This window comes from Streptomyces sp. NPDC047917 (assembly GCF_043204345.1).
In the GTDB taxonomy this organism is placed as follows: domain Bacteria; phylum Actinomycetota; class Actinomycetes; order Streptomycetales; family Streptomycetaceae; genus Streptomyces; species Streptomyces sanglieri.
The window spans coordinates 1-57,671 of the sequence record NZ_JBIDCA010000021.1 but is presented as its reverse complement, the minus strand read 5'-3'; the positions used below and the strand labels follow the sequence as shown (position 1 = coordinate 57,671).

41 protein-coding genes (1 of these 41 running past the window's edge) are annotated in these 57,671 nt (G+C 72.5%); 30 read left to right on the top strand and 11 right to left on the bottom strand.

Annotated features, from left to right (window positions below):
• Positions 1-621, top strand: the 3' portion of a protein-coding gene (locus tag ACGF8B_RS38560; RefSeq protein WP_392747212.1) for an FAD-dependent monooxygenase. It extends 555 nt beyond the left edge of the window; the window shows 621 of its 1,176 coding nt (coding positions 556-1,176); its start codon lies off the left edge, out of view; the stop codon is at positions 619-621.
• Positions 622-892: 271 nt separating this feature from the next.
• Here the strand turns inward: ACGF8B_RS38560 and ACGF8B_RS38555 are convergent, their stop codons facing one another.
• The 3 genes from ACGF8B_RS38555 to ACGF8B_RS38545 are packed head-to-tail and all read right to left on the bottom strand — an operon-like array spanning position 893 to position 4,003.
• Positions 893-2,008, bottom strand: a complete 1,116-nt coding sequence (locus ACGF8B_RS38555) for a hypothetical protein (protein WP_392747210.1) — start codon at positions 2,006-2,008, stop codon at positions 893-895.
• On the bottom strand, positions 2,005-3,201 hold the full coding sequence (locus ACGF8B_RS38550; protein WP_392747208.1) for an MFS transporter: 1,197 nt from the start codon (positions 3,199-3,201) through the stop codon (positions 2,005-2,007). Before ACGF8B_RS38550 ends, ACGF8B_RS38555 begins: the two co-directional genes overlap by 4 nt.
• A 52-nt stretch (positions 3,202-3,253) precedes the next feature.
• Entirely contained in the window at positions 3,254-4,003 is a 750-nt protein-coding gene (locus ACGF8B_RS38545) for a FadR/GntR family transcriptional regulator (protein WP_392747206.1), read from the bottom strand.
• Between the two features lie 363 nt (positions 4,004-4,366).
• Between ACGF8B_RS38545 and ACGF8B_RS38540 the strand changes: the two genes are divergently transcribed.
• The 8 genes from ACGF8B_RS38540 to ACGF8B_RS38505 all read left to right on the top strand — a co-directional run bounded on the left by ACGF8B_RS38540 (position 4,367) and on the right by ACGF8B_RS38505 (position 22,855).
• Positions 4,367-5,782 carry a hypothetical protein gene (locus tag ACGF8B_RS38540; protein ID WP_392747205.1) on the top strand — a complete coding sequence of 472 codons (1,416 nt, stop codon included), beginning with the start codon at positions 4,367-4,369 and terminating at the stop codon, positions 5,780-5,782.
• A 94-nt stretch (positions 5,783-5,876) separates the two neighbouring features.
• On the top strand, positions 5,877-7,388 hold the full coding sequence (locus ACGF8B_RS38535) for a sensor histidine kinase (protein ID WP_392747204.1): 1,512 nt from the start codon (positions 5,877-5,879) through the stop codon (positions 7,386-7,388).
• A 4-nt stretch (positions 7,389-7,392) separates the two neighbouring features.
• Entirely contained in the window at positions 7,393-8,046 is a 654-nt protein-coding gene (locus tag ACGF8B_RS38530) for a response regulator (protein WP_392747203.1), read from the top strand.
• 326 nt (positions 8,047-8,372) lie between these two features.
• Positions 8,373-8,591 (top strand): MbtH family protein, encoded by a 219-nt coding sequence (locus tag ACGF8B_RS38525; protein ID WP_392747202.1) that lies wholly within the window; start codon positions 8,373-8,375, stop codon positions 8,589-8,591.
• Between the two features lie 72 nt (positions 8,592-8,663).
• Complete coding sequence (locus ACGF8B_RS38520; RefSeq protein WP_392747201.1) at positions 8,664-13,763, top strand: amino acid adenylation domain-containing protein; 5,100 nt, start codon at positions 8,664-8,666, stop codon at positions 13,761-13,763.
• Entirely contained in the window at positions 13,760-20,401 is a 6,642-nt protein-coding gene (locus ACGF8B_RS38515; protein WP_392747199.1) for an amino acid adenylation domain-containing protein, read from the top strand. The genes ACGF8B_RS38520 and ACGF8B_RS38515 overlap by 4 nt, the downstream gene beginning before the upstream one ends.
• 4 nt (positions 20,402-20,405) lie before the next feature.
• Positions 20,406-21,413 carry an ornithine carbamoyltransferase gene (locus ACGF8B_RS38510; RefSeq protein ID WP_392747198.1) on the top strand — a complete coding sequence of 336 codons (1,008 nt, stop codon included), beginning with the start codon at positions 20,406-20,408 and terminating at the stop codon, positions 21,411-21,413.
• Positions 21,410-22,855, top strand: coding sequence for an MFS transporter (locus ACGF8B_RS38505; RefSeq protein WP_392747196.1), 1,446 nt, complete (start codon positions 21,410-21,412; stop codon positions 22,853-22,855). The genes ACGF8B_RS38510 and ACGF8B_RS38505 overlap by 4 nt, the downstream gene beginning before the upstream one ends.
• 141 nt (positions 22,856-22,996) lie before the next feature.
• Here ACGF8B_RS38505 and ACGF8B_RS38500 read toward each other — a convergent pair whose 3' ends face one another.
• Positions 22,997-23,998, bottom strand: coding sequence for a hypothetical protein (locus tag ACGF8B_RS38500; protein ID WP_392747195.1), 1,002 nt, complete (start codon positions 23,996-23,998; stop codon positions 22,997-22,999).
• A 269-nt stretch (positions 23,999-24,267) separates the two neighbouring features.
• Here ACGF8B_RS38500 and ACGF8B_RS38495 point away from each other — a divergent pair, with 269 nt between their 5' ends.
• The 11 genes from ACGF8B_RS38495 (at position 24,268) to ACGF8B_RS38445 (ending at position 36,847) form a co-directional block, all read left to right on the top strand.
• Complete coding sequence (locus tag ACGF8B_RS38495) at positions 24,268-25,059, top strand: Tat pathway signal sequence domain protein (RefSeq protein ID WP_392747193.1); 792 nt, start codon at positions 24,268-24,270, stop codon at positions 25,057-25,059.
• 99 nt (positions 25,060-25,158) lie between these two features.
• Positions 25,159-26,346, top strand: coding sequence for an inositol-3-phosphate synthase (locus ACGF8B_RS38490; RefSeq protein ID WP_392747192.1), 1,188 nt, complete (start codon positions 25,159-25,161; stop codon positions 26,344-26,346).
• Positions 26,343-27,374, top strand: coding sequence for an SCO3242 family prenyltransferase (locus tag ACGF8B_RS38485; protein WP_392747191.1), 1,032 nt, complete (start codon positions 26,343-26,345; stop codon positions 27,372-27,374). The genes ACGF8B_RS38490 and ACGF8B_RS38485 overlap by 4 nt, the downstream gene beginning before the upstream one ends.
• Positions 27,371-28,252 (top strand): sugar phosphate isomerase/epimerase family protein, encoded by an 882-nt coding sequence (locus ACGF8B_RS38480; protein WP_392747190.1) that lies wholly within the window; start codon positions 27,371-27,373, stop codon positions 28,250-28,252. The genes ACGF8B_RS38485 and ACGF8B_RS38480 overlap by 4 nt, the downstream gene beginning before the upstream one ends.
• Positions 28,249-28,908 carry an EboA domain-containing protein gene (locus ACGF8B_RS38475; RefSeq protein ID WP_392747189.1) on the top strand — a complete coding sequence of 220 codons (660 nt, stop codon included), beginning with the start codon at positions 28,249-28,251 and terminating at the stop codon, positions 28,906-28,908. The genes ACGF8B_RS38480 and ACGF8B_RS38475 overlap by 4 nt, the downstream gene beginning before the upstream one ends.
• A gap of 54 nt (positions 28,909-28,962) precedes the next feature.
• The gene (locus ACGF8B_RS38470) at positions 28,963-29,820 is read left to right on the top strand and encodes a TatD family hydrolase (protein WP_342281039.1); all 858 of its coding nucleotides are present in this window, start codon (positions 28,963-28,965) and stop codon (positions 29,818-29,820) included.
• Between the two features lie 12 nt (positions 29,821-29,832).
• Positions 29,833-31,014 (top strand): metabolite traffic protein EboE, encoded by a 1,182-nt coding sequence (gene eboE, locus ACGF8B_RS38465; RefSeq protein WP_392747186.1) that lies wholly within the window; start codon positions 29,833-29,835, stop codon positions 31,012-31,014.
• A complete protein-coding gene (locus ACGF8B_RS38460) occupies positions 31,011-32,387 on the top strand; it encodes an alkaline phosphatase family protein (RefSeq protein ID WP_392747184.1) in 1,377 nt (458 codons plus the stop codon). Before eboE ends, ACGF8B_RS38460 begins: the two co-directional genes overlap by 4 nt.
• 35 nt (positions 32,388-32,422) lie before the next feature.
• Complete coding sequence (locus ACGF8B_RS38455) at positions 32,423-33,211, top strand: 4'-phosphopantetheinyl transferase family protein (RefSeq protein ID WP_392747183.1); 789 nt, start codon at positions 32,423-32,425, stop codon at positions 33,209-33,211.
• A gap of 283 nt (positions 33,212-33,494) precedes the next feature.
• A complete protein-coding gene (locus ACGF8B_RS38450; RefSeq protein ID WP_392747181.1) occupies positions 33,495-34,280 on the top strand; it encodes an ABC transporter ATP-binding protein in 786 nt (261 codons plus the stop codon).
• On the top strand, positions 34,280-36,847 hold the full coding sequence (locus tag ACGF8B_RS38445) for an FtsX-like permease family protein (protein ID WP_392747179.1): 2,568 nt from the start codon (positions 34,280-34,282) through the stop codon (positions 36,845-36,847). Before ACGF8B_RS38450 ends, ACGF8B_RS38445 begins: the two co-directional genes overlap by 1 nt.
• 179 nt (positions 36,848-37,026) lie before the next feature.
• Here the strand turns inward: ACGF8B_RS38445 and ACGF8B_RS38440 are convergent, their stop codons facing one another.
• Positions 37,027-38,037: a TauD/TfdA family dioxygenase gene (locus ACGF8B_RS38440; RefSeq protein WP_392747177.1), complete on the bottom strand. Its 1,011-nt coding sequence runs from the start codon at positions 38,035-38,037 to the stop codon at positions 37,027-37,029.
• Positions 38,038-38,268: 231 nt separating this feature from the next.
• On the opposite strand from ACGF8B_RS38440, the gene ACGF8B_RS38435 reads away from it, so the two are divergent.
• Positions 38,269-39,108 (top strand): 4'-phosphopantetheinyl transferase family protein, encoded by an 840-nt coding sequence (locus ACGF8B_RS38435; RefSeq protein ID WP_392747175.1) that lies wholly within the window; start codon positions 38,269-38,271, stop codon positions 39,106-39,108.
• On the top strand, positions 39,105-39,638 hold the full coding sequence (locus tag ACGF8B_RS38430; RefSeq protein ID WP_392747174.1) for a hypothetical protein: 534 nt from the start codon (positions 39,105-39,107) through the stop codon (positions 39,636-39,638). Before ACGF8B_RS38435 ends, ACGF8B_RS38430 begins: the two co-directional genes overlap by 4 nt.
• Before the next feature lie 35 nt (positions 39,639-39,673).
• On the opposite strand, the gene ACGF8B_RS38425 is transcribed toward ACGF8B_RS38430, so the two are convergent.
• Positions 39,674-41,506, bottom strand: a complete 1,833-nt coding sequence (locus ACGF8B_RS38425; protein WP_392747172.1) for a BTAD domain-containing putative transcriptional regulator — start codon at positions 41,504-41,506, stop codon at positions 39,674-39,676.
• Between the two features lie 233 nt (positions 41,507-41,739).
• Between ACGF8B_RS38425 and ACGF8B_RS38420 the strand changes: the two genes are divergently transcribed.
• Positions 41,740-42,393, top strand: a complete 654-nt coding sequence (locus ACGF8B_RS38420) for a cutinase family protein (RefSeq protein WP_392747171.1) — start codon at positions 41,740-41,742, stop codon at positions 42,391-42,393.
• Between the two features lie 90 nt (positions 42,394-42,483).
• Here the strand turns inward: ACGF8B_RS38420 and ACGF8B_RS38415 are convergent, their stop codons facing one another.
• The 3 genes from ACGF8B_RS38415 to ACGF8B_RS38405 form a co-directional block, all read right to left on the bottom strand.
• On the bottom strand, positions 42,484-43,536 hold the full coding sequence (locus ACGF8B_RS38415) for a BTAD domain-containing putative transcriptional regulator (protein ID WP_392747169.1): 1,053 nt from the start codon (positions 43,534-43,536) through the stop codon (positions 42,484-42,486).
• A gap of 113 nt (positions 43,537-43,649) precedes the next feature.
• On the bottom strand, positions 43,650-44,009 hold the full coding sequence (locus ACGF8B_RS38410) for a VOC family protein (protein ID WP_392747168.1): 360 nt from the start codon (positions 44,007-44,009) through the stop codon (positions 43,650-43,652).
• Positions 44,010-44,033: 24 nt separating this feature from the next.
• Positions 44,034-44,519 carry a winged helix-turn-helix transcriptional regulator gene (locus ACGF8B_RS38405; RefSeq protein WP_392747167.1) on the bottom strand — a complete coding sequence of 162 codons (486 nt, stop codon included), beginning with the start codon at positions 44,517-44,519 and terminating at the stop codon, positions 44,034-44,036.
• Positions 44,520-44,629: 110 nt separating this feature from the next.
• Here ACGF8B_RS38405 and ACGF8B_RS38400 point away from each other — a divergent pair, with 110 nt between their 5' ends.
• Positions 44,630-45,964, top strand: coding sequence for an MFS transporter (locus ACGF8B_RS38400; protein WP_392747166.1), 1,335 nt, complete (start codon positions 44,630-44,632; stop codon positions 45,962-45,964).
• Positions 45,965-45,996: 32 nt separating this feature from the next.
• On the top strand, positions 45,997-46,659 hold the full coding sequence (locus tag ACGF8B_RS38395) for a lysophospholipid acyltransferase family protein (protein ID WP_392747165.1): 663 nt from the start codon (positions 45,997-45,999) through the stop codon (positions 46,657-46,659).
• A gap of 208 nt (positions 46,660-46,867) precedes the next feature.
• Here ACGF8B_RS38395 and ACGF8B_RS38390 read toward each other — a convergent pair whose 3' ends face one another.
• Both ACGF8B_RS38390 and ACGF8B_RS38385 read right to left on the bottom strand, forming a co-directional pair.
• Entirely contained in the window at positions 46,868-47,080 is a 213-nt protein-coding gene (locus ACGF8B_RS38390) for a DUF5988 family protein (RefSeq protein WP_259933495.1), read from the bottom strand.
• 112 nt (positions 47,081-47,192) lie between these two features.
• Positions 47,193-48,704, bottom strand: a complete 1,512-nt coding sequence (locus ACGF8B_RS38385) for a DHA2 family efflux MFS transporter permease subunit (protein ID WP_392747164.1) — start codon at positions 48,702-48,704, stop codon at positions 47,193-47,195.
• A gap of 185 nt (positions 48,705-48,889) precedes the next feature.
• Here ACGF8B_RS38385 and ACGF8B_RS38380 point away from each other — a divergent pair, with 185 nt between their 5' ends.
• The 5 genes from ACGF8B_RS38380 to ACGF8B_RS38360 form a co-directional block, all read left to right on the top strand.
• Positions 48,890-49,345, top strand: coding sequence for a MarR family transcriptional regulator (locus ACGF8B_RS38380; protein WP_392747163.1), 456 nt, complete (start codon positions 48,890-48,892; stop codon positions 49,343-49,345).
• A gap of 152 nt (positions 49,346-49,497) precedes the next feature.
• The gene (locus ACGF8B_RS38375; RefSeq protein ID WP_392747161.1) at positions 49,498-50,277 is read left to right on the top strand and encodes a thioesterase II family protein; all 780 of its coding nucleotides are present in this window, start codon (positions 49,498-49,500) and stop codon (positions 50,275-50,277) included.
• 22 nt (positions 50,278-50,299) lie between these two features.
• Positions 50,300-51,112, top strand: a complete 813-nt coding sequence (locus ACGF8B_RS38370; RefSeq protein ID WP_392747344.1) for a metallophosphoesterase family protein — start codon at positions 50,300-50,302, stop codon at positions 51,110-51,112.
• Positions 51,113-51,251: 139 nt separating this feature from the next.
• Positions 51,252-53,849: a LuxR C-terminal-related transcriptional regulator gene (locus tag ACGF8B_RS38365; RefSeq protein ID WP_392747160.1), complete on the top strand. Its 2,598-nt coding sequence runs from the start codon at positions 51,252-51,254 to the stop codon at positions 53,847-53,849.
• A gap of 136 nt (positions 53,850-53,985) precedes the next feature.
• A partial coding sequence (locus tag ACGF8B_RS38360) for a type I polyketide synthase (protein ID WP_392747158.1) occupies positions 53,986-57,671 on the top strand: 3,686 nt, incomplete at its 3' end.

The following is a 57,671-nucleotide window of genomic DNA, read 5'->3' as shown; positions in this document are numbered from 1 at the left end:
GCCGCCGCCGACCTTCCGGACCTGGACCCCGCGCTGATGTACATGTACGCGGGCCCCACCGCGCGCGTCCTGCTCTACCCGGTCGCCGGGGGCCGGCAGTTCACCTACGTCGTGGTGACCCCGGCCGCCGAAGGCGCCGCCGAGTCGTGGACCAGCGCGGGCGACCGCACCGACCTGGACGCCGTCCTGACGGGCTGGGACCCGGCCGTGCGCGCGCTCGCCGACGCGGCGGGCGAGGTGCGCCGCTGGGCGCTGTACGACCGCGAGCCGCTGACGCGGTGGAGCACCGCCCGCACCACCCTGCTCGGCGACGCGGCCCACCCGATGCTCCCGCACCACGGACAGGGCGCCAACCAGGCCGTGGAGGACGCCGTGGCACTCGCCGTCTGCCTCGAAGGGGCGGCGCCCGGCGCGGACGGCACCGCCGCCGCACTGCGCCGCTACGAGGAGGCGCGCCGCCCGCACACCACCCGCGTGCAGCTCGGCTCCCGCACCGGGCAGCAGCCGAAGGACGCCGCCGCGAACCGCCGCATCGACGCCGAGAGCGTCGACTGGGTCCTCGACCACGACGTCGAGGCCGCCCTGGACGGCACGCGGGACTGTCTTCCCCAGGCGGCCTGACGCACGGCAGGGACACCGTCCCGGCCGTCCACCGGACAGGGGCCCCTGGCGCTCTCCCCGCGCCAGGGGCCCCGGACATCTCATCGAGTACGTGGCCGTTGAAACCGTCTCGGTCTGCCGGAGCCGGCCGGGCGCGGAGCATCCTGCCGGCGCGCGCCGTGCCCGCCGCGGCACGCCGTCTGCCGCAGCACGGCGGGCAGGTGCCCGGTACGCCACACCGAGTAGTGGGGGCAGCCCCGACGGCTCGTCCGCCCGGACTGCCCCCAGTCGGTCAGCGGCTGTAGCGAGCCGGCAGGACGAGACGGGGATTGGGATCGAGCAGGATGTCGGCTGGGCCGAACTTCCCGGCCAGCTCACGGATTTCGGGGTCGTCGAGGAGCAGAAGACTGCCGTTGTCGACGAAGGGAAGGCCGTCGAGGGTGATGGTGGGCTGGTCGAACTGGCAGTCGCAGTGCGCGTGGCCGGGGCCCGTGCGGTCGACTGCCCCTTGCGGGGTCAGGCCGTCGAGGCCGAAGTAGAAGGCGCCGGCGTGCTTCTCGCGTTCGAACTGCGTACCGCCTGCCGAGCGGACCTTGGGGTTGACGCCGATGAGCGCATGGCGCATGTAGTAGCCGTCCGGCGCGTAGCGCCGCAGCTCGGCGGCCGCCGCGCCGCCGTGGATGGCGGTGACGCGGTTGTTCTCCAGCTCCAGGGTGGTCCGCTCGGCGGGGACGCCGGTGACGGTGGATTCCTCGACGACGACCACGCCGTCCGTCTGGTCGGGGTAGAAGTTGGCGCCTCCGTAGGGGAAGGGCCGCCACATGCCGGCGGTGAGGGGGGCACTCGGGTGACCCGGGGTGGTGAAGGCGCGGAAGGTCACGTCGGTGCCCAGCGCGGTCGTGACCCTGATCTCCTGTGCTGCGCCGATCCGGGCGTACGCCTTGGCCTCCAGCGCGAAGTACAGTTCGAGCGGGAACCGGGCACCGGTCGACAGCGCCGACGCCGTGGCCGTCTGGTGCAGGGAGACGAACCGGGCGCGCTGTTTCGCGATCTCGTCGAAGAACAGACGGGTGGTGTGCACTTCCCCCCACCAGGTCAGCGAGATCACTGCGTCGGCGGCGGCATGAGCCGCGGACGGCAGCGGTGAGGGCGTCGAGCGATCCCACCCGCCGGCGCTGATCGGCGGCATGGACAGCACGTGCACTTCGGCGTTGCGGTAGGCGGCCGCCGCCGTGATGGCCTGGATGACCACCGGATCGGTGCCGTGCTCGGCGAGGACCAGCACCTGCTCGCCCGCGGTGACCGCGGCGTATTCCAGGAGGTTGTAGACGCCGGGCATCAGCTCGGTGATCGACAGCGGCGCGGCCGTCGGCGTGTCCAGGTAACTGAAGGGCGCAATCGTGGTCATGACGGCGAGTCTCCGATCCGTGCGGTTGGGATAGGTCGGGAAGTGGATTTCAGGCGCAGGTCGCGGCCGGCGCCGGCGCCGACGACGGCCTGGGCGAGCGTCAGCGCGACGAGCAGCATCAGGGGGAGCGTCCATCCGCCGGTGAGTTCGTGCAGTGCGCCGAGGAGGAGCGGACCGACGGCGGCCACGAGGTAGCCGACGGACTGGGCCATCGAGGCCAGCGCCGCCGCCTGCGAGGCGTCTGCCGCCCGCTGGCTCTGGAAAGCCAGGGCGAGAACCAGACACGCTCCGCCGCCCAGGCCCGTGAGGACGCTGGACACGACGGCCAGTTGGGGGGCCACGGCCAGCAGCGCGAAACCCAGCGCGACGATCGCCGAGGCAGCCGCCGCCAGGAGTCGTTGATCCTTCCAGCGGCGGGCGAGCACGGGAACTGCACTGCTGGCGACCAGGCCGACGATCTGGTACAGGAACAACTGCCAGCCGGCGGCGGCCTCTCCCACTCCGTGGTCGTGCACGATGCTCGGCAGCCAGGCGATCGTGGTGTAGAAGCCGAGGGATTGCAGCCCCATGAACACGCTGACCTGCCAGGCCAAGGGGGAACGCCAGGGGATGCGCGCTCGTCCGGCAGGGGTTGCCGCCGCGGCGCCGGTACGCCTTTGGAGCGGAACCCAGAACCCGAAGGCCAGTACGGCCAATGCGGCCCAGACCCCCAGCGCGGTGTGCCAGCCGCCCGGCAGGTGGTCGGCCATGGGCACCGAGATCCCGGACGAGACGGCGGCCAGCAGTCCCATCGCGGTGACATAGAGGCCGGTCACCTGCCCGATCCGGTCTTCCGGCACAGTGCTCTTGATGACGGAGGGCAGCAGCACATTTCCGTAGGCGATCGCGGCCGCGATCACCACCGTTCCGATGAACACGAACGGTACGCCCGGCACGGAGCGTATGAGCAGCCCGGCCGTCAGCACGGCCAGCGAGACGACCAGGGCGCGTGGTGCGCCGTAGCGGTGCGCGGTCCGGCCGACCAGCGGCGAAGTGGCGGCGAACGTGAGCAGCGGCAGGGTCCCGAGCAGTCCTGTCCATGTGCCGGACAGTCCGGTCGATGCCTCGATACCGGGAAGCAGCGGACCCACCCCGGTCAGGGCGGCACGCAGATTCGCTGCGACGAGGACGACTCCGATCAGCAGCCACACCATGGACGGCCCACTCGGCGCTGCGGCCCTCACCTGATCCGGCAGGTCGCGCGGATCATTCACCCGCATGACGACCGGTCCCAGCGGCACCGGCCTGCTCAGCGACGACGTCCACGCTCAGTCGGCTGGTCACCCGCACCAGCATGGACGCTGCGTACCGGGCAGCGACCGCGTCGCCGGCACCGATCGCGTCGACGAGCGCGGTATGCCAGTGATCGTGCTCGGCGGCGACGTCATCGTCCCACGGCAACGCGGCCAGCAGGGCGGACAGGGCGCTGCCCAGGTGTTCGTAGAGCTCCATGAGCAGCTCGTTGCCGCCGGCCTTCACGATCGCGAGGTGAAAGGCCACGTCGGCGGCCGCGACCTGAGCCATCGACCCGGAGCGGTTGCTCTCGCGAGCCGCCACCAGGAGCTCCCGGAGTCGCGCCGCATCCGCCTCCGACCGTCGCTCAGCGGCCAGACCTGCCGCGTATTCCTCAAGCACCGCCCGCAGCTCCAGGACGTCCGCCGGCCGGGTGGTGGCCGTGCGCCGCAGCAGTACTGCTTCGAGCTCGCTGGTCACCCGGACATACGTGCCGTCGCCGACGCGCGCTTCCAGCAGGCCGAGGTGGACCAGCGCCCGCAACGCTTCGCGAATGGTGTTCCGGCTGACCTGGAGCATGTCGGCCAGCTCCTGCTCACCCGGAATACGCGTGCCCACCGGCCATCGCCCGGACGTCAGCTGCTCCCGCAACTGGTCGGCGACCTGCGCTGCCAGCGTCGTCGCCCGGCGCGGCTGCCGCAATCCCTCCATGAAGACCTCCAAATGTTGGACATCTGAACATCTGCAGAGAAACACATGGACGGCCGTCCGAGCCAGAGGCATGTGACGCACATCACTTCCAGTGTTGATGTGCGACGACACCTCCGGGGACGGACGCCCCCGGCGTCGGCTTCGGCGGGCACCGGACGGTCAAGCGGCGCAGATGATCGACCGGCCTCCCGCCGAGCGTGGGACCGGTGTCCGGCTCGGAGCGGAAGCGGTCGTCGCACCGCCCCTCGGCGAGGACCGATCGCAGTCGGCCCCGCCGATCGGACCGGAAGCGTGGCCGGTCGGCCGATGTGGTGTCGTGGCGGCGTGCCTAACGTCGTGTCGACCAAGCCACCACGCTTCGAGGGGAAACGTTCGATGGACCAGCGAGGGACGACCGGAGCACACGCCGACGCCACGACCGTGGCCGGAGTGACCACGGAGTTCGAGCCGGACGTCATGGACCTGCTGGTGAAGGCGTTGCGCCGGGCGGTCGGGAGCGAGTTCTCGGCCGTGGGGACGGACACTCTGCTGGGGGAGCTCGTGCTGGGGGACACGGAGGCGGGTGGGGCGATCGCTCCGGGGACCCGGAAGGCCGGTTCGCTCAGCGGCATGATCTTCGGCCGGGCGGGCCGGGGTTGGGTGAGCGACGACGAGGTGCGCAGCGTGTCGGCCGGTGCCGGTGCCGGTGCCTTTGCCGGTGCCGCAGCTGGAGGTGGTGCCTGTGCCGGTGCCGATGAGGAGTCCCACCAGGAAGCGGACGAGAGGGAGGTCGACGCCGCCTGGCGTGAGGCACGGTGGCGCTTCGGGCTCGGTTCGCGCGGATCGGCCGCGGAGCGCAGTCGGGCGTTGCCCGGGATGACCGGGGCGATGCGCGTGTGCCTGCTGCTCGCGCTCAGGGCGGCCCGCGTCGAGGGGACGATCTCGGTGCGCTGCCGGCACGTGGCCCGTGCCCTGTTGGACCTGCCGGACACCAGGGCACGGGAAGCCCTGTTGTTGCAGAGGCTGGACACGGCCGCCTCTGCGACCGCGCTCGACGCACTGGACGCGAGTGCCCCGGCGGAGAACGAGGGGCCGGAATCCCGCGGCGTCACCCTTCTCCGCCGGGCCGGAACGCTGGGCAGGAGCGGAAACCGTCTGACCCGCGCGCTGACTTCATGGACCTCCGGGGCCTCGGAGAACGGCTCACCGGTTCTGTTCGCGGTGACCGTCGAGGCCGTGCGGCAAGCGGTACGGCGCGGGCGCACCGTAGCGGAGCCGGTGGATCTCCTGCTGGGGACACTGGCCCTGGACCGGGCGCTGTCCGTTGCCGGGCGCTCGCTGCCCGGGAGTCTGGCGGACGCCAACGCTGCTCCGGCCCTGCTGCGCCGATACGGCGTACGGCAGGTCTCCCTGGTCTCTTCGGCTTCGGCGACCGATTCCGATTCGGTCGCGGTTCCCGGCGGCTCCGAGACGCGTCTGTCCGCCGCCGCCGACCGGACCATGGCGGTCGCGCGGCTGTCCGCCGCCGAGCACGGTTCGCCCACGGTCGGAACGATCCACCTGCTGTCCGCGCTGCTCGACGACTCGGCGACGCACACGGCGACAGCGACGGACACGGCGACGCGCGCGGCGACGCACACGGCGACAGCGACGGACACGGACGCGGACACGGCGACAGCGACGTACACGGCGACGGATACGGATACGGACCCCGGGGTCGGGGCCGGTGGCGCGGTCGTACGGATGCTGGCTGCGGACCGGGTGGACATCGCCGCGTTGCGGGCGGAACTGCGTCGCGGGCTGGGCGCGTGACCCCCGGGACCCGCCGTGCGGCGACCGCCACCGCCGCAGCTACCGTTCCTCCCGGGGATCCACGGTGGCGGGGCAGGGATGATCAATGAGTCAGGTGCCCGAAGACACGGAGCCGTTGCACCTGTCCGTACGGCTGGGACGCCGGCTGACCGGATTGTCCCGGTGGGTGCGCCGCGAGGCGGCCGAGAGCCGGGCCGCGGTGCGAGCCGCCGAACGCCGTACGGTCGGTGCCGAGGCGCTGGTCTGCGCCCTGGCGGCAGCCTTCTGTCTGATGCCGCTGCTGCTGGTGCCCCCGGAACGGCCGATGTCGGCGGTGCTGGAGGGGGTGTGGGCGGCGCTGCTCGTCCCCGCTCGGCGCGGCCGGCCGGCCGCCGCTGTCCTGGGTACCTCCTTGCTGTTCGTGGGTGCCAATGTGTGGACGCTGGCGGTGGTGCCGCTGATCGTGCTGTCCGCCGCCCGCCGCATCGCACCGCCTGGGCGTGCGTGGCAGATCACCGGGGCGGCCTGCGCCGCCGTTGGCGTCCTGACCACCGTCTGCGCCCTGGTCCGGTCCGACGACCTGCTGTCGGAACTGGCCGGCACCGCCGTCTCCGCGGTACTGCTTCTGCTGCTTCCCACGCTGGCCGGGAGCCTGCTGGGGCGGCGGCGCCCCCTGGTCAGCCTGCTGCGGGAGCGCAACGCCTACCTGGAACAGGCCCGCACGCTGACCACCGCGGCCGCCCGGACGGAAGAACGGACACGGATCGCGGGAGAGATGCACGATCTCCTGGGCCACCGGCTGAGCCTGATCTCCGTGTACGCGGGGGCGCTCGAACTCGCTGCCGAGCGGCAGGCACCCGCCCTCGCCGGACAGGCCGATCTGCTGCGCACGACGGCCGGCACGGCGATGGACGAACTGCGCGAGATCCTCGGTGTACTGCGGCACGCCGACATGGCGGACCCGGGCCTGCCGGACGACAGGCCCGGGGAGCAGAGGGGAACCCGTGAGGACATCACCGCCCTGGTGACGGAATCCCGGCGGACAGGCAGCACCGTCGAGTTGGCGTGGTCCGTTCCCGACACGGTCGAGGCGGGCCTCCGTACGCGTCAGGCGATTCACCGAATGGTCCGCGAAGGGCTGACGAACGTGCTGAAGCACGCGGCCGGTGCGCCCACCAAGGTGGAGGTCAGGAGCACGGACAGCGGGATCGAGGTGTCTGTCACCAACGACGCACCGCACGCGGCGGATCGCTCCCACGCGGGAAGTCACAGCGGGCTGGCCGGCTGCCAGGAGCGGATCTCGTTGCTCGGAGGAACATTCGAAGCGGGCGCCTTGGCGAACGGCGGTTTCCGCATGGCGGCCCGGCTGCCCGTCCAAGGGGACAGCCCTCTGGAATCCGCCGCGCTCCCAGGTGCTTCTGCCGCAACCCCCTCGGGCATGGCCCGCCTCCCGTCCAGCGGCACCAGGCGCTCCGGCGGCATCGGACAGGCAGGAGCCCGCGCCCCGCTGTCGGACGAGATCCTGACCTGGCCGCGCATCCTGGGATCGGGCTGTGTGGCAGTACTCGTGGTCCTGCCGACGGCGGGCTTCCTCGTCGTACTGCTTACGGCGGCAGCCCTAAGATGAGCTGATGATCCGAGTCCTGGTCGCCGACGACGAGGCGCTGATGCGTGCCGGGATCCGGCTCATCCTGGAGAACGCCGAGGACATCGAAGTGGTCGCCGAGGCGGGCGACGGTCGGGAAGCCGCAGCGGCGTGCCGCGCCCAGGACATCGATGTAGCCCTCCTCGACATCCAGATGCCGACCAGGGACGGAATCGCGGCCGCCGAGGACATCGCCCGCCTCTCGCCCCGCACCTGTGTCGTGATGCTGACGGCGTTCGGCGAGGAAGCGCGCGTGACGCGCGCCCTGCGGGCCGGCGCGAGCGGGTTCCTCCTCAAGGACACCGGCCCCACCGAGCTGATCCGCGCCGTGCAACTCGCGGCGAGGGGGGAACCCGTACTGGCACCCCGGATCACCCGCCGGCTGCTGGAGCGGCACGTGCAGTCCGGACGGGACACCGAGGCCGCCCTGCGCAGGACCGAAGAGCTGACCCCGGCCGAACGGGACGTCCTGCGACTGCTCGGCACGGGCCTGTCCAACGCCGAGATCGCCGATCAGCTGTATCTGAGCGCCGGCACGGTCAAGGCGCACATCAGCCGGATCCTCACACGCACCGGCTGCGCCAACCGCGTACAGGCCGCCGTCCTCGCACACGACGCCGGGCTGCTCACCGACCGTTGAGGCGCTGCTGCGACCGTTGACGCGCCACTCCGACCGTTGACGCGCCACTCCGATGCGCCACTCCGACGCGCCACTCCGATCGTTGAGCCGGCGCTCCGATCATCGAGGCACCGCTCCGCGTCCGTGACGAGCCGGCCGGGCATGCCCGAGCGGGCCGAGGCGCAGCGCTCGTAGCCGGTGCGGTGGACGTGGCCGGAGCCGGCACCGGAACGCCGGACGGAGAACGCCCCCATGCCCCGGCCGATGAATACATGGCCGGCATAGGGCCCGGATAGGCCGCCCTTCAAACATGGCCATAACCGACCACACAAAGGGGCGTCGAACTGATGAGCGATCAACAACGGACCGAAGAGACCCTGTACCGCGTCGTGCTCAACGACGAGGAGCAGTACTCGATCTGGTGGGCCGACCGTGCCCTGCCGGCCGGCTGGCACGCCGAAGGCAGCGAGGGCACCCGCGAGGAGTGCCTCGCCCGCATCACCGAGATCTGGACCGACCTGCGCCCGCTGAGCCTGCGCCGCCGCATGGACGCCACCGCCGCCTGACCGAACTGGCCGCCGGATCCGAGGCCGGGCCCGACCCCCACCGCGCCGCCCGATCCCGATGGAGGAGAGACTGTGAACGACCGCACGCTGTCGGGTTCGTACACCGGTGCAACCACTGCCCGGCCCAGGACCGCACCCCTGCTGCCCGCGCTGTTCGCCGCCCAGCGCACCCGTACCCCCGACGCTCCCGCCGTGATCGGCGCAGACGGAAGCGTGGTCACGTACGCCGGACTCGGCGCGCGCGCCGCCCTGTTCGCCGCCCGGCTGCACGCCCTGGGCGTGCGCCCCGGCGACTTCGTGGGCGTGTGCCTGCACCGCGGACCCGACCTGGTCGCCGGGCTCCTCGGCGTATGGCTGGCGGGTGGCGCCTACGTACCGCTCGACCCCAACCACCCCGAGAGCCGCATCGCCCTCGTCCTCGACGACGCGCAGGCGCCGGTGGCCGTCGCCGAGCGGTCCACCGCCGGCAAGTTGCCCACGGGCACCCGGGTGCTGCTCGCCGAGGACGTCACCGACGAACAGCGCCAGGATCCCGACGGCGAACAGCCCGCAGCGGTAACGGAGTTCGTCCCCGAACCTGCCAGGCCCGCCTACGTACTGCACACCTCCGGCTCCACCGGCCGTCCCAAGGGCGTCGTCGTTCCGCACGAGGGCATCGCCAACCGGGTGCGCTGGCTCGCCCACCGCCACCGGCTCGGCCCCACCGACCGGGTGCTGCTCAAGACCACCGTCGGGTTCGACGCAGCCGGACTGGAGCTGTTCTCCCCGCTCGTCAGCGGCGCCGCCCTCGTACTCGCGCCGGAAGGCGCCGAGCGCGACCCGGCGACCCTGCTCGCCGCCGTCGCCGACCGCGGTGTCACCGTCCTCCAGGGCGTCCCCTCCGTCTACCGGCGCCTCGTGGACGAACCCGGCTGGGAGCGGGCCACCTCCCTGCGCCTGGTCTTCAGCGCCGGTGAACCCCTCCACGCCGACCTGTGCCGCCGCATCCTCGAACGCGTGCCCGGCGTACGGATCTGGAACACCTACGGACCCACCGAGGCGTCCGTCGACATCACCGAGCACCTGTGGGACCCGGACCGGGACACCGGCGCCGTCCCCGTCGGGCGGCCCATCGGCAACATGCGCGTGGTCGTCCTCGACCCGGCCGGACGGCCCGTTCCGGTCGGAGTCCCCGGCGAACTCCACGCGGGCGGCATCGGGCTCGCCCTCGGCTACCTGGGCCGCCCGGACCTGACCGCCGAACGCTTCGTGCCCGACCCGCACAACGAGGGACAGCGGCTCTACCGCACCGGAGACAAGGTGCGCTGGCGCGCCGACGGCGTCCTCGAATACCTCGGCCGCCTCGACCAGCAGGTCAAGGTCAACGGCGTACGGATCGAGCCCGGCGAGGTCGAGGCCGCGCTCGCCGCCCACCCCTGGGTGCGCACCGCGGTCGCCGCCGCCGTGCCCGACCCCGCCGGCGGCGGCCACCGCCTCGCCGCCTGGGTGCAGCCGCGTGGCGAGGCGCCCCGTCCCGACGAACTGCGCGCCTTCCTGCGCCGCACCCTGCCCGATGTCCTGGTGCCCGCCGTCTTCGTGACCGTCGACGAGTGGCCGCTCACCGCCAGCGGGAAGATCGACCGGGGCGCGCTGCCCGACCCGGCCGAGAGCCGCACCGAGACCGCCCACATACCGGTGCGCGACGCCACCGAGCGGGCCGTCGCCGAGATCTGGGCCCAGCTGATCGCCGTCCCCGCCGGGGAGATCGGCGCCACCCACGACTTCTTCCAGCTCGGCGGCTCCTCACTGATGCTGACCCGGCTCTCCGAGCTGCTGTCCGCGACGGCCGGCACCCGCGTACCGCTGCGCGCCCTGTTCACCGCGACCACCGTCGAGACCCAGGCCGCACTGATCGGCCACCCCGCCGACCCGACCGGCGACGACCACCTTGCGGAAACGGTCCTTCCCGTGCCCCGCAAGCCCGAGGGCCTGCCCCTCTCGCCCGGCCAGCAGGGCATGTGGCTGCTCGACCGGCTGCGCCCCGGCAGCAGCGAGTGGAACGCCCCCGCCTTCTTCACCCTGCCCGCCGAGTACAGCGACGCCACCGTCGCCGCCGCCCTCGGCGCACTCGCCGACCGGCACGAGATCCTGCGCACCCGGTACGTGCTGAACGGCACCGAGCCCGTCCAGATCGCCGATGCGCCCGGCACCCGCCCGCCCCGGCTGCGCACCGCCCTCGCCGCCACCGCCGCCGAGCTGAACGCAACCGTGCAGGAGGAGTTCGCCCGCCCCTTCGATCTGGAGAACGGCCCCGTCTGGCGGGCCCTGACCGTACGCGGAGGGACCGAGCGGCTGCACGTGATCCTCTCGCTGCACCACATCGCCTGCGACGGCTGGTCCTCCGTCGTCCTGGAGCGCGACCTCAAGGCCCTGGCCGAGGCCGCGCACACCGGCACCGACGCCCGGCTGCCCGAGCTCCCGGTGCAGTACGCCGACCACGCCGCCCACCGGCGCGCCCGGCTCACCGACACCTTCGTCTCACGCGAACTCGACCACTGGAAGCGGGCATTGGACGGCATCGCCCCGCTCGACCTGCCCACCGACCGGCCCCGGCCCCCGGTGCGCGACGCGCACGGCGCCGTCCACCTCTTCACGATCCCGGCCGCGCTCACCGAGCGCGTCGCCGCCCTCGGCCGCAGCTGCGGGGCGACCCTCCAGCAGACCCTGCTCACCGCGTTCTCCACGCTCGTCGCCCGCCTCACCGGCCGCTGGGACGTCCCGGTCGGCATCCCGGTGGCCGGCCGCGAGCGGCCCGAGACCGCCGATGTCGTCGGGTTCTTCCTCAACACCCTCGTGCTGCGCTGCGACGCCGCGGCCGACGACACCTTCCGCGACGCCGTCGTCCGGGTCCGCGACACCGCCCGCACGGCCTTCGCCCACCAGGAGCTGCCCTTCGACCGGCTCGTCGCCGAACTCGACGAGAGCCGCGACGCCGCCCGCACCCCGCTCTACCAGGTGATGTTCGACCTGCACGAGGAAGGCCGCACCGGCACCGCGACCTCGGCCGGCGACCTCGACGCCTTCCGGGGCGCCTGGCAGGCCGCCCGCACCGACCTCACGCTCGTCGTGCAGCGCCGGGACGACGGCTCCCTGCTCGGCATGGCCGAGTACGCCACCGCCCTGTTCGACCCGGCCACCGTCGAACGGTTCGCCGACTGCTGGACCCGCCTGCTGGAGGCGGTCACCGACGACCCGTGGGTACGGCTGGGTACCGCCGACCTCCTGCCCGCCCCGCTGCGCACCGAACTCGTCGCCCACGGCCCCGGACCCGCCGGAGCGGGGGACACCATCACCGGAGCGTCCGACGGCGGCGTGCACACCGCGATCGCGGAGGTGGCCCGGCGCTCTCCCGACGACCCGGCCGTCGTCTGCGGCGACGAGACCTGGACGTACCGGCGGCTGACCCGGCGCGCCGAATTCCTCGGCCACCGGCTGCGCGCTCTCGGCGCCGGCCCGGAGACCACCGTCGCTGTGCTGCTCGGCCGCACCCCCGACCTGCTCGCCACGATCCTCGGCAGCTGGCACGCCGGGGCCGCCCATGTGCCGCTCGACCCGGGCGCTCCCGACGACCGGATCGCCCATGTGCTCGCCGACTCGGGGGCGGGCGTCCTCGTCACCGACACGGTGGGCGCCGCCCGCCTGGCCGGGATCCACCGGGGCGCCGTCCTCACCCTGGACACGGAAACGGACGCCGCGCCGCCGGCGGACGCCGAGCCGCTGCCCGCCGGGGACGGCACCCGCCTCGCCTACCTGATGTACACCTCCGGCTCCACCGGCCGCCCCAAGGGCGTCGCCGTCGAACACCGCACCCTGCTGCCCACCCTGCGCGCCTTCCAGGCCCACCTGGACTTCGGGCAGGGCCCCGACGACGCCTACCTCGCCCTGGCCCAGCCCACGTTCGACATCTCCTGGACCGAACTCGTCATGCCGCTCGTCGCGGGCGGCCGGGTCGTCCTCGCCCAGGACCACGAACTGCGCGACCACCGCGCCCAGTTGGCGCTGCTCGACCGGCACGGCGTCAGCCATCTCCAGGCCGCCCCCGCGCACTGGCAGATGCTGATCGACGCCGGATTCGGCCGCCGCCCACTGGTCGGCAAGACCGGTGGCGAGGACTGCCCGCCGGCCCTCGCCCGCGACCTCTCGCGCAGGCTGCGGCGGTTCATCAACGAGTACGGGCTCACCGAGACGACCATCGCCTCCACCCGGTGGGACGCGCACGACACCGCGCGGTCCACCCCGATCGGCCGCCCCTACCCGCACTGCACGGTCCGGGTCCTGGACGAGAACCTCACCCCCGTGCCGTACGGGGTGACCGGCGAGCTGTGCATCGGCGGGACCGCCCTCGCCCGCGGCTACCACGGCAGGCCCGGCCTGACCGCCGCCGCTTTCGTGCCCGACCCGTACGGCGAGCCCGGCGCCCGCCTCTACCGCAGCGGCGACATGGCCCGCATGCTGCCCGACGGCACACTGGAGTTCGCCGGCCGCGCCGACGGCCAGGTCAAGATCCGTGGCAGGCGGGTGGAGACCGGCGAGGTCCAGGGCGTCCTGGCCGAGCACCCCGGAGTCTCCCGGGCCGTGGTCACCGTCCACGGCACCGGATCCGACGCCGCGCTCATCGGCTACTGGGTGGCCGCCGACGACACCCCCGTGCCCGGCGACAGCGCGCTCCTGGACCACTGCGCCCGCAGGCTGCCCGACTACATGGTCCCCGCGCTGCTCGTGCCGATCACCGCCGTTCCGCTCACCCGGCACGGCAAGGTCGACACCGCGGCGCTGCCCACGCCCGACCTCGCCGCCGCGCTCGCCGACGAGCCGTACACCGCGCCCGAGGGTCCCGTCGAGGAGATCATCGCCGGGATCTGGGCCGAGGTGCTGCACGGCCCGGACGCCGTCGCGGGCCACCGGATCGGCTCCCGCCAGGGGTTCTTCCGCAGTGGCGGAAACTCCGTGCGCGCCGCCCAGGTCGTCGCCCGCATCCAGGAGGAGTTCGATGTCGAACTGCCCCTGCGCGCCGTCTTCGAACGCCCCACCGTCGCCCGGCTCGCCGAAGCCGTGGAAGAGGCCGTGACGGCCGAGATAGAGACGCTCACCGAAGCCGAACTCGCCCTCGCCCACAGGGAGTACCAGCCGTGACCGCACCCACCGCGCCGACGCAGCCCACGCAGGAGGAGCTGCGCGCCGAGCTCCTGCGCCGCCGCCTCGCCGGGCGCGGCGCCGGCACTCCCGCCCGCGCCGCCGCGATCCCGCGCGCCGACCGCACCAGACCTCTCGAACTCTCGGCCGGGCAGCGCCAGTTGTGGTTCCTGCACCAGCTCGACCCGGAGAGCCCCGAATACCTGCTGCCGATGGCGTACCGGCTGCGCGGCCCGCTCTCGCCGGGCACCCTCCAGCAGGCGTGCGACGCGCTCGCCGCCCGCCACGAGATCCTGCGCACCCGCTACGTCCTGGACGCGGCAGACCCCCGGCAGGTCGTCGACCCGGCCGGTCCCGTCGACCTCGCCGTCACCGACCGGCCCGGCCTGGACGCGGCCGCCCGGGACGCGGCCGCCGTCGCCTTCACCGAGGCCCGCGCCGCCGAGACCTTCGACCTGGCAGCCGACCACCCGCTGCGGGTCAGGCTGCTGCGCTTCGCCCCCGACGACCACGTCCTGCTCGTCGTCATGCACCACATCGCCTGCGACGCGCTGACCCGCCCGCTGCTGCTGGCCGACCTCGCCGCCTTCTACCGGGGCGAGGAACTGCCCGAACTGCCCGTCCAGTACGCCGACTACGCGGCCTGGGCGGCCCGCAGGCAGAACGGCCCCGAGGCCGACCGCGGCCTCGACCGGTGGCGCCGGGAACTCGCCGGCGTCGAACCGCTCGCCCTGCCCACCGACCGGCCCCGCCCCGCCGTGCGCACCTGGGGCGGCGCCACACACGGCTTCGACGTCCCCGCCACCACCGCCGCCGCGCTGCGCAAGGTCGCCCGCGACGGTGACGCCACCCTCTTCATGGTGCTGCTCACCGCCTACCAGACCCTGCTCGGCCGCTACACCGGCAAGCGGGACGTCTCGGTCGGCACCGCCGTCTCCGGACGTACCCGCCCCGAACTGCGGCAGATGGCCGGATACGCGTACAACACCCTGGTGCTGAGGTCCCGCTGGGGTGCCGACCCGGCCTTCCGGGACGTCCTCGCCGCCAACCGCACCACCGTGCTGGACGCCTTCGACCACCAGGAGACGCCGTTCGACCGGATCGCCGACGAGCTGGAGCCCGAACGCGACCTGTCCACCACGCCGCTCTTCCAGGTCATGTTCGACCTCGCGTCCGGCGAGGGGGCCGACGGCCCCGACCTGCCCGGCATCAGCGCCGAGCCGGTTCCCGCCGCGAGTTCCATCGCCCGCTTCGACCTGACGCTGCACCTCACCGAACGCGCCGACGGCACTCTGCACGGCAGCCTCGAATACGCCACGGCCCTCTTCGACGCGGCCACCGCCGCCCGGATCGCCGGGCACTACACCCGGCTCCTCGCCGAGATCGCCGCCACCCCCGACGCCCCGCTCTCCACCCTCGACCCGATCGGCCCCGAGGAGCGCGCCCTGCTCCTGGACGGACCGGCCACCCCCGTCGGCACCGATCACCCCCTCGACGCCACCGCCCTGCGCCCGGTCCTGGAAACCATCCTGGAACAGGCCGCGGCCACCCCCGACGCCACCGCCCTGCGCCACGGCGACACCACGTACACCTACCGCCGGCTCGCCGAGGAATCGGAGCAGTACGCCCGTCGGCTCGCCGGGCTCGGCATCGGCCCCGAGGACACCGTCGCCGTCCTCCTGGACCGCTCGCCGCAACTGGTCGCCGCCCTGCTCGGCATCTGGCGCGCGGGAGCCGCGTACGTACCCGTCGACCCCGGCTACCCGGACGAGCGCGTCGGCCACATGCTGGCCACCACCGGCACCCGGACCGTCCTCACCGAGACCCGCTACGCCGACCGCTTCGAGGGCCCCGCCGCCCCGGTCGCCGGTAAGGACGGCTCCACCGTTCCGGTCGCCGACAACGGCGGCCTCACCGTCCTGGTCACCGACGACCCGGCCGAGCAGGCCGCCCGCGCGGCCGCCACCGCCGCGCTGCCCACCGGGTACGACCTCGACGCACTCGCCTACGTCATCTACACCTCCGGCTCCACCGGCCGTCCCAAGGGCGTCCTCGTCACCCACCACGGGCTGGCCAACTACCTCGGCTGGACCGTCCGGGCATACGCGGAAGCCGGCCCCGGCGGTGCCCCGCTGTTCTCGTCGATCGCCTTCGACCTCGGCGTACCCGACCTGTACGCGCCGCTGATGACCGGCCGCGACGTCCACCTGCTCCCGCAGGACTTCGACACCGCCGACCTCGGCGCCCTGCTCGCCGCGGGCGCCCCGTACGCCTTCATCAAGCTCACCCCCGGCCATCTCGACCTGCTTCAGCAGCAGTTGACGGATGATCAAATCAGGAAGCTGGCCGGTCTCGTCATCGCCGCCGGTGACTCCTTCACCGCCCGGCTCGCCGAGCGCTGGACCACCTCGGCGGGCCCCGACGGCACCCGCCTCGCCGCCGAGTACGGCCCCACCGAGATCACCGTCGGCAACTCCGCGTACTTCCTCGACGGACCCGTCACCACCGAACTCGTCCCCATCGGCCGCGCCGTCCCGCACACCACCATGTACGTCCTCGACGAGCACCTGCGACCGCTGCCCGTCGGCGTGCCCGGCGAGGTGTGGATCGGCGGCATCGGCGTCGCCCGCGGCTACGCGGGCCGCCCCGACCTGACCGCCGAACGCTTCGTGCCCGACCCCTACGGCCCGGCCGGTACCCGGCTCTACCGCACCGGCGACATCGCCCGCGTGCTGCCCGACGGCAACCTCGACTTCGTCGCCCGCGCCGACCACCAGGTCAAACTCCGCGGCTACCGCATCGAGCCCGGCGAGATCGAGGCCGCGCTCACCGCCGACCCGGCCGTCGCCGAAGCCGTCGCCCTCGTCCGCGAGGACAGCCCCGGCGCCAGGGAACTCGTCGCCTACGTCGTCCCCGCCGAAGGCGTCGCCCCCGACGACCTCACCCCGGCCGCGCTGCGCGCCCGAGTCGGCGAGACCCTTCCGCCGTACATGGTGCCCGCCGCCTACCTCACTCTCGAAGCCCTGCCGCTGACCGCCAACGGCAAGCTCGACCGGCGCGCGCTGCCCGCCCCGGGCCGCGCCGCCACCGCCGTCGGCGACTACGTCGAGGCCCGCGACGCCACCGAAGGCGCCATCGCCGGAATCTGGGCCACCGTCCTGGGCCGGGACACCGTCGGCGTCCACGACAACTTCTTCGAACTCGGCGGCGACTCCATCCGCGCCGTCACCCTCGTCGGCGCGCTGCGCGAGGCCGGCTGGGAGACCAGCGTCCGCGACATCTTCGCGCACCGCACCGTGGCCCGGCTGCGGGCCGCCCTCGGCGACGCGGACGTCGCCGGACCGGGCGGTACCGTCGCCCGGTTCGCCCTCATCGGGGAGGAGGACCGGGCCGCGCTGCCCGCCGACGTCACCGACGCCTACCCCGTCTCGCTCACCCAGGCCGGGATGCTCGTCGAGATGTACGGCGAGAGCTCCGAGAACCGCTACCACAACATCACCTCCTTCCGGATCCGCGACGAACTCCCCTTCGACCCCGGGGCGTTCCAACGGGCCGCCGACCTGATCGTCGAACGCCACGAGGTCATGCGGACCTCCTTCGCCCTCGACGGCTACTCCCGGCCGCTCCAGCTCGTCCACGCCGCCTCGCGGATGCCCTGCGTCTTCGACGACCTGCGCCACCTGCCGGCCGCCCGCCGCGAACTGGCCCTCTGGGAATTCGCCGACCGCGACCGCGAGGAGCTCTTCGACCTCACCCGCGCACCTCTCATGCGGATGGCCGTCCACCTCCTGGACGACGAGAGCTGGTGGCTGTCCATCACCGAGTGCCACCCCGTCATCGAGGGCTGGAGCTACCACTCCCAGCTGATGGAGATGCTCCGCGCCTACCGCGCGCTGCGCTCCGGCGCGGAGCCCGAGCCCGCCCCGCCGGTGCCCGCCGTCCGCTACGCCGACTTCGTCGCGGGCGAACTTCGCTCACTGGACGACCCGGCCGACCGCGACCACTGGCGCCACATCGTCGACACGTACGAGCGGTTCAGCGTCCCGGCCGGCTGGCAGGGCGACGACGAGGGCGACGAGCGCTACCGCATCGACGTCCCGCTCGGCGACGTCGAACCCGGCCTGCGCGCGCTGGCCACCGCCGCCGAGGTCCCCTACAAGAGCGTCCTGCACGCCGCGCACAGCAAGGTCCTCTCGCTGCTCACCCGCGCCGAGCGGTTCCGCGGCGGCATGGTCGCCGACGCGCGCCCCGAGGAGGCGGGCGCCGAACGCGTGTCCGGCATGTACCTCAACTCGGTGCCCTTCCCGTACGAGCGCACCGCCGTGACCTGGGGCGAACTCGCCCAGCAGGTCTTCGCCCGCGAGGTCGAGCTGTGGCCGCACCGCCGCTACCCGATGCCCGCCATGCGCAGACCCGGCGGCGAGTCCCACCTCATCGACGTCCTCTTCCACTACCTGGACTTCCACCAGGTCGACACCGAACTCATCGACATCATGGCCAGCCGTGACGACAGCCCCAACGAGTTCCGGCTCGTCGTCGGCACCCCCGTGCGCGGCCACCTGTCCATCGCCTCCCGCACCCGCACCCTCTCCCGGGGCCGGGCCAAGCGCCTCGCCGCGCTGTACACCGCCGTCTTCGCCGACATGGCGCGCACCGGTGCCGACGGCGACGCCGGCGGTTCCTACCCCGACACCTACGAGCGGGCCGCCCTGGCCGCACCCGCCCTGCCGCACTCCGACACCCCCGCCGACGTGCTCGGCGCGTTCGAGGCACAGGCCGCCCGGACCCCGACCGCCCCCGCCCTCTCCTTCGCGTCCGCCACCCACTCCTCCGCCACCCACTCCTCCGCCACTCTCTCCTCCGCCACTCTCTCCTACGCCGCGCTCGACGCCCGCGCCGAGGCCGTCGCCCACCGGCTGCGCGCCCTCGGCGCCGGTCCCGAGACCCGGGTCGCGGTGCTCCTGGACCGGGGCCCCGACCTGGTCGCCGCGCTCCTGGGCGTCTGGAAGGCGGGCGCCGCGCAGGTGCCCGTGGACCCCTGCACCCCCGATGCCCGGATCGCCGGCGCCGAGTTCGCTCTCGCGGTCACCGAACGCCGCCACGCCGCCCGCCTGGGCGACATCCCGCTCCTGGTCACCGAGGACCTCAGCGACACCCCCGTACCCGCCCGGCCCGCCACCGCCCACGACCCGGACCGGCTCGCGTACGTCCTGCACACCTCCGGCTCCACCGGCACCCCCAAGGGCGTCGAGGTCAGCCACCGCTCCCTCGCCCACTACCTGCACTGGGCGGTCGAGCAGTACGCGGCGGCGGGCACCGGCGGCGCGCCGTGGTTCACCTCCGTCGGCTTCGACCTCGGAATCCCCGCGCTGTACGCACCCCTGATGACCGGGCAGACCGTGCGGCTGCTCCCGCAGTCGTACGGGCCGGGGGAGTTCGGCGCCGAACTCCTCAAGGGCGCGCCCTACTCCTTCGTCGGACTCACCCCCGGCCATCTGACGCTCCTGGAAGACCAGTTGACCGACGCCGAACTCGGCTCCCTGGCCGCGCTCGCCGTCTGCGCGGGCGACGCCTACCCGGCCGCGCAGGCCGACCGGGTCGCCGCCCGCATCGGGACCGGGGGCATGGTCCTCGCCGCCGAGTACGGACCCACCGAGGCAACCGTCGCCGCCACCGCGCTGCGCGTCCTGCCCCGGCACCGGAACACGCGGCGCCCCGTCGCTCCACCGGCCGGCGTCCGGGCCGGACTCCAGCACGCCGACACCCTGCACGCCCCCGAACGGCCCCGCGCCCCGCGCACCCTGGTCGCCCTCGGCTCCCCGCTCCCGGGCGTCACCCTGCGGCTCCTGGACAGCGCGCTGCGGCCGGTCCCGGACGGCATCACCGGCGAGGTGTACCTCGGTGGCGACGGGCTCGCCCGCGGCTACGCCGGACGCCCCGGCCTCACCGCCGTCGCGTTCCTGCCCGACCCCTACGGACTGCCGGGCACCCGCCTCTACCGCACCGGAGACCTCGCCCGGCGGCTCCCCGGCGGCGCCCTGGAGTTCCTCGGCCGCGCCGACGACCAGGTCAAGATCCGGGGACACCGCGTCGAACCCGGCGAGGCCGAGGCCGCGCTCGCCGCCGACCCCTCCGTGCGCGAAGCCCTCGTCACGGCGGTCGACGCCGCCGACGGCGGCAAGCGCCTCGCGGCCTGGGTGGTGCCCGCCGAGGGACACACCGTCTCCGTGCCCGCCCTGCGGGAGAGGCTGCGCGGGGTGCTGCCCGCCGCCGTCATCCCGGCGACCGTCACGGCACTGCCCGCGCTCCCGCTCGGCGAGAACGGCAAACGCGACCGGTTCGCCCTGGTGGCCCGCGCCGCCACCGCCGCCGACGCCCCCTACGAGGAACCGCGCACCGACACCGAGCGACGGCTCGCCGCCGTCTGGGCCGAAGTGCTCGGCCTCGAACAGGTCGGTGTGCACGACGACTTCAGGGACCTCGGCGGCGACTCCCTGCTCGTACCGCCCCTGCTGCTCGCCGCCCGAAGGGCCGGGCTCCCCCTCGACCTCGCGACCGCACTGAGCCACCACACGGTGGAACACCTCGCCGCCGCACTCGACGTCCGCACGGCCCACGACCCGGCCCAGGAAGGCTGACCCCATGCGTCATCTGATCTCCATCGACGACCTCACCGACGCGGAGCTGCGGCGGATCGTGGACCGCGGTGCCGAGTTCTCCGCCGGCCTCGCCCGGCGGCCCGCTCCGCTGGACGGCCAGGTGGTCGGCGTCTACTTCGCCAAGACCTCCACCCGCACCCGTACCGCCTTCTCCTCCGGGTCACTGCGGCTGGGCGGCTCCCTCATCGCCTACGGGCCGGGCGACCTCCAGCTCAACACCGGCGAGACCACCGAGGACACCGGCCGGGTGCTGTCCGGGATGCTCGACGTCCTCGTCGCCCGGACCGCCGGTCCCGAGGCCGAACTGCGCGGCTGGGCACACCAGGGGACGATGTCCGTCGTCAACGCCATGACCGCCGAGGAACACCCCACCCAGGCGCTCACCGACCTCACCACACTGGTACGCCACTTCGGCCACGTCGACGGGCTGCGGATCCTGTACGCGGGCGAGGGCAACAACACGGCGGCGGCCCTCGCGCTCGCCCTGACCCGTTTCCCCGGTGTCCACTTCGAGGTCCGCACCCCGCCCGGCTACGGCCTCGACGAGGCGATCGCGCGGCGGGCCCGCGACCGGGCCGCCCGTACCGGCGCCACCCTGGTCGAGCGGTCCGACATGGACGGACTGACCGGCGACTACGACGTGATCTACACGACCCGCTGGCAGACCACCGGCACCAGCAAGCCCGACCCCGACTGGCGGGACATCTTCGCCCCGTTCCAGGTCACCCCCGCACTGTGGGAGACCAGCCCGGACGCCGTGTTCATGCACGACCTGCCCGCCCACCGGGGCGAGGAGGTGGTGGCCGAGGTACTGGACGGACCGCACAGCATCGCCTTCGCCCAGGCCACCAACAAGATGCACAGCGCGATGGCGGTACTGGAGTTCGTCCGCACCGCAGAGGCGTCCCCGAAGGCCGGGGAGCCCGTGGCAAGGGAACCCGTGACCGGGGCGGCCCACCGCACGGACCGCGATCTGGTGGCCGCGCGATGAAACCCGCGATCGACTCCCTGACGGCCCCGACTGACCCGACCGCCTTGACCGACCCGACCGAACAGAGCGGCTCGGCCGGACGGACCGAACTGACCGATCCGGCGGTGCTGCCCTGGCTCCTGGCCGAGCAACGGGACGACGCGGCGCCGGAGCAGAAGCGCCGGACGACCGCGCAGCCCGAGCCGGCGGCGGAACCGGCGGCGGAACCGGACGGGGAGACCGCCGCGCCGCCCGTGCCGTTGCGCCGCAACCGCGACTACCGCCTGCTGTGGGGCGGCGCCGGCCTCTCGCTGCTCGCCGGGCGGGCCACCGCCGTCGCGTATCCGCTCGCCGTCCTGTGGGCGACCCGGTCGCCCAGCGACGCCGGACTCGTGGGGACCGCGCTGCTGCTCCCGCAGCTCGTGGTGCAGCTGCCCGGCGGTGCGCTCGTCGACCGCTGGGACCGGCGGCGCATCATGCTGGTGACCGGACTCGGCCAGGCGGTGGTGGCCGGTGTGATCGCCGCGCTCCTGCTGAGCGGGCACGTCTGGCTGTGGGCGCTGCTGGCCGCCGCGTTCGTCGAGGGCACCCTCGGTGTGCTGTTCCAGCTGGCCGAGCGGGCCGCCGTGCCCGCCGTGGTGCCGCCCGAGCAGATCGGCGCCGCCATGACCGGCAACGAGGCCCGCACCCGGGGGGCCGCCATCGCGGGCCAGCCCCTGGGCAGCGGACTGGTCACCCTCGGCTCCGCGCTGCCGTTCGTGGCGGCGGCGGCCGGTCAACTGGCCGCTGTGATCTGCCTGTTCGGGGTACGCGGGAAGCTTCAGCAGGAACGGAAGGACGCGCCCCGGACGGCGCTCGCCGCCGAGGTCCGGGCCGGTCTCGTCTGGATGTGGCGCCAGCACTTCCTGCGGGCCGTGATGGCCGCCGTCGCCGTCTCCAACATCCTCTTCCAGGGGCTCAACCTGGCGGTGATGTCCGGCATCCAGTCGGCGGGCGGCACCGAGTTCCAGGTGGGCGTCGTGCTCTCGCTCAGCGGGGCGGGCGGTCTGATCGGTGCGCTCAGCGGCGGCCGGTGGACCGAACGGCTCTCGATGCGCGCCCTGGTGATCGGCGGGCTGGCGGTGTGGGCGCTGCTGATGGTGCCCGTCGCCGTGCTCCGCGACCCCTACGCGCTGGGTGCGATCTTCGCGCTGAGCGGTTACGTGGGCGGTGTGTTCAACGTGGCGGGCGGGGTCTACCTCGTCCGGATCGCACCGGACAGCATGCGGGGACGGGCCAACTCCCTGGCCATGCTGGTCGGTGGCGGCGCGATGGCCGCGGGACCGGTCGCGGCCGGCTTCGCGCTGGAGGGCCTCGGCCCGACCCGGACGATCCTGGGGCTCAGCCTCGCGATGGCCGTGACGGCCCTCGCCGCGCTGATCTCCCCGGCCCTGCGCCGGGGCCCGTTCGCGGCGGCCGACTGACCGGACGCCCGGCGGGGCGCGCAGACGAAGGAGGGGGTCACCGCAGCCGCGGTGGCCCCCTCCTCGTCAGTGCCCGGAGCCTCAGTGCCCGGAGCCTCAGTGCCCGGAGCCTCAGTGCCCGGAGCGCCAGCCCCCGGAGCGTCAGCCCCCGGGCGAGTCGCGCCGGTCACGTGACGCCGTGGCGAGCACCACGGCGACCGCCACCACGACCGCGCCGACGAGCCAGGCGGCGGTGGTGAGCGTGAGCCGGTCGGGTTCGAGCACCGGCTGACCCCGCTCCGCCTGCCACAACAGCAGTGCGGTGAGCCCGGCGTGGCCGGCTCCGCCGACGACGATCAGGGCCGTACGCGTACCCTCGCCGCGCAGCAGTGGCAGCCTTCCCGCGAGCATCCCGAGACCCACGGCGGCCAGTGGCAGCAGCTGCAGCGCGTGCAGCCCCACGAAGTGCGCCACGCGCAGATCCCCGCCACCGGTCGCCCAGTCGGTCAGCGGCAGACCGGCACCGCCGTCCAGCACCCCGACGCTGTGCGCGCCGAGCGTGGCCGGATGCTCCCCGGCGTCCAGGGCCCGCTGCTGCGCGGCCGTGGGGGTGGTCATCAGATAGCCGATCGACATGCCCGCCAGCGAGACGAACAGCCCGATCGGGATGGCCCAGGCCAGCGGCCGGTCCACCTTGCGCTGCCACAACAGGAAGATCCCGAGCAGCAGGGTCATGGCCCAGCCGATGTAAGCCGCGCCGCCCATCGCCTTGACCAGCACGTCGTTGAGCGTGGACGACACATTGAAGTGGCTGCGTTCGCCCCGCACGGCCTGGAACGTGATGATCGATATCTCCGGGACGATGAACAGCACCACGGTGACGGTGCCGAGTCTGCGCAAGGTGCGCCGCCACCGGTCCGTCCGGCCGATCATCCACGCCAGGGTGATCGTGTAGAGGCCGAAGGAGACCGCGAACTTCAGGGGTTTGAGCCACACCCCCTCACCCAGCACGGTGCGTCCGTCGAGGAACAGGCCGCCCGCGGCTGTCACCGCGAGCAGTGCCATGGCCCCCGCGCACCAGGCGAGGGGGCCATGTAATCGGGGGATGCCCCCGTTGTCGCCGGTGTCCTTCTGCTGGACCCGGGCGCTCGTGAGCGTGACCACAGTGACTCCTTCACTGGTGGGGACAGTGACCGGTACTGGCCGCTTGAATGGCCGAAAAACGATGTATTGATTCGTACATCTGTTTCCGGAAGAACGTAGTCCGTTGCCATATCGTCCCGGCATCGCGGTGGCTTCGGGACCGCTCTTACCCCCTTTGACCAGGCAATACGCCCTGCCTGAGCGGTTATAGGACGCACATAGTCCGGCCCGCGAGAGTCGTCCCATCACCGCAATCCCCCGCACCGCCCACTGACGAAGGAGATCCACCCATGCCGCAGAACACCATGGACCGCCGGGGCGTCCTCAGGGCCGCCGCCGGCATCGCCGGGGCGGCGGCCGCGGTGACGGTGGCCGGCACCCTGCCGGCCTCCGCACACGGCCGGTCCCGCAGCGAGTTCCCCGACGTCCCGGGCATGGTCGGCGACCGTCGCGCCAACGAGTTCTGGTACGAGTACGACGAGCGCTTCTACTTCAACCCGACGCCCGAGTCCGTCGAGGCCGTGGACGCCATCGTCAAGCCGCTCGGCGGGTTCACCATGGTCGACTCGGCGTGGGCCGCCACCCGCTCCGGCGGACGCTACCCGCGCAGCTACCTGGAGCTCATCCGCCCCAACCGCGACGCCTTCGTGCTGCTCTCCAACGCCCAGCGCGACGTCTACCGCGAGTTCTACGGGAACGACCCGGAGGCACTGGTCCGCTCCTTCCAGGACTTCGGCCAGGGCATCCTGTTCGACCCGCGCCGCTCGGACGGCAACAAGGTCCACATGATGAACTTCACGCCGCCGGACTTCACCCACGCCTACCACCGCTGGAACCCCTTCCTGGCCGGCTTCCGGCTCCTGGACATCGACGTGAAGTGGTGGACGCACATCAACCGGCTCGCGGGCGTCGCCTGGGAGCTCCAGTCCATCGGCCAGCCGGTCATCGACGCGAACGACAACAAGCGCCTGCCCCGGCGGACCGTGCACGGCGTCACCCGCAAGTGGCTGCACCGCAGCCCGGACCAGCTCGACACGGCCTTCGACACCTACCCGTACCCCGTCGACATGGGCAAGTTCTAGGAGGCCGCCGCACGCCGCGCCGCCCGTCCGCGGGGCGTGCCCGCACACGCCCCGGGACCGCACCCCACTCCCCGTACGACTCAGGAGGCACAGCCCATCATGCGAGCCACGACCGGAACTTCACCCCGCATCGGCGTCTGGATGATCGGCGCACGAGGCTCGGTCGCCACGGCCGCGACCGTCGGCGCCACCGCGATCGCCGCGGGCAACGCCTCCTGTGACGGATGCGTCACGGACCTTCCCCCGTTCCGCGACGCATCGCTCCCGGCCCTCGCCGACCTCGTGTTCGGCGGGCACGACATCGTGTCCGTCCCACTGACGGCGAGGGCCGGGCAACTCGCCGGTGCGGGCGTCCTGCCCGCCACCCTCCTCGACGGCGTGCGCGGCGCCCTGGAGGCCACCGACCGCGAGATCCGCGACGGCTCGCAGCGGCCCGGCGAGCCCCAGGCCGAGGCCGCCGCGCGCTTCGCCGCGGACATCGTCTCCTTCCGCGAACGGCACGCCCTGGAACAGGTCGTCGTTGTCAACGTCTCCTCCACCGAGCCGCTGCCCGACCCCGACCCGGCCTTCCTCGACCTCACGGAGCTCGACGCGGTCCTCGCCACCAGCACCGACCTGCTGCCGCCCAGCTCCCTGTACGCGTACGCCGCCTTCCGGGCCGGCTGCGCCTACGTCAACTTCACCCCGTCCGCGGGCGCCTCGCTGCCCGCCCTGGAGCAGCTCGCCCGCGCCTGCGGCGTCCCGCACGCCGGGCGCGACGGCAAGACCGGCGAGACCCTCGTCAAGAGCGCGCTCGCCCCGATGTTCACCCAGCGCGCCCTGCGCCTGCGCTCCTGGTCCGGCACCAACCTGCTCGGCGGTGGCGACGGCGCCACCCTCCAGGACCCCGAGGCCGCCCGCAGCAAGACCGAGTCCAAGCAGCGCAGCCTGGAGGAGACCGTCGGCCACCCCGTCCAGGGCCAGGTCCACATCGACAACGTCCCCGAGATGGGGGAGTGGAAGACCGCCTGGGACCACATCTCCTTCGAGGGCTTCCTCGGCGTCCGGATGTCCATGCAGTTCACCTGGCAGGGCTGCGACTCCGCCCTCGCCGCCCCGCTCGTCCTGGACCTCGTACGGCTGGCCGCCCTCGGCCGCCGCCGCGGCGAATCCGGCGCGCTCACCGCACTCGGCTTCTTCTTCAAGGACCCGGCCGGCTCCCGCGAGCACAACCTCACCCTCCAGTACGAGGCCCTGACCGCCTGGGCGAACGCCCCGGTCCCGGCCGCGATCGGCACCCCGCGATGAACAGCACCCTGCGCACCTACGCGGAACTGGTCCGGGCCCCCGCCGCGATCACGGTCCCCGGCGACGTCGTCGCCGGGGCACTCGCGGCGGGCCGCCCGGGCATCGGCCGCACCACCGGCCTGGCCGCGTCCTCCGTCGCCCTGTACTGGGCGGGCATGGCCCTCAACGACTGGGCGGACCGTGCCGAGGACGCCACCGAACGTCCCGAACGCCCCATCCCGTCCGGCCGGCTCACCCCGAGCGCCGCCCTCGCCACCGCCATCGGCCTCACCGGCGCGGGTCTCGGCCTCGCCGCACTCGCCGGTGGCCGCCGCACCCTGCTCCGGCGCACCCTGCCGCTGGCCGCCGCCGTCTGGGCGTACGACCTCGGCCTCAAGTCGACCCCGTTCGGCCCGGCAGCCATGGCCGCCGCCCGCGCCCTGGACGTCCTGCACGGCACCGGCCCCGGCCGCGCGGCCGCCGCCCTCCCGGCCGCCACCGCCGTCGCCGCGCACACCTTCGCGGTGACCCGGCTCAGCCGGCACGAGGTCGACGGAGCGCCCACGAGCGAGCCGAAGCTGTCCCTGGCGACGACCACCGCGATCACCGGCGCGGGCGCGGCCCACCTGCTGGCCGCCGCCGGCCCGCGCGCCGCGACCGCGTCCACCGCCCAACAGCCCACCCCGGCCCGGCTGTTCTCCGTCGCGGCGGACGGCGCCCACCTCGGCGCCCCCGCCGCGGGATCGGTCGCCGCACTGCTCGCCGCCGCCGGGACACCAGAGGCCCCCGCCGCCCGCAGGCCCGTCGACGCCCTGGTCACCGGCGCGGCCCTCGCCACCTACGCCGGCACCTGCGCCCGCGCCCAGAGCGCCGTCGTCCGCGACCCCTCCGCCCCGCGCGTCCGTGCCGCCGTCGGCGCGGGCATCCACGCCCTGCTGCCGCTCCAGGCCACCCTGGTCGCCCGCGCCGGCGCACCCCTGCTCGCCCTGCCGCTGGTCGCCGCCCTGCCCCTGGTGGGCCGGCTCGCCCGGAAGGTGTCCTCGACATGAGCCACCTCCCGGACCCCTCCGACCTGCGCTTCGCATACGGCACCAACGGCTTCGCCGACCACCGGCTGCCCGACGCGCTGCGCGTCCTCGCCGACCTCGGCTACCAGGGCGTCTCCCTCACCCTGGACCACCAGCACCTCGACCCCTACGCCCACGACCTGCCCCGGCGGATCGCCGAGACCCGGCGCGCCCTCGACTCCACCGGCCTCGCCGTCGTCGTCGAGACCGGCGCCCGCTACCTCCTCGACCCCTGGCGCAAGCACCGCCCCACCCTGCTCTCCGCCGAGCCCGAGGGCCGTGACCTGCGCCTGGGACTGCTGCGCCGCGCCATCGGCATCGCCGCCGAACTCGGCGCCGGGGCCGTCCACTTCTGGAGCGGCACCCCGGACCCCGGCACCACCCCGGAACAGGCCTGGCAGCGGCTCGTCGACGGCTGCGCCGAGACCGTCGCGCACGCCGACGCCACCGGGATCGACCTCGCCTTCGAGCCCGAGCCCGGCATGCTCGTAGCCGACCTCGCCGGCTACCGCAGGCTGCACCGCGAGCTCGGCCTCCCCGACCGCTTCCGCCTCACCCTCGACATCGGCCACTGCCGGTGCCTCGAACCCCACAGCGTCCCCCGCTGCGTCGAACTGGCGTCCGACCGCCTCGCCCACGTCCAGATCGAGGACATGCGACGCGGCGTCCACGAACACCTGCCGTTCGGCGACGGCGAGATCGACTTCCCGCCGGTACTGCGTGCCCTCGCCGCCGCCCGGTACCGGGGGCTGGTCTCGGTGGAGCTGCCCAGGCACAGCCACGCGGCGACCGCGACCGCCCGCCACAGCATCGAATTCCTGCGCACCGCAGCCCTGTCGAAGGAGGCCGAACCGGTATGACAGCACCGACGATCACGGCGGCACCGACCACCGTGCACCACACCCTCACCCTGCGCGCCCTCACCGAGGGCCTGGGCTCGGCCCTCGACCACGAGCACCGCGCCCGCCTCGCCCAGGACCTCGCGGCCGTCGCCGAACAGGGCCCGGCCGCCCTCGACAGCCGCTTCCCCGCCGCCGGCCGCGTCTACGGCCGGGGCAGGCTGCCCGGCTGGGCGGGCTGGAGCGTCGAGGACGGCGTACGCACCAGGCTCCTGAGTCAACTGGGGCTCCAAGGGCCGGAGTTGGCGCAGGAGGCCACGGAGCGCTACCGCACCGGCGACGCGGCGGAGCGGCGCGGCGTCCTGTGCGCCCTGCCCTTCCTGCCGCTCGGACCGTCCGCCGTCCACCTCACCGACGACGCGCTGCGCACCAACGACAACCGGCTCATCGCCGCCGCACTCGGTCCCTACGCACGGGTCCACCTCGACCAGTACCGCTGGCGCCAGGCCGTCCTGAAGTGCCTCTTCACCGGGATCCCGCTGGCCAAGGTGGCCGGCCTGCACGAACGCCGGGACGCCGAGCTGGCCCGGATGGCCGTCGGCTTCGCGACCGAGCGCCGGGCCGCGGGCCGCACCGTACCCGCCGACCTGTGGCTGGTCGCCACCCACGACAGCTGAGCGCCACCCCGGCCCGCAACGGAGCCGGGCCACAGACCCCGACGGAGATCGGCCATGCGTATATTCGACCCGCACATCCACATGACGTCCCGGACCACCGACGACTACCGGGCCATGTACGACGCAGGTGTACGCGCCCTGGTGGAACCGGCGTTCTGGCTCGGCCAGCCACGTACCCACCCGGCCAGCTTCGCCGACTACTTCGACGCCCTGCTCGGCTGGGAGCCCTACCGCGCCGCGCAGTTCGGCATCCGGCACCACTGCACCATCGGGCTCAACCCGAAAGAGGCCAACGACCCGCGCTGCACTCCGGTTCTCGACCTGCTGCCGCGCTACCTCGCCAAGGATTCCGTCGTAGCGGTCGGGGAGATCGGCTACGACACCATGACCGAAGCGGAGGAGCACGCCTTCGCCGCACAGCTCGGCCTCGCCGTCGAGTTCGGGCTGCCCGCACTGGTCCACACCCCGCACCGCGACAAGGCAGGCGGCACCGCCCGCTCCCTGGCCGTCATCGAGGAGTCCGGCATCGACCCCGGTCACGTCGTCCTCGACCACCTCAACGAGGTGACCGTCACCGAGGTGATCGGAACCGGCTGCTGGATGGGGTTCTCCATCTATCCGGACACCAAGATGACCCCGCAGCGGATGGTCGACATCCTCAAAAAGTACGGAACGGAGCACATGCTCGTTAACTCGGCGGCGGACTGGGGGCACAGCGATCCCCTGCTCACCAGGATCACCGCGGAAACCATGCTCGAAGCCGGTTTCGACGAGGATGATGTCGACCGCGTCATGTGGCGCAACCCGCTCACGTTCTACGGGCAGTCGGGCAGGCTTGACCTGGACGGTTACAACGATGTGCAGGCCGCGGGGCTGTACGCCGGAAATTCGATCGCCCGCGGCGGCAGTTGAGGTCGATACATCATGCGTCTGCACCACTCGGACTCCACCACCATCCACCTCGCCTACTGCACCAACGTGCATCCGGCGGAGACCCTCGACGGGATCACGGCCCAGCTCGCCGACCACGCGGAACAGGTACGCCAGCACCTCGGCACCGACCTCGTCGGCCTCGGCCTCTGGCTCCCCGCCGAAGTGGCCCACCACCTCGCCGACCACCCGGCCGACACCGCCGCGCTGCGCCGGGCCCTGACCTCCCGGGGCCTGGAGACCGTCACCCTCAACGGCTTCCCCTACCGCGGCTTCCACACCCCCGTCGTCAAACGCGGCGTCTACTTCCCCGACTGGTCCGAGCCGTCCCGCCTGACCTACACCCTCAACCTCGCCAAGGTGCTCGCCGGACTGCTCCCCGAGGACGCCGCCCGCGGCTCCATATCCACCCTGCCGCTGGCCTGGCGCACCCCCTGGACCGGCGTGCAGCGCTCCACCGCCGCCCGGCACCTCGACGACCTCGCCGCCGGACTCAAGCAGATCGAGGCCGAGACCGGCCGCACCATCCGCGTCGGCCTGGAACCCGAACCCGGCTGCGTCGCCGAGACCACCGCCCAGGCCGCCCAGGCCATCGCCGGCGCCGACCACGACTGGATCGGCCTGTGCCTGGACGCCTGCCACCTCGCCGTCCAGCACGAGAACCCGTCAAGCGCCGTAGCCGCCCTCGTCGCCGAAGGCGTGCCCATCGTCAAGCTCCAGGCGTCCTCCGCCCTCGTCGCCGACACCCCCGCCGACCCCGAGTCCCGCGAGGCGCTGCGCCCCTTCGCCGAACCCCGCTTCCTGCACCAGGTCCGCGAACAGGACCCCGACGGCACCCTGCACGGCTCCGACGACCTCGCCCCCGCCCTCGCGGGCGCCCTGCCCGGCGACGCGCCCTGGCGCATCCACTACCACGTACCCCTGCACGACCAGCCCGAGCCGCCGCTGCGCAACACCAGCGACTCCCTCCAGGAGACCCTGCGGGCGACGCTCGGCGGGGAGCGCGCCCTCACCGACCACGTCGAGGTCGAGACGTACACCTGGGACGTACTGCCCGCCGGACTCCGGCCCACCGGGTCGGCCGGCATCGCCGCCGGGATCGCCACCGAACTGGAGTGGACCTACGGCGAGTTGATCCGCCTCGGTCTCACCGATCAGGCCGGAGCCACACCATGACCGACCGCCAGGTCGCGGTGCTGTGCACCGTAGGCCTCACCCCACGCCTGCTCGGCGAGATGCCGCACGTCGCGGCCATCGGCCAGCAGGGCTTCACCGCCCGCCTCGACACCGTCTTCCCCGCCGTCACCGCCACCGTCCAGGCCACCCTCACCACCGGCCTGCTGCCCCGCGACCACGGGGCCGTCGCCAACGGCTGGTACCACCGCGACCACGGCGAGGTCATGATGTGGCGCCAGCACAACGCCCTCGTCGGGGGCGAGAAGGTGTGGCAGGCCGCCCGCAAGCAGGACCCCGGGCACACCACCGCGTACCTGTGCTGGTGGTGGGCCATGGGCGCGGACGTCGACACCGTACTGACGCCGCGACCCGTGTACCACTACGACGGCCGCAAATCCCCCGACTGCTATACGAAACCGGCCGGGCTGCGCGACGAACTCACCGCCCGCCAGGGCGAGTTCCCTCTCTTCAACTACTGGGGACCGACCGCCTCCATCGCCTCCACCCGATGGATCGCCGGCGCCGCCCGCCATGTCGTCGACACCCGCCGCCCCGACCTGTCGTTCATCTACGTGCCCCACCTCGACTACGACCTCCAGCGCTACGGACCCGACAGCCCCCAGGCCGTGCGCGCCGCCCGCGAGGCCGACGCCGCGCTCGCCCCGCTCCTGGACGACCTGCGCGACCGCGGGACCACGGTCGTCGCCCTCAGCGAGTACGGCATCAGCCCCGTCTCCCGGCCGGTCGACATCAACCGCGCACTGCGCCGCGAGGGACTCCTCTCGGTGTACAGCCAGCGCGGCATGGAGTACCTGGACCCCTGCACCTCCCGCGCGTTCGCCGTGGCCGACCACCAGGCCGCCCACGTGTACGTCGCCGACCCCGCCGACATCCCGCGCGTCCGCGACGTCCTGAAGCACACCGAGGGCGTCGACGAGATCTGGGACCGCACCGAACAGGCCACGTACGGCATCGACCACCCCAACGCGGGCGAGCTGGTCGCCGTCGCCGAGCCGGACGCCTGGTTCACGTACTACTACTGGCTCGACGACACCCGCGCCCCCGACTTCGCGCGCGGCGTCGAGATCCACCGCAAACCGGGCTACGATCCGGCCGAACTCTTCTTCGACCCCGCCGACAAGGCGGTGAAGGCGAAGGCAGCACTCACCCTGTTGCGCAAGAAGGCCGGGATGCGCGCACCGCTCACCGTGGTGCCGCTCGACCCGGCCCACGTCAAGGGCAGCCACGGACGGCTGCCCCAGGACCACCGGGACGGGCCGCTGCTGCTGTGCTCCGACCCGGGGCAGGAACGGGACCGCTACCACGCCACCGAGGTGAAGGATCTGCTCCTGCGCCTCAACGGACTGGCCTGAGACCGGCCGTATCGAAAGGATCGAGAGGAGGCCAGATGACACCTCGGCGGAACACCGCGATCAGCGAGGTGCGCATACCCCGACCGGCGCTCGAAACGGTCGGCCGGATGCAGGAGTCGGGCGAGATCCACGTGTGGTGGTGGCCGCTCGGCGCACGGACCGACCCGGCGGACTACGCCGTTCTCGACGAGGTGGAGCGGGGCCGGGCCCAGCGCTTCCACGCCGAGGCGGACGCCGCCGCGTTCACCGCCACCAGGGCCGGTGCCCGGCGGGCCGTGGCCGGGCTGCTCGGCGTCGAACCGGGGGAGGTCGGCTTCGGCCGGCGGATCTGCCCCGGCTGCGGCGACCGGGAGCACGGCCCGCCCGCCGTCTCCGACCCGCCGGTCCCGCTCGCGGTCAGCCTGTCCCGCACGGCGGGGGCCGGAGCCCTCGCGGTACGGGCGGGCAACTGGGTGGGCGTCGACGTGGAGGCCCTCAGACCGGTCGAACCGGCCGGCCTGGCCGAGGTGGTCCTCACCGCCTCGGAGGGCGCACACGTCCTCGGGCTGCCCCCGGGCCCGGCCAGGGCCGCCGCCTTCCACCGGGCCTGGACCCGCAAGGAGGCGGTGGTCAAGGCCGTCGGCCTCGGCCTGCTGGGCATGCCGCTCAACACGCTGGACGTCAGTCCGGCGCAGGACGGCCCCGTGCGGGTGGTGCACCGCTACCGCGGCGAGGAATCGCGCTGGCAGGTGATGGACGTCGACATCGGCGACCGCTGGGCGGCCTCGCTGGCCCGCCCGGAGGCCGGCCCACTGGGCCCGGTCCACACCCACGCCCCGGCGTGACAGCGGGCTTCGCGCCGCAAGAGAACCCTTCTTGCGGCGCGAAGCCATGCCCGGACCCCGGGCACCCCCACTCCCCGGAGTCCCGGTGGCCGTCACCGAACACAACACACTCACACCGACACCGCAGAACCACCACGACGGCGACCGGCCGGCCAACTGCACCGAAAAGACACGAAGTAGATCGAATATAGAAGTACGGGCCACGCTCGATCCGATGCCATATACGCTCGAAAATCATCCCCTTGAGACCCGGAACCGCACTATGGAGAGGACAGGTCGCAACATGGTGACCGAGACGAGCCGCCCTTCCCTCGACAACGGCTACAACACGGTCAACCGGGGGCACGCCCTGCGTCTGGCCGACGTGACAAAGGTGTACGGCAAGAACGGCCGTGGCGTGCGTGCCCTGGACGGGGTCTCCGTGGGGATCGAGCGCGGCTCCTTCACCGCGGTGATGGGCCCGTCCGGCTCCGGCAAGTCGACGTTCCTGCACTGCGCGGCCGGCCTCGACAAGCCGACCACCGGTCAGTCCTACATCGGGGACACCCAGCTCAACGACATGAACGAGACCCAGCTGACGAAGCTGCGCCGCCAGCGCATCGGCTTCGTCTTCCAGGCGTTCAACCTCATCCCGTCCCTGTCGGTGCGTCAGAACGTCGAGCTGCCCATGCGCCTCGCCGGTGAGAGCCTCGACAAGAACTGGCTCGACGAGATCCTCGGCCGCGTCGGACTCGGCGGCCGGGCCGCCCACCGGCCCGCCGAACTCTCCGGCGGCCAGCAGCAGCGCGTCGCCATCGCCCGCGCCCTCATCACCCGGCCCGACGTCATCTTCGGCGACGAGCCGACCGGCGCCCTCGACACCGTGACCGCCAAGGAGATCCTCTCCCTGCTGCGCTCCTGCGTGGACGAGACCGGCCAGACCGTCGTCATGGTCACCCACGACCCGGTCGCCGCCTCGTACGCCGACACCGTCCTCTTCCTGGCCGACGGCAAGATCGCCGGACAGATGGAATCCCCGACCGCCGACCTCGTCGCCGAGCGCATGACACACCTGGGAGCGTGGGCCTGATGCTGCGCTATGCACTGCAGACCCTCAAGGCCAGGAAGGGCGGCTTCATCGGCGCCTTCCTCGCCCTGTTCTGCGCCGCCGCACTCGTCACCGCCTGCGGCATCCTCCTGGAGACCGGACTGCGCGGCACCATCGCCACCGAGCGCTACGCCGCCGCCCCGGTCATCGTCGGCGCCGACCAGAACGTCCACCAGACGACCATCAAGAAGAAGAAGGGCAAGGTCAAGGAGAAGCACAAGGCGAAGCCACTGGCCGAGCGGGTCTGGCTGCCCGAGGGCACCACCGCGAAACTCGCCGCCTTACCCGGCGTCCGCAAGGCGGTGCCCGAGACGAACTTCCCGGCGTACGCGGTCGGCCCCCAGGGCCGGATCGTGCCGGGCATCGACGGCAAGCCGTCCTACGGCCACGCCTGGTCCTCCGCCGCACTGACCCCGTTCGAACTGACCGACGGCAAGGCACCCACGGGTGCCACCGAGGTCGTCCTCGACCGGGAACTCGCGGACCGCACCGGCCTCAAGACCGGCAGCAGCCTCGTCGTCCAGTCGACCGGCGCCCCCATGACGTACAAGGTCAGCGGCATCGCCGCGGCGAAGGACGGCGACCTGCACCAGCAGACCTCGCTGTTCTTCTCCGACGAGACCGCCCGCAACCTCTCCGGACGGCCCGGCCAGGTCACCACCGTCGGCCTGATGCCCAAGGCCGGCGTCTCCGCGGACGAGCTCGCCGACCAGGCCGAGAAGGCCCTCGCCGGCGACGGCCGCAAGTACGCCGTCGCCACCGGCGGGGAGCGCGGACCCATCGAGTTCCTCGACGCCGGCAAGGCCCGGGTCAAGCTCGTCTCCATGGGCGGCGCGATGGGCGGTACGTCACTGCTCGTCGCGATCCTCGTCGTCGTCGGCACCTTCGCGCTCTCCATCCAGCAGCGCTACCGCGAGCTCGCCCTGCTCCGCGCCATCGCCGCGACCCCCAAGCAGGTCCGCCAGCTGATCGGCCGCGAGGCCCTGATCATCGGCGGCCTCGCGGGCGGCCTCGGCTCGGTCGCGGGCCTGCCCATCGCGTACTGGCTGCACAGCAAGTTCATCGACTTCAAGGCCATCCCCGACACCCTCGAACTCACCTTCAGCTTCGTGCCGTTCGCCGCGGCCGTCGGCGCCGCCCTGCTCGGGGCGTGGGTCGCGGCCCGCATCTCCGCCCGCCGCACCGCCCGCATCCGCCCGGCCGAGGCGCTGTCCGAGGCATCCATGGAACAGCGCCACTTCGCATGGGGCCGGCTCGGCGTGGGGATGCTCGTCCTGGCCCTCGGCATCGGTGTGGTCGTCCTGCTGGGCTTCCTGCGCACCGAACCCGCCTCGCAGCCCGTCACGTTCCTGTCCGTCGTGGTCCTCGCCGTCGCGGTCTCGCTGCTCGGCCCGGTCATCGCCCGGATCGCCGTCGCGATCCTCGGGATCCCGCTGAAGTTCTCCCGCGTCGGCGGCCACCTCGCGACCGCCAACGCCCGCGCCAACGCCAAGCGGATGGCCGCGGCCGTCACCCCGCTGGTCCTGCTCATCGGCATGGCCTGCACCGTCCTGTTCGTGCAGACCACCATGGGCGACGCCGCCTCGGCCCAGGCCAAGGCGGGCAACAAGGCCGACTGGGTGGTCGCCTCGAACGGCCCCGGCGTCCCCGCCGAGGCCACGCAGGCGCTGCGCGCCGTACCCGGTGTCACCGAGGTCACCGAGATCGTCCGGACCCAGGTCCGCGTCGGCCTCGACAAGTACCCGGCGCAGGGCATCTCCGCGCAGGGCCTCACCACGAACTGGGACCCGGACGTCTCCAAGGGCAGCCTCAAGGGCTTCGGGGACAAGAGCATCGCGATGAGCGACGTCTCCGCCGACCACCTCGGCAAGAAGCCCGGCGACACGCTCAAGGTGACGCTCGGCGACGCCACCGTGGTCCAGCTGAAGGTCGCCGCCGTCTACGAACGGGGCCTCGGCTTCGGTGACCTGACCATGTCGCACGACCTGGTCGCCCAGCACGTCGACAACCCGCTCGCCTCCTCCGTACTCGTCAAGACGGCCGGCGACGGCAAGGCGGGCCGCGAGCAGCTGACCGGAGCACTCAAGCGCTTCCCGGGCATCGGCGTCCTCGACCGCACCCAGGTCGACGACGTCCAGGCCGACGTCCAGCAGTCCAACGCCGAGGTCAACTACCTCGCGATGGGCCTGATCATCGCGTTCACCGCGATCGCCGTGGTCAACACCCTGGCCATGTCGGTCTCGGACCGAACCCGCGAGTTCGCCCTGCTGCGGCTCGTCGGCACGACCCGCCGCCAGGTGATGTCGATGCTCAGGATCGAGTCCGCCCTGATCGTCCTGGTCGCCGCGGTGCTCGGCACGGCCATCTCGCTCGCGGTGCTCACCGCCTTCAGCGTCGGGATGACGGGCGCCGCCCAGCCGTCCGTCGACCTGCCGATGTTCCTCGGCGTACTCGGCTTCGCCGCGGTGCTCACCGCGGTGGCGACGCTGGTCCCCGGCCGCGTCGCACTCGGCGGACGCCCGGCGGACGTCATCAGCGCCCGCCAGTAGCCGGACGCACCACGTCAACACCCCAGGGGTGTACGGGAGTTCCGCTCCCGTACACCCCTGATCGCTGCCCGCCTGCGGTGACTGCGGTGCCTGCGAACGGCCGAGGGGCCGGCCCCCCTGTGCGGGGGCCGGCCCCTCGGCCTGCCTGGCTGATACGGACGTCGCGTGCGTGGCCCCGCTCAGCCCAGGACCGCGCCGTCGCCCGCCCGGTCCACCCGGCTGCGCCGGTGGTCCAGATGCGCGTACACCCGGTGCAGCCAGCGGTCCGCACCGTCGTAGGACGGGGTGAACGACGTGCGGCCGTGCACCGCGAGGCGGTTGTCGACGACCGCCAGGTCGCCGACGCGCAGCGACAGCGCCGACATCGTCTCCATGAACGCGCTCCGCAGCTCCGCCATGGCCTGCCGGGCCTCGTCGTCCAGCGGATGCGTGGCGGAGAAGTCCACCAGCACATTGGGGTCCTCCGGGTCGCCGTTCAGCACCGCGTGGGCGGGCGTCACGCTGTCCAGGGCGCCGAAGGACGGCGGCGGCTCGGTCAGGAACCGCGGCTCGCCGAGCACCGTCCGCGCCTTCTCCGAAAGCAGCGGAAGCGCCCGGCGGATGGACGACGTGCACAGCTTCGCATCGCCCGTCGGGTCCTCCCGCACACAGAGCAGACCCACGAAATCCGGACGGTTGTCATGGAATGCGTTTTCGATGTGGAGTTCCAGAAGAACAGATCCCGCATTGCTCTGCGATGCCTCGCTCCCCGGAACCGGAACGACATTCTGAACCAGTGCACCGGACTTTTCGTTACGGAATGCTATGACCTCCCCGAGATTCAGCATCGCGGTGGTGACGACCGAAGCGGCGACCGTGGGAACACGCTCCACCGACCCCTTCACGGCCGGCGTGGGAAGCAGCGGGTCGTCCGCCACCACCGGCAGATTGCGCAGCAGCAGGACCCCGTCGGGGCCCGCGTCGTGACGGAACGCGCGCAGCGCCGAGAGCAGCCTGCGCGGAAGCTGCACGGAGGCGTCACGTGCGGCGTCCAGCCAGCGGAGATCGTCGATCCTGCCGTCCGCGACCCCCTTCGGGGTCAACTGCTCGGCGACGGCGACGAGTGCGTTCTGCTCGGCCTCCGTCAATTCCACGACGGTGCCGGCCGCTGCTGCCGAAAGCGGCAGGGAAAGCGTATGGGTCTCGGACATGTGGACATCCTCGGGTCGGTCGGAAATTACCGTCCGAGTCTCCGGGCAAGTGCTATCGCGACCCTACGGGGAATTCGCACCCAGGCACATATAGACGGCCCGTAGCCGCCGGGCGGACGATCGCACCGTGGCATTTCTGTCCGCACGGCAGTCCGTGCGGAGGACCGGAGGCCACGGGAAACCACGAGAGGTCGACAAGGACCGTCGAGGAACAAGGAATGGGGGCAGTCCATGGCGTTCGTATCCGGAACACCGAAGAGCACCGGGACGCAGCAGCCTTCCCGGGCAGCGCCCGGGGCACCGGATCTTGCCGGTGCGGCCCACGTCTGGTGGTGGCAGCCACCGCAGCGGGTCGTCCCCGACGACCTCGCGCTGCTCGGCACCGACGAGTTCCACCGCGCGCTCACCCTGCTGGCCGAGCGGGACGTGGCCGCCTTCGTACACACCAGGGCCGGGGCGCGCCGCGCCCTGTCCGAACTACTGCTGGTGGCACCGCAGTCCATCGAGCTGGGGCGTCGGCAGTGCCCCGGCTGCGGGGACTTCGGGCACGGCCCGCCGCTGATCGAGCGCCCCGAGGTGCCCTGGGCGATCAGCCTCTCCCGCACCGCGGGCTGCGGGGTCTTCGCGCTCGGTGACGGACCCGCCATCGGGGTCGACGTCGAAGCCGTCCGGCCCATGCGCCAGGCCTCGCTGTACGACTCGGTGCTGACCGACAACGAACGCGCCCATCTGGTGTCGTTGCCGCCCGGGCCGGTACGCGACGCGGGGTTCCACCGTGTCTGGACGCGCAAGGAAGCCGTGGTGAAGGCGGTCGGGCTGGGGCTGGTGGGCACCGCGCTGAACCGGCTGGAGACCTGGCCGGCCCGGCACGGCCCGGTCCGCGTACTGCACACGCACTCCGGCCGCACCACCGTCTGGTCGGTCCAGGACCTGCGGCTCAACGACCGGGTCGCCGCCGCCATCGCCCGCCCGCCCGGCGGGGCCCCGCCCGGACCCGTTCACATCCACTCCGTACTCGGCCCGCCCGAGGCGGCCGACGCACCCGACACCGAAGGAGACCGACCGTCATGACGACGCAGCCACTGGAGACCGCCCCGATGGCCCCGACCGCCCCGGCTCCCCGGACCGGCATCACCGGGCAGCTCGACGACACCGAACTGACCGGCTACTTCGCCGAGCTCGCCGCCGCCGTCGAGCAGGCGGACCCCGGGCCCGCCGCCCGCGGCGGCTGGGAGGAGCGCGAGCGCGTCCGGGTCTCCGTCTGGGTCCGCACCGCCTACGAACACCCGCTGTCCGCCGCCGTGTTCGGCCGGCCCGTCGGACCGGTCGCCCACGACGTGCGGGCCGGTCAGGCGGCCGAGCTCGGCTTCCGGATCGACGTCGGCAGGGGCCGCGCCGTACCGGCCAAGCCGTCCGCCGAGGTCCGGGCCGTCGCCGCGGTCGCCGCGATGTGGGCGGTCACCGCGACCGCCTTCGGCGCCGCGGCCCGGCCGCCCCGCGAGCGTGTCGTCGCCGACGCGTGGACCGTGGTCCGCGAGACCATCGCCCCCGCGCTCGTCCCCGAGATCCCGACGTACTCCTGGACCCGCGGAACGTGGTGACGGCACGGACGACGGCGACTCCCAGGCCACCGCGGTCACCCGACCGCGGTGGCGCTGTCGTGCGCGGTGGCGGCCGGGTCCGCCGCGTCGAACGATGCCGCGTCCAGCGACGCCGCGTACAGCAGGACCAGTTCATGGCACCGGTACAGCGGCAGCCCCTGCGGATCGAGGCCCGAGAGATCGAGCAGCGCGGTGTCCACCAGCGACTCCAGCACCCGCTCGGCCTCGTCCTCCGACATCGCGAGACGCACCGAGGCGTCCCGGGCCGAGAACGGCTCCGTACCGGCACCGGACAGCGCCCTGAGCGCCGACGGGCCCCCGTCGGCCATCCGCCGCACCGACGGCAGCAGCGCCCCGCGCACATCCAGATCACCGAACGACAGCTCGGCGAGCCGCTCCGCCGGATCCGCGAGCCGGGCCGCGAACCGGCGGGCCGGCCACGACGGCCGCGCCGCGAGCCGGGCCCCCACCACGGCGAGCGCCAGCGGCAGCCCCCCGCAGTACGCGACCAGGTCGTCGGCGGAATCCGGGTCGTCCCTCAGCCGCTCCGCACCGGCCGCGGCCGCCAGCATTGCCAGGGACTCGTCGTCGTCCAGCGGGGTGAGGGCCACGGTGTCCGCCCCGGTCACCCGGGCCAGCCGGGCCCGGCTGGTGATCAGCACGGCCGCCTGCGGGCTCGCCGGCAGCAGCGGCGCCACCTGGAGGTCGCCGACCGCGTCGTCGAGGACGACGAGAAGCCGCTTGCCGGAGGTCCGCGCCCGGTAGAGCCGGACCAGCTCGTCGCGGTCGGCGGCGCGCGGGGAACCACCGTCGAGACCGGGCTCGCCCAGCGCCCGCAGCAACCGCACCAGCACCTCGCCGGCGTCCTTGGGCGTGCCGTCCTGATCGCACAGTTCGGCGAAGAGCTGGCCGTCGGGGAAGTGCCCGGCGCTCTCCTCGGCGGCGCGCACGGCGAGCGCGGTCTTGCCCACCCCGGCCATCCCGGTGACCAGCAGCCGCCGGGGCCGGTTCGTGCCGGCCGCCAACCGCGCGGTCAGCAGCGAGAGTTCCGCGGACCGGCCGACGAACCCGTCCTCCGCGGCCGGAAGCATGGTGGGTACATCGGACCGCCCCCGCGCTGCCCCTGCACCTCGCAACCCCAACTCCCCGCCCAGCACGGCCTGGTACGTCGCCCCGAGCGCCTCGCCCGGGTCCACGCCCAGCTGATCGACGAGCACCTTGCGCCCCTCGTAGTACGTCTGGAGGGCGTCGGCCTGCCTCCCGCACCGGTACAGCGCGGTCATCAGCTGGGCGCGCAGCCGCTCGCGTACGGGGTGTTCGGCGACCAGGCCCGTCAGCTCGGCCGTCACCTGCTCGTGCATGCCCAGCGCGAGATCCGCCTCTATGCGGTTCTCCAGCGCCAGCATCCGCGCCTCCTCCAGCTGCGGCAGCTCCGCCTCCAGAAGGAACTCGGTCACGTTCGACAGGGCCGGACCGCGCCACCACCCGAGCGCCTCGGTCAGCAGTGCCTGCGCGTCGGCGAAACGCCGCTCGCGCAGCGCCTCACGGCCGAGCCGGTCGAGCCGCTCGAACTCGACGACGTCGATCCGGGCCCCGGGCGCCCGCAGCACGTAACCGGGCTGCCGCCGCACGATCTCGACCTCGTCACCGAGCAGCTTGCGCAGCCGCGACATGTACGTATAGATCTGCGCGCTCGCTGTGACCGGTGGATCCCACCCCCACAGCAGCGCGCCGAGTCTGGAGTCCGAGACGACCCGCCCGTGTGCGAGCAGCATCGCGGCAAGGACCGTATGCACCTTGGAACCGGACAACGCGATCCAGTCCCCGTCACGCCGGGCCTCCACCGGCCCGAGAATCCGGAAGTCCATGCGGCAAACCCCTTTCAGGTCTGAGCCTCCTGCATGAACTCCGAAGTTAGGCGGCGCCCTTATCCATGGGTTATCGCCGACGGCCGGACGCCGATACCGCCCGCCGATACGGCCCGCCGGAGCCGGGTTTCATCGCGATGTCATCGACCGCTGCCACAGTCTTCGATGACCCGCGCCGACCGCGTACCGCACCGGAACGCGGCCGCGCCGGCCAACCACATGGGGAGAACGGAATGCGAACAAGAAGGATCGCGGCCGCGGCAGCCGGTCTGCTGCTGACCGCCGGGCTTTCGGTGGCACAGGGGACCACGGCACAGGCGGCGGCGCCGTGCGACGGCACCTACACGATCGTCGTCGGGGGCACCGGCAGCTCCTGGAACAACGACGGCTTCTACGGCAACATCCAGCAGCACGTCGGGTACCCCACCACGATCCCCAACGGCGCGAGCGCCCGTGCGGGCGTCAACGAGCTGAACCGGCTGGTCCGCGACCAGCGGGCGGCCTGCCCCGGCCAGCACGTCAAGATGGCCGGATATTCCCTGGGCGCCGCGGTGGTGCACGTCTGGGTCACCGAGAACTGGCAGACCTTCGACAACGTCAACGCCATCCTCATCGCGGACCCCAAGCGCCAGGGCAACCCCGGCGCCAACGGCGGATCCGTGCCGTTCGGCGGGATCGTCGGCGCACCGCTCGCCGGTGCCGACAAGTTCTTCGGCAACGTGCCGGTCAAGACCATCTGCCACTGGGACTACGTCTGCGACGAGTCCGCCGGCATCTGGACGTACCCGGCCAACCACGTCAACAACTACCCCGAAGACTTCAACATGGACCACCACGACGACGGCGCCAACGAGCAGTGGTACAACGGCGCCTGGTACCCCGCGTAACCGTCACCATCGACGCGTTTCACCATCTGCCGGTGGCCGGGGGACGACCGGCCACCGACAGATGGTGATCTCCCACCAACCCCCGGGCTATCACGGCGTGATACCTCTGAGCCCGGCCTCGTCCCCGCGCAGAATCATCTGGCACGTCCGCCGCAGCATCCGGCCGGGACGAACCCCCAGGTCATCGGCCAGCCGGCGGCGGGCACGATCGAATACGGTCAACGCGTCGGCCTGCCGGCCACCGCGGTAGAGCGCACGCATCAGCATCGCCGCCACCGACTCGTTCAAGGGATGCGCCGCGGAGCAGGCGGACAGCTCGGCGATCGCTTCGCAGTGCCGGCCCAGCCGCAACTGCCACTCCGACTTCCGCTGCACGACGGCGATCCTGCGCTCGGTGAGCCGCAGCCGCTCCAGCTCGGCGAACGGACCGGGCAGACCGGCCAGCAGCTCCCCGCGGAACAGCCCCAGCGCCCGGGTGCACAGCCGGACCGCCTCCGCCGTCTCGCCCGCCCGATCGGCCGCCGAGGCATCGGCGACCAGCTCCTCCATGCGCGCCAGGTCCACCTCGACCCCGCCGGCGGACAGCCGGTAGCCGCACCGGTCGTGCTCGATCACCGACTCCGGGCCGCCCCCGGGGCGCAGCGTCTTGCGCAGCCGGTAGATGTACACCGGCACCACGTTCGTGACCGGCGGCTCCATCCCCCACACCCCGTCGAGCAGCTCCTGCTGACTGACCGTCCGACCCGTGCACAGCGCCAGTGCCGCCAGCACGGCCTGCTGGCGCAGATGCCCCGGATCCAGGGCCCGCCCGCCCAGCCGCACCTCCAGCGGCCCGAGTACGGAGATCTCCACCCTCGGCCCGCCCGCCGACCGCACCACCGGGCCCGCCGCCTGCGGACGGGGACCGCAACCGGGCACGACCAGGCCGCAGTCGAAGGCATGGACGACGGCGGCGGCCCGGTCGCGCAGTCCGAGTTTCACGAGGATCCGCGCCAGGTGCCCGGCCACGACGTCCTCGGAGACGGCGAGGGCGGCAGCGATCTCGTCGTCCCGCAGTCCGCAGCCCACCGCGTGCAGCACCTTGCGCTCCTGCCGTCCCAGCGCGGCGGCGGTCGGCCGGCGGGTCGTGACGGTCGTCGGCATCGCTGCTCCCCGGGCTCCGGGCTGGTCGTTCTGGCGGGCGCCGTCGAAAAGGTAAGGGCGGGAGCGCCGGACGAGGCATCCGGAACGATCCGGAGTGACACGTGCCGACGCTCCTACGGCCCCTCGATGCCGACGACGGTCCCGAACGGATCACGCACCTGGGCGATCCGCCGCCCCGGCCCGACCACCAGCGGACCCCGGTGATGCGCGCACCCGGCCGCCAGCAGCCGCTCCCGCACCCGGTCGACGTCCGCGACTCCCCAGTACACGACCGGGCTGCCGCCACGTGGATTGCGCTCGTCGTCGACGGGGTGGAACCCGATCTCGACCCCGCCGGTCTCCACCCAGGCGTAGACGTCCCCGGCATCGCTGACGTCCACCTGCACGGGAGCGTCCAACAGCTCTCCCCACCAGCGGGCCGAGGCCTCGGGATCCAGGGCGAACGTCATCACGGTACGAACGCTGTCGAACACGACCCACCTCCAAAGTGAGCCATCCTACGAGTTCCGGCCCGGCGGGCGGTGGGGTGTCGTGGTGCCGTCGAGCTTGGTGACGACCGTCTCCTCCGGTGTGAGGGGCCGGCCGTCGTGCGCCCGGACCTCCAGCGGGAGCAGGGGAAGGCCCTGGCGGCGATCGGTCAGTTCCGAATGGGGTTCGCCGGGTTCGAAGAACCGGGCCTCGCCCCACTGACGCAGCGCGACGATGACGGGGAAGAGCTCCCGGCCCTTCGCCGTCAGCTCGTACTCGTTGTGCGCGCCGCCGTCGGGCGCCGGCACCGACTTGAGGATCCCGCCCGCGACCAGGGTGCGCAGCCGGGCGCTCAGGATGTTCTTGGCCACCCCGAGACTGCGCTGGAACTCGCCGAAGCGCCGGCTCCCGTCGAAGGCGTCGCGCACGATCAGCAGCGACCACCAGTCGCCGATCGCGTCGACCGATCGCGCGACCGGGCAGTCGCTGTCGTCGAACCTGGTCCGCTTCACCACGACGCTCTCCTCCGCGGTCGGTCGTCCACTCCATGCCGGTTGCAACATGCTACCAGTCACCTCTACGGTCACTGGTAGCAACATGCAACCGAACTGCTGGAGGGTCCACCATGCACCAGGCGACACCCGCCGCCGCACTGCCCCGCGGCGCCACCGCACTGTTCGCGGTCGCCTGCGGAACCGCGGTCGCCAACGTCTACTTCGCCCAGCCGCTCCTGGTGGCCCTCGGCAACGAGTTCGCGATCGCCCCGGCGGCGCTCGGCACCGTCGTCACCCTCACGCAGACCGGGTACGGCCTCGGCCTCTTCCTCATCGTTCCGCTCGGCGACCGGCTCGACCCCCGGCGCCTGATCACGGCACAACTGCTCCTGCTGGCCGCCGCGCTCCTCTTCGTCGCGACCGCGACCAGCAGCGCGGCACTCCTCGCCGGGATGGCCTCCGTGGGACTGCTCGCGGTCGTGACACAGTCCCTGGTCGCCTGCGCCGCCTCCTTCACCGAGCCCGCCCGGCGCGGCCGCGTCGTCGGCACCGTCACCAGCGGCGTCGTCACCGGCATCCTGCTCGCCCGTACCGTCTCCGGACTGCTCGGCGACCTCGCGGGCTGGCGCTCGGTCTACCTCACCTCCGCGGTACTGACCTGCGCGGCGGCCCTCGCCCTGTACCGCGTCATACCCCGGCGCGACACACCGGCGCCCACGCCGGGATACGGGCGCCTGCTCACCTCCACCGTCCGCCTGTTCACGCGGGAACGCCTGCCGCGACTGCGCGCGCTGTTCGCGCTCCTCGTCTTCGCCGCGTTCAGCACCCTGTGGAGCAGCGTCACCCTGGTCCTCAGCGATCCCCCGATGTCCCTTTCGTCCACCGCGATCGGCGCGTTCGGACTGCTCGGCGCCGCCGGAGCACTGGCCGCGAACGTCGCGGGCCGGCTCAACGACCGCGGCCACGCGAACCGGACCACCGGCATCGGCCTGGCCCTGCTGACCCTCTCGTGGCTGCCCCTCGCCCTCACCCGGCAGTCACTGTGGGCCCTCGCGGCCGGAGTGGTCCTCCTCGACCTCGCCGTACAGGCCGTGCACGTCACCAACCAGAGCCTGATCCACGCGCTGCACCCGGAGGCGGGCAGTCGGCTCATCGGCGGCTACATGGTCTTCTACTCGATCGGCAGCGCGGTCGGGGCCCTCGCCGCGACAACCCTGTACGCCATGGCGGGCTGGGGCGCGGTGTGCGTGCTGGGCGCCGGATTCAGCGGCCTGGCACTCGTCATCTGGGCGCTCACCGAGAGGGGCGCCGCCCGCCCGGCTGGGAAGATGAGGGACGCCATCCGCCCGGCTGGGAAGAAGAGGGATGCCATCCGCGCGTCCGGGAAGAAGAGGCCCGTTGTCCGCCCGGCCGGGAAGATGAGTACGACGACTCACGACCCGGCCGGCGCCCGCCCCCGACGATGAGGACCAACATCGTCGAGACCGGGAGACCGTTCATGCTCAGCCGCATCGCCGACGCCCTGGTGCCCGCTGTCGGCCGCCTCACGGTGACCACCGACCCGGGCACCGAGCTCGCGCCCGGCAGCATCGTCGCCGCGAACCACACGTCCTTGGCCGATCCCGCGATCGTGACCGCCGCTCTGCACCGCCTCGGTGCCGAGCCGGTCATCATGGCCGCCGCGGGGCTGTGGCGCGTACCGGTGCTCGGCCGTGCGCTCGTCCGCGAGGGACACATACCCGTCGTCCGCGGAGACCGGCGCGCCGCGGCCGCGCTGGACGCCGCGGTGGAAGCCCTGGAGCGGGGACGGCTGGTCCTGATCTACGCCGAAGGGGGCCTGCCCCGCCGCAGGGACGCCGTGGAAGCGGCACCCGGCACCTTCCGCAGCGGCCTGGCCCGGCTCGTCGAACGCACCGGCGCCCCCGTCGTACCCGTGGGCCAGGCCGGAGCCCGCCGGATCACCTCGGGCAGCACCGTCAAGCAACTCTCCGGTCTGCTCACGGCCCCACTGCGCCGACCGGACCTCCATGTACACGTGGGCGCGCCACTGGAGTTGACCGGCGACCGCGCCGCCCGCACGGCACGGGCCCGGACCGCGGTGACCACCGCGTGGCGTACGGCCGCCGCCCATCTGTGCGAGCCCGGCGCACTCGCCGCGTAGCCCCCGGGAGCGGCGGTCCGGGAGCGACGTCCGCCCGCCCGGTTCCTGCGTTCCCGCCCGGTTCCTGCGTTCCCGCCGGTGCGGACAGCGGAGGGCAGCGGTCCGGGATGCTGCCGGGCCGCTGCCTGATGGATCGTTCCGTGTTGTCGGCCGACGCGGACCGGTTCCGGTCGCGCCCGGCCTGTCCGACCTGTCCGGCTGGTCCGGTCTACTCGGCGACGTAGGTGCAGCCGCTCCAGGCGAACACCTGGAGCTCTCGGTTGCCTTCGACGACGGTCTCGTCGGTCGGCTCGAAGTGCTCGTACCGGTTGCCCGAAAGTACCTTCACCTTGGAGTTCGTGTTCGCGATGTAGCGCACGCGGTCCTCCTCGTGGATGAGGAACGTAGGACCACCAGTGAGAATGACGTTGGGATTCTCCATGACTGCCGTCTCCTTCGGCGCAGGTGCGGATTGTTCGGAAGTCCTCATTGCTTCGGCTTGGCAGTAGGGGTGCTTCGCTGCGCGCAGGATCGGCGGTCGCTCTAAAGCTCGTCTAAAGCGTTTTCCCGTCCGCCGGTCCCGTCGTGGCGCCCACGGCCCGGCCGGTCCCGGAGCCGGCCCCGGCCGGAGAGGCGACAGGGGTTGTGGCCGGATCGGTGGCCGGTGTGCGGGACTTGGTGTGGTTGCGGATCAGGAGGCAGGCGAGCAGACCGACCATCAGTACCGAGATGGGCAGGGCCACGGTGCTGTGCAGAGTGGAGAGGAAAGCGGCCGAGTAGGTCTGGCCGGCCGAGATCCCGGCGGAGAGCTGTCCCTGCACGAGGGCGCCGACAGCGGCCGCACCGATGACCGAACCGATCTGGCGGACGGTGTTGTTGACACCGGAGGCGGCTCCGGCGAGCTGGGGCGGGATGTTGCGCATGGCCTCGGTGGACATCGGGGCGACGATGCATCCGACGCCGAGCCCGGTGAGCAGGGTGGCGGGGACGAAGGCGTACCAGGAGGTCGCGGGGCCGGCGATCAGGGCGATGGCGAGGATGCCGGACGCGTACAGGGCCAGTCCGGTGATCATCAGGTACTTGCCGCCGATCCGGTCGGACATGCGCCCGGCGAACGGGCCGAGTGCCATCGACACCAGGGAGGACGGGGCCAGCACCAGACCGGCCTTCATCGCGCTCATGTGCAGGACGGACTGGAGGTAGAGGTTGAAGGGCAGCACCAGTCCCAGCATGGCGATCGAGACGAGTCCGACCAGCACGGTCATCACGGTGAAGTTGCGGTCCTTGAAGAGCGCGAAGGGGACGAGCGGCTCACGGTCCTGCCGGCCGCGCTGGTGCAGCAGGAACCCGACGGCCAGAGCCGCGCCCGCGGCGAGCAGCGTCCAGATGCCCGGGCCCCACTGGTAGCGCTCGCCCTCCTGGAGTCCGAATGCCAGGCAGAACAGGGTGGCGGTGGCGAGGAGAACGCCCGTCAGGTCGAAGCGGTGGGCGCGGGCGGGGCGGATGTCGGGGACGAGCAGGAACGTGAGGACGAGCGCGGCGATCCCGATCGGTACGTTTACCAGGAAGATCCAGCGCCAGCCCACGGCCGAGACCAGGACGCCTCCGAGGGTCGGCCCCGACAGGGTGGCAAGGCCCGCGACCGTGCCCCAGATGCCCAGCGCGGAGCCGCGCCGCGAAGCCGGGAAGACGGACACGATCAGGGTCATCGTCTGCGGTACGAGGAGCGCGGCGCCCAGACCCTGTACTCCGCGGGCGGCGATCAGGGCCGCTGCGTTCGGGGCGAATCCGCAGGCGATGCTCGCCAGGGTGAAGACGACCAGGCCCGCGGCGAACAGGTTGCGCGGGCCGCGCATGTCGCCGAGCCGGCTCGCGGTGATCAGCAGCACGGAGAGCGTCAGCGCGTAGGCGCTGACCACCCACAGGGTCTGGTCGAGCGAGGCGCCCAGGCCGTTGATCATGTCGGGGATCGCGATGTTCACGATCGTCAGGTCCAGCAGGGTCATGAAGAACCCGAGCGAGAGCGTCACCAGGACTGCCCAGGGGTTCCCGCGCCACTTGAGCACGACCGTCTCCTTCGTCCGTCGATGGCCGGTGTCCCGGCGTCTGCTTCGAAGCTAACCCATCTCGTTAGATGTATCAAGATAGATGTATCGAAGTAGTTGCATCTCCCGAAGATGCATCCTTGAGAGATGCATCTTCGGGAGATGTATCTCTGGAAGATGCATCGAAAGCGATGTAACCTGGCGGCATGGATGGAGTAGAGCTGTTCCTGCTGGGGCGAACCTTGATGAAGATCGGGGAGGGCGCGATGCCCGAACCGGAGGGCGGCGCTGCCCGCTACGGCGGCGGTGTGCGTTCGGTCCTCATCGTGGTGAGCGACCTGGCCACCCACCCCGACAGCGCGGTCGGCGAGATCGCGGCCCGCACCGGCCTTCCGCAGAGCCAGGTGTCCACCGCGGTGGCCCGCCTGAAGGAAGCCGGTGCCGTGGTCACCAACCCCGACCCCGCAGACCGCCGCCGCCTGCTGGTCCGGCAGTCCGCCCGCCCCTCCGACCGGATGGCCCAGGTCAGGGCGACCTCCATCGAGGGCGCACTGGCCGACGCGCTCGACGACGATCCCGAGCGGCTCAAGGAAGTCACCGAGGCCCTGGACGTGCTCGCCCGCCATCTCTCCCCGCAGGCCAGGTCCCGCAAGCAGACCTGACGGATCCGCTCCCGGGGCGGACGCGACCGCCGCCTCGGACGATCCCGGCGGCGCCCACCCCTCTCCGCCCCACCGGGCCTCGCCGCGCCCACTCCGCCCGGCCCCGGCGCGCACAAGCCCCGCTTAACCGGGAAGAGCTAGCTTTCCGGCACATGAGCATCCACGAGACCGAAGCAGAACTGTGGATCCGGCGCTTCCACCCGGCTCCCGAGAAGCCGATCAGGCTCGTCTGCCTGCCGCACGCGGGCGGCACCGCCTCCTCCTTCTTCCGCTACTCGCAGGTCCTCGCGGCGACCGCGGACGTGCTCACGATCCAGTACCCGGGGCGCCAGGACCGGCGGCACGAACCGCCACTGACGACGGTGAGCGCCCTGGCGGACCGGCTCCACCGGGTGATCGCCCCCTACCACGACCGTCCGCTGTTCCTCTTCGGCCACAGCATGGGCGGCGTCCTCGGCTTCGAACTGGCCCGCAGGATGGAGCGCGAGGGCAGGCCGCCCAGCGGTCTCATCGTCTCGGGGCGGCGCGCCCCCGACATCTACGCCGCGGACAATGTGCACACCCGCGGGGACGAGGCGCTGATCGCGGAGATGAGCACCCTCTCGGGCACCGACCCGGGGGTCCTCGCCGACGAGGAGATCCTGCGGATGGTGCTGCCCGCCATGCGCGCCGACTTCAAGGCGATCGAGACCTACCGCTACCGGCCGGACGGGTCGCAGCCGGCCCTCGGCTGCCCGCTGAGCGTGCTCACCGGGGAGTCCGACCCGCGCGTCAGCCTGGAACAGGCCAAGGCATGGCGGGAGTTCACCAGCGGCCCCTTCACCTTCCGCAGCTTCCCGGGCGGACACTTCTTCCTGACCCCGCAGCAGGACGCCGTCACCGCGGCGATCGCCCAGGACATGGCCCTGATCTCCCAGCCCGCCGCCCACTGAACCCGTGGCGCACGGGAAGCTGCTGGCCATCAGTGACCTGCACGTCGGATACCCCGAGAACCGCCTCGTCGTCGAAGGGCTGCGGAGCACGACCGACCAGGACTGGCTGATCATCGCCGGTGACATCGGCGAGCTGGTCTCGGACATCGAATGGGCCGTGCGGCTGCTGGGCGAACGCTTCGCCAAAGTGGTGTGGACACCGGGGAACCACGAACTGTGGACCCCACCCGACGACCCGGTGCAGCTGCGGGGCGAGGAGCGGTACCAGCACCTGGTGTCGCTCTGCCGGGCCGCGGGCGTCGTCACACCGGAAGACCCCTACCCCGTGTGGCACGGCCCCGGCGGACCCGTGCTCGTCGCCCCGCTGTTCCTGCTGTACGACTACACCTTCCGCACCGGTACGGCCCGGAACAAGGAGGAGTCGCTGGCCCAGGCGTATCGGAGCGGCATCGTCTGCTCGGACGAATTCCTGCTGCACTCCGATCCGTACCCGAGCCGCGAAGCGTGGTGCCGGGAACGCGTCATCGCCACCGAACGGCGGCTCCAGGAGATCGACCCCGAGCTGCCCACCGTACTGGTCAACCACTTCCCGCTGGTGCGCGAGCCGACCAGGATCCTGCGCCACCCCGAATTCGCCCAGTGGTGCGGCACCGCGCGCACCTCCGACTGGCATCTGCGCTTCCGCGCCCGGACGGTCGTCTACGGCCATCTGCACATCCCCCGCACCAGCTGGTACGACGGCGTGCGCTTCGAAGAGGTGTCGGTCGGCTACCCCCGCGAGTGGCGTACTCCGGGCCATCCCCGTACCGTTCCGCGCACCGTCCTCCCCGCCTGAGGGACTGCCCGCCTGAGGGACTGCCCGCGTCCCGTGGGTCGGGCCTCCGGAACGGGCCCGGGGCGAACTTGCTGCCCCGCAGGTTGTGGCCACCGATTCCCGGCTCCCGACCGCCCGGAACGTACATAACCTGCTGCTCATGACGCTGTTGAGCCGAGACGCCGAACGGACACAGCTCGACGGCGCGCTGGCCGCCTGCATGCGCGGCGACACCGGCATCGTGCTGGTGGAGGGCGCCGTGGGCTGCGGCAAGTCCGCCCTGCTGCGGCACTGCGCCGACGCCGCACAACGCCACGGAGCCGCGACCGTGCGTGCCGCGTACCCGGACTGCGCCACGGACCTCGCCACCGCGGTCGGCGTCGTCCCCGAGCGAACCCCCGTGGTCGTCTGCCTCGACGACATCGACCAGGCGGACGCCGCGTCCCTGGGCCGGCTCACCGCATGGGTGCGCACCACGTCCCACACCACCCGCGCCGGCGGCCTGCTGCTCGTACTCACCGCGGCCGACGCCCCGTCCCGCGACGCGGGGCTAGACACCGAACTGCTGAAACACCCCGCGTACACAAGGATCCGTGTCGGTCTCCTGGACCGCCCCGCGACCGCGGCACTGGTGCGTGAGCACACCGGCGCACCGGTCGCCCGGGCCGTGGCCGACGGCCTGCACCGCATCAGCGGCGGGAACCCCTTGCTGCTGCGCGCCCTGCTCTCCGAACCCGGACACGTACCCGAGCCGGGCGGCCCCTTCTCGCGCGCGGTGCTCACCTGCCTGGAGCGCTGCGGTTCGGCCGCCCCGCGCCTGGCACGGGCGCTCGCCGCCCTCGGGGACAGTGCGACCCCGGAGCGCGTCGCGAGCGTGCTCCGCATGACGCCCACCGGGGCCACCCACACCCTGACCGCGCTCCGGGCCACGGGCCTCGCCCTCGGCGACCGGCTGCGGCACGCCGCGACAGCCGCGGCGGTGCTGGACGGCATGGACCCGGCAGAACGCGAGGAACTGCACCGGCGGGTGGCCCGCGTCCTTCACGCGTCCCGGGCCGAGGCCGCCGTCATCGCCGACAGCCTGCGGGCCTGCGGCGGCATCGGCGACTCCGACGAATCCGGTGACTCCGGCAGCTGCGGCAGTTTCGGCGGCTCCGGCAGCGACTGGGTCGTACCCGTGCTGCGCGAGGCGGCACAGCAGGCCATGGCGGTCGACGAACCCGAACGTGCCGCCGCCTGTCTGCAACTCGCCCACGCGTCCTGCGCGACCGACACGGACGAGCCCGCACGCGGGGAGATCATGCTTCAACTCGCCGCCCTCACCTGGCGGTTGAGCCCGGCGGCGGCAGAACAACATCTGGAGGAGCCGCTCGCGGCCCTGCGTGCCGGACGGCTCGGCGCCGCCACCGCGGGACATCTCGCGAGACTCCTCGTCGCCCAGGGGCGCATCGAAGAAGGCGCCGAAGCCCTGAGCCGTACGACAGGCACCGACGCGTTGCGGGAACTGTTCGCGCTTCCGCCGGGCGGGAGCCACCCCACCCCGCCCGGCGGAGCACACCTGAGCGCCTGCGCGGCGCTGTGGACCCACCCCGGCCACCAGGACGACGCGAAGGACGCCGAGCGATTCCTCGACGGTGCCCCGGCCGCCCAGGGCACCCATGAAGCCCTGGCCCAGGCCGTACGGACACTCCTCCACACCGACCAGCCACGCAGGGCCGCCGAATGGTGCCGACGCCTTCAGGAACAGGCCGCCCGGCACCGGACCCCCGGGCTCCGGGCCATGTACGGCACGCTGCACGCCGAGGCACTCCTGCGCCTCGGCGACCTCGCGGGCGCCGAACGGGAGGCGACCACGGCGATCCGGGCGGTCGCCGGCCGAGGAGGCCACTTCCGGTCCGCGCCCGTCGCCGTCCTCGTCATGGCACTCACCAACATGGGCCGGTACGACGATGCGGCACGGCACCTCGAACCCCTCGTACCGGAGCGCACCCTGGCGACGGTCCACGCACTGCCGCTGCTGCGCGCCCGCGGACAGTACTTCCTGGCAACACACCGTGCCGAGGCGGCGCTGGGCGAATTCCTCGATCTGGGCCGCCTCGCACGGCGCTGGGACCTGGACCGGCCCCGCCAGCACCCCTGGCGCACCGACGCCGCCGAGGCGCTGCTGCGGCTGGGCAGACACCAGGAGGCCACGGCGCTGATCACCGAGCAACTGGCCCTGCCCGACGCGACGGGCGCCCGGCTGCGTGGTGTCGCGCTACGCCTGAGGGCGGCCACCGAAATGCCCCGCGAACGGACCCGGCTGCTGACCCGGGCGGTCGCCGAACTCCGGGGCAGCGGAGACCGGTTGGAACTGGCGCGCGCCCTCGCCGACCTGGGCCGCGGCTTCCAGACGCTGGGCGAGGGAACGCGTGCGGGCTCCGTGGTGCGACGCGCCTGGGGGCTGGCCGCCGACTGCGGGGCGGCACCGCTGTGCGAGAAGATCCTGCCGGGTCAGGATCCGGGCACGCCGGGCTCCGCGCGTGGCACGGTCGGTGTGGACAGGACCGGTCGGCTGAGCGAATCGGAACGGAAGGTCGCCGCGCTGGCCTCGGCCGGATACACGAATCGCGAGATCGCGGCCGAACTCTTCATCTCCACCAGCACGGTCGAACAACATCTCACCAGGATCTACCGCAAGTTGCACATATCCCGGCGTCGTGACCTGCCGCTGGACCTCGAATTCGACACCTGCGAATCCGCCCCCCTCCGGTCGTGACCGGAACACGGCTCAGCAGCCCCGCAAGAAGGGCTTTAGGCCTGCTTGTGAGGGTGGCCGACCGGATTGGGCGTAGGCGCGGGAACTCCACCCAACGTGTGATTTCTGCGTGTTGATGAAACGGAGACCGGGCATCGTGCTTTCTGAATCTGACATGCCGCAGAACGAACCGATCGCAGTGGTGGGCCTGGCGTGCCGTTTCCCGGGCGGAGAGAGCCCGGAAGCCTTCTGGGACCTCCTGGTCGCGGGCGGTGACGCGGTCGGCGAGGTGCCGGCCGACCGATGGGACGCGGCGGCCTTCCACGACACGGATCAGTCGGCGGTTGGGAAGACAGTCGCGCGGCGTGCCGGATTCCTGTCGCGGGTCGATGGCTTCGACGCGCGTTTCTTCGGGATCTCGCCGCGTGAGGCGGCGGCGATGGACCCGCAGCAACGACTGGTGCTGGAGCTTGCGTGGGAGGCGCTGGAGAACGCGGGGCTGGTACCCGGGGCGCTCTCCGGTTCCTCGGCGGGTGTGTTCGTAGGAGCGATGGCCGACGACTACGCGACGTTGTCACGGCGCGCCGGTGCGGAGGGGATCGGGGCGTTCACCTCGACGGGCCTGGCCCGGAGCGTGATCGCCAACCGGGTGTCGTACCTGCTGGGGTTGCGCGGTCCGTCCTGGGTGGTTGATTCGGGCCAGTCGTCTTCCTTGGTGGCGGTGCATCAGGCGTGTCAGGCGTTGGCTCGGGGTGAGGTGGGCTGGGCGCTTGCGGGTGGGGTGAATCTGATTCTGGCGCCGGAGTCGTCGGTGGCGGTGTCGAAGTTCGGTGGGTTGTCGCCGGACGGTCGGGCGTATGTGTTCGACGAGCGGGCGAATGGTTATGTGCGGGGTGAGGGCGGCGGTCTTGTCGTACTGAAGCGGCTGGTGGATGCGGTCGCTGACGGGGATGACGTGGTCTGTGTGATCGCGGGTGGCGCGGTCACGAATGACGGGGGTGGTGAGGGCCTGACCGCGCCGAGCGCGGAGGGTCAGGAGGAGGCGCTGCGGCTGGCGTATGAGCGGGCTGGTGTGTCGCCCGCTGATGTGGATTATGTGGAGTTGCACGGTACGGGTACCCGGGTGGGTGATCCGGTGGAGGCGGTTGCGCTGGGTCGTGTGCTGGGGCGTGCGGAGGGTCGTTCGGGTGCGTTGAGGGTGGGGTCGGCGAAGACGAATGTGGGGCATCTGGAGGGTGCCGCGGGGGTTGTGGGGCTGGTCAAGGCGGCGTTGGCGGTGCGGTATCGGCAGCTGCCGACGAGTCTGCATTTCCGGGTTCCGAATCCGGGGATCGATCTGGAGTCGTTGAATCTGCGGGTGCAGACGGAGCTGGAGGACTGGCCGCACGAGGGTGTTGACCGTGCGCCGGTGGTGGGGGTGTCGTCGTTCGGGATGGGCGGTACGAACTGTCATCTGGTGCTGACGGCCGGGCCTGAGCAGGTCGAGAGTGGTGGTTCCTCCGAGTCGGTGCCGGATGCGCAGGTTGTTCCGTGGATCCTCTCCGCCAAGTCGGTCGGGGCGTTGCGTGAGCAGGCGGGGAACCTGGCCGGGTTCGTGGAGGGCCGGCCGGAGGTGGAGCCGGTTGATGTGGGGTTCTCCCTGGCGACGGCGCGGTCGGTGTTCGAGCACCGTGCGGTGGTGCTCGGGGAGAACCGGGAGGAGCTGCTGGAGGGGCTGCGGGCCCTGGCGGAGGACCGGCCCGCTGCGGACGTGATCCATGGCCGGGCCTCACAGACCGGCAGTGTCGCGTTGCTGTTCTCGGGCCAGGGCAGTCAGCGTGCGGGGATGGGCCGTGAGTTGTACGAGACGTTCCCCGTCTTCGCGGCGGCGTTCGACGAGGCCTGTGCCTTCCTGGACCGTGAACTGGCCCAGGAGCTGAACAACGGCTCGGTCGGGTCGTTGCGGGACGTGGTCTTCACCCGTCCCGGCGACGGGGCTGCGGGTTTGCTGGACGAGACGGTGTTCACGCAGGCCGGCCTCTTCGCGGTCGAGTCGGCCCTGTACGCGCTGGTGTCGTGGCTGGGGGTGCGCCCGGACGCGGTGATGGGGCACTCGGTCGGTGAGATCACGGCGGCCTGGGCGGCCGGGGTGTTCTCCCTGGAGGACGCATGTGTCCTGGTCGCGGCCAGGGGGCGGCTGATGCAGGCGGCCCGTCCCGGCGGCGCGATGGCCGCGATCGCCGCGCCCGAGAACGAGATCACCGATCACCTCACCTCGTACGAGGGGCGGGTGTCGGTGGCGGCGGTCAACGGACCCGCCGCCGTCGTGATCTCGGGTGACGCGGATGCCGTGACCGAGATCGCGGACCACTTCCGTGAGCAGGGCACCCGCACGAAGCGCCTGACCGTGTCGCACGCTTTCCATTCCTCCCACATGGACGCGGCTGCTTCCGCGTTCGAGGAGGCCCTGGCCGGGGTCGTCTTCCGTGAGCCGTCCCTGGCCGTGGTCTCCAACATCACCGGTGCCATGGCCGAACCCGGCACCCTGACCACCCCCGCCTACTGGGCCCGGCACATCCGCGCAGCCGTCCGCTTCCACGACGGCATCGACACCCTCCACACCCACGGCATCACCACCTACCTGGAACTGGGCCCCGACCCCGTCCTGACCGCGCTTGTCCGTGACGCTCTGGATGGCCGGAGTGCCGTGGTGGCGGCGTGTGTGTTGCAGCGGGACAAGGGTGAGGTCCGGACGGTGCCGCGTGCGCTGGCGGCGGTGTTCGCGTCCGGGACCGAGACCGACTGGACCCCGCTCCTCGGAGCCGGTCGGCGCATCGCTCTGCCCACCTATCCCTTCCAGCGCAAGCGGTACTGGATCGACACCCCCGAACTCACCGGCACCCCCAACCCGGCCGGTGCCGTGGCCGCCCGACCGGCTCCCGGCCCCACCGACCACGACGAGACCGAGGCGGACGGCGACGAGGAGGACACGGTCCTGGGGGAGTGGGCACAGAAACTCCGATCCCTGACCAGCAAAAAGGGCGACCAGCTCCGACAGAAGCTGATCACCGATCTGGTGTGCCGCCACACGGCGCAGATCCTCGCGTACGAGAGTGCCGAGGCGGTCGATCCGACCCTGCCGTTCCGTGACCTGGGCTACAACTCGCTGACGTCGGTCGAGCTGCGCAGCCGGCTGGCCGCCGACCTGGGCATAGCCCTGCCCTCCTCCCTCGTCTACGACTACCCCACCCCCGAGGTGCTGGCCCGGCACATTGTGCGGGACCTGGTGAAGGCGCCCGACCCGCACGCTGTCGATGCCGTGCTCTCCGGTCTTGACGACTCCTCCGACGAACCCCTTGCCGTGATCGGAATGGGGTGCCGCTACCCGGGAGGCGTGGCCTCGCCCGAAGACCTGTGGCGCCTGGTCACCTCCGGTACGGACGCGATCGGGGAACTGCCCGAGGACCGCGGCTGGGACTTGAACGATCTGTACGACCCGGAGCGGGGCCTGTCGGGCAAGACCTACGCCCGCCACGGCGGGTTCGTGTACGACGCCGACACCTTCGATGCCGAGTTCTTCGGCATCAGCCCGCGCGAGGCCCAGGCCATGGACCCCCAGCAGCGGCTGCTCCTGGAGACCGCCTGGGAGGCCCTGGAGCGGGCCCGGATCGTGCCCGGTTCATTGCAGGGCAGCCGAACGGGTGTGTTCGTCGGGGCGATGACGCAGGAGTACGGCCCGCGGCTCTACGAGTCGGCCGCCGGATCGGAGGGCTATCTCCTGACGGGGACGACGGCGAGTGTGGCGTCGGGTCGGATTGCGTATTCGTTGGGTCTTGAGGGGCCGGCGGTGACGGTGGACACGGC

What these genes read in the sequence shown, in the direction of transcription:
- ACGF8B_RS38555 (WP_392747210.1), bottom strand. Translation starts at nt 2,008, where the DNA reads ATGACCACGATTGCGCCCTTCAGTTACCTGGACACGCCGACGGCCGCG.
- ACGF8B_RS38550 (WP_392747208.1), bottom strand. Translation starts at nt 3,201, where the DNA reads ATGGTGTGGCTGCTGATCGGAGTCGTCCTCGTCGCAGCGAATCTGCGT.
- ACGF8B_RS38540 (WP_392747205.1), top strand. Translation starts at nt 4,367, where the DNA reads ATGGACCAGCGAGGGACGACCGGAGCACACGCCGACGCCACGACCGTG.
- ACGF8B_RS38530 (WP_392747203.1), top strand. Translation starts at nt 7,393, where the DNA reads ATGATCCGAGTCCTGGTCGCCGACGACGAGGCGCTGATGCGTGCCGGG.
- ACGF8B_RS38525 (WP_392747202.1), top strand. Translation starts at nt 8,373, where the DNA reads ATGAGCGATCAACAACGGACCGAAGAGACCCTGTACCGCGTCGTGCTC.
- ACGF8B_RS38510 (WP_392747198.1), top strand. Translation starts at nt 20,406, where the DNA reads ATGCGTCATCTGATCTCCATCGACGACCTCACCGACGCGGAGCTGCGG.
- ACGF8B_RS38505 (WP_392747196.1), top strand. Translation starts at nt 21,410, where the DNA reads ATGAAACCCGCGATCGACTCCCTGACGGCCCCGACTGACCCGACCGCC.
- ACGF8B_RS38495 (WP_392747193.1), top strand. Translation starts at nt 24,268, where the DNA reads ATGCCGCAGAACACCATGGACCGCCGGGGCGTCCTCAGGGCCGCCGCC.
- ACGF8B_RS38490 (WP_392747192.1), top strand. Translation starts at nt 25,159, where the DNA reads ATGCGAGCCACGACCGGAACTTCACCCCGCATCGGCGTCTGGATGATC.
- ACGF8B_RS38485 (WP_392747191.1), top strand. Translation starts at nt 26,343, where the DNA reads ATGAACAGCACCCTGCGCACCTACGCGGAACTGGTCCGGGCCCCCGCC.
- ACGF8B_RS38480 (WP_392747190.1), top strand. Translation starts at nt 27,371, where the DNA reads ATGAGCCACCTCCCGGACCCCTCCGACCTGCGCTTCGCATACGGCACC.
- ACGF8B_RS38475 (WP_392747189.1), top strand. Translation starts at nt 28,249, where the DNA reads ATGACAGCACCGACGATCACGGCGGCACCGACCACCGTGCACCACACC.
- ACGF8B_RS38470 (WP_342281039.1), top strand. Translation starts at nt 28,963, where the DNA reads ATGCGTATATTCGACCCGCACATCCACATGACGTCCCGGACCACCGAC.
- eboE (WP_392747186.1), top strand. Translation starts at nt 29,833, where the DNA reads ATGCGTCTGCACCACTCGGACTCCACCACCATCCACCTCGCCTACTGC.
- ACGF8B_RS38460 (WP_392747184.1), top strand. Translation starts at nt 31,011, where the DNA reads ATGACCGACCGCCAGGTCGCGGTGCTGTGCACCGTAGGCCTCACCCCA.
- ACGF8B_RS38455 (WP_392747183.1), top strand. Translation starts at nt 32,423, where the DNA reads ATGACACCTCGGCGGAACACCGCGATCAGCGAGGTGCGCATACCCCGA.
- ACGF8B_RS38450 (WP_392747181.1), top strand. Translation starts at nt 33,495, where the DNA reads ATGGTGACCGAGACGAGCCGCCCTTCCCTCGACAACGGCTACAACACG.
- ACGF8B_RS38445 (WP_392747179.1), top strand. Translation starts at nt 34,280, where the DNA reads ATGCTGCGCTATGCACTGCAGACCCTCAAGGCCAGGAAGGGCGGCTTC.
- ACGF8B_RS38440 (WP_392747177.1), bottom strand. Translation starts at nt 38,037, where the DNA reads ATGTCCGAGACCCATACGCTTTCCCTGCCGCTTTCGGCAGCAGCGGCC.
- ACGF8B_RS38435 (WP_392747175.1), top strand. Translation starts at nt 38,269, where the DNA reads ATGGCGTTCGTATCCGGAACACCGAAGAGCACCGGGACGCAGCAGCCT.
- ACGF8B_RS38430 (WP_392747174.1), top strand. Translation starts at nt 39,105, where the DNA reads ATGACGACGCAGCCACTGGAGACCGCCCCGATGGCCCCGACCGCCCCG.
- ACGF8B_RS38425 (WP_392747172.1), bottom strand. Translation starts at nt 41,506, where the DNA reads ATGGACTTCCGGATTCTCGGGCCGGTGGAGGCCCGGCGTGACGGGGAC.
- ACGF8B_RS38420 (WP_392747171.1), top strand. Translation starts at nt 41,740, where the DNA reads ATGCGAACAAGAAGGATCGCGGCCGCGGCAGCCGGTCTGCTGCTGACC.
- ACGF8B_RS38415 (WP_392747169.1), bottom strand. Translation starts at nt 43,536, where the DNA reads ATGCCGACGACCGTCACGACCCGCCGGCCGACCGCCGCCGCGCTGGGA.
- ACGF8B_RS38400 (WP_392747166.1), top strand. Translation starts at nt 44,630, where the DNA reads ATGCACCAGGCGACACCCGCCGCCGCACTGCCCCGCGGCGCCACCGCA.
- ACGF8B_RS38395 (WP_392747165.1), top strand. Translation starts at nt 45,997, where the DNA reads ATGCTCAGCCGCATCGCCGACGCCCTGGTGCCCGCTGTCGGCCGCCTC.
- ACGF8B_RS38390 (WP_259933495.1), bottom strand. Translation starts at nt 47,080, where the DNA reads ATGGAGAATCCCAACGTCATTCTCACTGGTGGTCCTACGTTCCTCATC.
- ACGF8B_RS38380 (WP_392747163.1), top strand. Translation starts at nt 48,890, where the DNA reads ATGGATGGAGTAGAGCTGTTCCTGCTGGGGCGAACCTTGATGAAGATC.
- ACGF8B_RS38375 (WP_392747161.1), top strand. Translation starts at nt 49,498, where the DNA reads ATGAGCATCCACGAGACCGAAGCAGAACTGTGGATCCGGCGCTTCCAC.
- ACGF8B_RS38365 (WP_392747160.1), top strand. Translation starts at nt 51,252, where the DNA reads ATGACGCTGTTGAGCCGAGACGCCGAACGGACACAGCTCGACGGCGCG.